We start from the raw sequence: 57671 nt of genomic DNA on the forward strand, positions 1-57671 counted from the left end.
AAATTTCAGGAGCTTCTTTTTTTGTATTAAATGAGAAATCTTAAATCACAAACTTATAGACCGTTTTTTAGTTTTATTTGGTTACAGGAGCGGTCACATTTACGGTCACTAAAATGGTGAAAACTGCTTTAATACTGCGTGTTTTGGGTTCATTACAGTAGTCAAAAAAGCCCTAATTACGGAATCCACACCTCAATTCCTCCTAATACTCGCCTACACCCTTCCCGCTAATCTTCTCAATAATCTCACCCAACTCATCAGGTCGATGAAACTCAATCGGCGAAACACCCTTCTCAAACTCAATCGTATCTGCCTCAACAAGTAACACATATCGTCCATTAATCTTACCTAAATGAACATTCTCGCCAAAATCGGCAAGCAAACCTTTAATATGAGTATCACCAAGTTTCATCTTCAGCTCTGCTTCAGGTGTATGCTCTACTATCATAGCAGTTGCCTCTACAACCTGTTCTGTTGTCAGTCGTTCTTGAATTTCACGCTTTGGACTTGCTTCCCAGATTTCTATTTCATGCTCGAATTGTTGGCGTTCTTTACTGTTTTCTTCATACGTCTCATACACGTGTTCTTGAACCATCGTCATGACTTGTGTCTTCATAATCTCTGGCATTGATTCGCCATATTCAACGAATTTTAAGAAATCCTCAAAATAGCGGGCGTGTGAGGATTGGTGGATTTTTAGTTCACCTGTTTCGACCATTCCTTCTTCTGGCATGTAGGGGTACTGGATTGACTTCATGTTTTTTGTTGTGATCGCCATTTCAACTTTTCGAATTAATGTTGCTTCGTCAGCAATTGAGGCAACTTTTGGTTCAAAGTCACATTTCATGATGAATAAAAATTTATGATCAAAGTATTTTCTTGGAGTAGCTGATGCAACTAAAAAGGCACCACCACGAACAGCACTTGTGTCTAGGTACGCTCGAATGAATTGTTCACTTGTTTCCATAAAGTCTTCTTTTGTAGATGCAATCAGAGCGCGATGGAATTGATTGTAGTTTGGGTTGGAATCAAGCTCATGTCCAGGTTCGACAATAAAATAACCTAGCTTTGTGGGAACCTGTTCAGACTTCGGATGTTTATCAACTTTTCGCTTTACAATTTTTTTTAACTCACCATCTAAAAAATCTTTCAGTGCACTATTTTCATATTCAATTTCATTCAATGTTTGGAAGTGTTTATAGTGTTTATTAGAATCTTCTTCACTTCCTTCGACATGAATGACATAAAAGGACAAAAAATTCATTTGGAATTCCATTATTTCATCACCTAACTTTACATTTGTTCAGCCTGTTTATTATAGAGACATGATAGACTTTCGTCAATGTTCATTCAATTACAATTCATTCGTTATTTTTGTATAATAACTAGTATGATACACATGTTTTCTGAATTTATATAATTATATAAAAATACTATTGCTATTAGTTTACTTTGGGGGTTTACAAATGAATTTACTATTATCAAAAAGAATGAATTCTTTTCAGTCATCGATCTTTAGTGAGTTGTCACTATATAAGAAGAAAAAAGTAGCGGAAGGGGCGAACATCATTGACCTTAGTATTGGTAGTCCAGATTTACCGCCGCCTGTATTTGTTACAGAAACAATGGCTGAAGAGGTACTGAAAAATGATCAGTATGGTTACTCGTTGACAGGTACGAATGAGTTTAATACTGCTGTTGCTGCTTATTATAATCGGAACTACAAAGTGGATTTAGATCCAAATCAAGAGGTGCTGCTACTAATGGGGTCTCAAGATGGGCTTGTGCATTTACCGATGGTGTTTGCGGATCCGGGTGATCTTATTTTAGTTCCTGATCCTGGTTATACAGCATATGCAGCTGGAATTTCAATGGCTGGTGCTATACCTTATTTCATGCCTTTGGAAAAGAAGAATCAATTTTTGCCAGACCTATCAGCTATTCCAACTGAGATATGTCTACAAGCAAAACTGATGATATTAAACTTTCCGGGAAATCCTGTCCCAGCATTAGCTAATGAAGCGTATTTTACAGAGGTAATCCTCTTTGCGAAAAAGCATAATATAATTGTGCTCCATGATTTTGCGTACTCAGAGTTATATTATGAGGCTAATAAACCAGTAAGTTTTTTATCGATAGAGGGAGCGATGGAAGTTGGTGTGGAGATGTCCTCGTTCTCTAAAAACTATAGTATGGCAGGTAGTCGGATCGGCTATTTAGCTGGAAATAAAGAGATCGTCCAAGCTATGAAACAATTAAAAAGCAATCTAGATTATGGTGTGTTTTTGCCGGTTCAAAAGGCTGCTATACTTGCTTTAGAAGAAGGGGCATTATTTTGTCAGAACAATAGGAGGATCTATCAGGAGAGACGGGATGTATTAATAAATGGTTTAAAATCGATAGGGTGGAAGGTTGAGAAGCCTGATGCTGGGATGTTTATCTGGGCAAAAGTTCCGAGAGGTTGGTCATCAATTGATTTTACGTATGCTTTGATCGATCGTGCAAATGTCGTTGTTACACCAGGACACGCATTTGGTCCTCATGGGGAAGGGTATGTTAGGATTGCGTTAGTGCAGGAAGTTGATAAACTTAGGGATGTTATATCTGCAATTCAGCAAGCGAATATTTTTAATTGAGTTACGAGTAATCATTGGTAGTCTTTATAGTAGATAATTGACTCCTGTTGAGATAAGTACTTGTATGGTGTTTGTCTAACCTTATACAAAACCTATACGATTCTAAGGAGGAAGGGCGTATACTATTCTTTTTTAATTAAGTGAGTTAGTAAAGTCTACTTGTCAGTTGGAGGGAAGCTGTTATATTTTTTAGTGAAATAGCAGATTTATAAAAACTAATTATTGAAAGCCTATGGCAAACTTGAGTTTGCCATAGGCTTATTAATTACGATTCATAAGCACCTAATTTTCGACATTCTTCAGCACACTTTAAGCAAACTTCAGCACATTTTTGGCAATGATCATGTTGGTGTTGTTTACATTCATCTGCACATTCTTGGCAAATAGTCGCACAAAGATTTGCTATTTCTTTAACGTACCTCGAACCACGACCGATGGCTTGTTCTAAATACGAGCAAATATCTGCACACTCCCGATCCAAACGAATACATTCAGCCATCTTTTTGTTGAGATCTCTTTCCTTTAAACAAGCGTCGAAGCAATGGTTACTAGTATTTTTACATTCATTTAATATATTGATGAAAGATTGGTAACTATCTTGAGTCATAAGTACCCTCCTCGAAATTTGCTATCCCTTATCTAATAACCTTAATTAGAATCTATTAAACATGTAGGCGATAGAATGGTATAACCATCTTTTGAGAATTCTTACTCTTCTATAACTTCAAAATTCGTCGAAAATTGATAAATTTTACAAAAACATTACAATTCTGTAAAAGAGTCTTTAAATCTTTCTAGTAAACTCATAAGGTCTATTAAGATTACTAGGAGGATAAAATATATGTTAAAAAGATTTCTTTCAAGATCCATTTTAACTGCTGCATCATGTGCTTTGTTGATTGCTCCACTTCATGCTGAAGCAGCTGAACAGTTAACGACGAATGAGGCTGATTCGAGTGAAGCTCTTCATATTGAATTACTTGGGCGATATTCTAGTGGTGCGGAAATTGGCGAGGGTGGTACAGAAATTGTTGTCTACGATTCTGTTACACACCACGCATTTTCTGTGAATGGTGCTGCAAAAGCACTTGATATAATTGATTTATCTGGATTAGGAAGTGGTGACCAAAAAATACCTCTGCTAAAACAGATAACTTTATCTGATTTAGGTGTGTCAGCATCAGATGTAACAAGTGTTGCGATCCATCCAGAAGGGAAGTTTATTGCTGTTGCTGCACCGGCTGAAAATAAAGTAGACCCAGGACATGTTGTGTTTATGACCACCGACGGGGAATATCTAACCCATGTACAAGTTGGTTCCTTGCCGGATATGTTAACTTTTACATCGAATGGAGAAAAGGTTTTAGTTGCAAATGAAGGTGAGCCGAATGATGATTATTCCGTCAATCCGGAGGGTTCAGTTAGTATAATTGATGTCTCATCCGGTGCAGGGTCAATTAACTCTGAAGCGGTAAAGAATGTCCAATTCTCCAATGAAGTCATAGGGGATGGTGTGCGAAAGGTTCATCCTGATAGTACTTTTCAAGAAGATTTAGAGCCTGAGTATATCGTAATTGATGACGATAATCAGTTTGCTTATGTTGCCTTACAAGAAAACAATTCAATTGCGAAGCTTGATATTGCTAACGAAAATTTTGTTACGGTTAAGAGTTTAGGTTATAAAGATTTTTCAAACGAAAATAATCGTTTTGATGCATCAAATAAGGACGGTGGGATCGCAATTAAAAATTGGCCAGTTTTATCAATGTACATGCCTGATGGAATGGCTTCCTATACAGTAAATGGTCAATCCTATATATTATCTGCAAATGAAGGAGATGCCCAGGATTATGATGGCTTTTCAGAGGAAGAGAGGGTAGCTGGCTTAGCAGACGCTGATTTATATGATTTAAAGGCTGATTTATATGCAGGCTATTCACAAGCAGAGCTTGATCAGCTTATTGAAGATGGTCTATTTAACGAAGAGCAGCTAGGTCGATTAAATACTACAACACAAGTACCTGTCAACCAAGAAGGGAAGTATGAAGCTGTATACAGCTATGGCGCTCGTTCCTTCTCGATCTGGAATGCGAATACATTGGAGCTCACCTACGATAGTGGGGCAGATTTTGAAGAAATAACAAAAAAGGTTTATCAAGAAGCTTACTTTAATTCTAATAATGATGAAAATAGCTTTGATTCTAGAAGTGATGATAAAGGTCCTGAACCAGAATCAGTAACGATTGGGCAAATTCAAGATAGTAATTATGCTTTTATTGGATTGGAACGGGTCGGTGGAATTATGATTTATAATATAGATAATCCTGCAACGCCTTCTTATAACAAGTATTTCTCTAGTCGTGTATTTAATGAAACAGAAGATGTAACAGCAGCTAATGGTGATGTAGCACCTGAAGGACTAACATTTATACCGGCTGAAAATAGTCCAAATGGTCAAAATATATTACTTGCAGCACATGAAATTTCAGGTACAATTGCCGCCTATCAAATAGGTATAGAAGTAGAAGAAGTACCTGATAAAGAAGAGGAACCTTCTAATGAGGAAAAGACACCGCTACCTGAAGGTCAAAATGAAGATGACGACGTACCACCGACACCAAAACCAGAAGGCAATGACATTGAGGGAGAACCTAAAGTAGAACCTGAAGGTGGAGGCGTAGAAGAAGGATTACCAGTAAAACAAGTCAAAGATGACGGAGAAAATAAAGGGCAGGATATAGCGCCTAAAAAATTGAGTTCTGATCAAATGGAAAACAAAGAGCTAGTGGCTGGTAACAGATTACCTGACACGGCAACTATGAATCCTTATTTTCTCCTACTTGGAACCATAATTAGTGCGATAGGATTCATCCTATTAAAACGACGTAAAGGTGATGTTCATAGTTAATAGTTAAATCCTTTTTACAAGTGTAATGGATACTATGAGACGTAAAAAGCGATTGATCCTAGATCTAATCGCTTTTTAAATAAAGGCACTTTTCGCAAAGATTGTTGTTTTTCGTACATAGCTCTACTTCACGGAACTAGCCTATCTTCGTGCTCTTTTCGCTTATTTATATAGTCTTATTCTTTTGAAGTGACAGGAAGTAGTACAATAAAAATCCAAAAACCGATTTTTAAATGTAAAAACAACAAACTTTTAGAAAAGAGCCTAAATAAAATACAGGTTTGTCATCGAGTTAATCTTGCCGGTTTTTGTCGAACGGTCAATATCTATATGATATCGGTTGAAATAAAACGGATTCGGAACAATAAGCTTTGAATAGTGGACAAAAAAGGGAAGGATCTAGACGGAAAACCCCAATTACAGTCAATCAATTAGACCTTCTTCTTTAAGATATTCTACAGCTACATCTTCGTATTGTCGTTTATCAATATCAACCTTTGCATTCAATTCCTGCATTTTCTCGTTATTAATTTTCCCAGTTAACATGCCAAGTACATTTTCTAATTCAGGGTATTTTTCCAAAGTATCAGCCCTTATAACAGGTACTGCATAGTAAGGAGGGAAGAAGTTCTTATCATCCTCTAAAACCTGTAAATTAAATGCTGGAATCCGACCATCGGTGGAAAATGCGTCAATAATATCCACTTCATCATTTTTAATGGCGCTATACATAATTCCAGAATCCATTCCCTTTGTGTCACCAAATTCAAAATTGTAAGCTTCCTTTAGTCCAGGGTATCCATCTGGACGCTCCAGAAATTCAGGTTCAGAACCTAGAGTAAGTTCTGGTGCGATTTGTTTAAGGTCAGAAATAGATGAAACTCCCCACTTTTTTGCATTATCTTTTTTAATTGTCAGGGTGTATGTGTTGTTAAAACCGAATGGATCTAACCAAACTAACTTATAATCATCTTTAAACCTTTTTTTCACGAGCTCATACACTTTATCTGGGTCACTGACAATATCTTCTTTTAATATGCTTAATAAGGCTGTTCCTGTATATTCCATATATAAATCATAACTTCCTGAATTGACTCCTTCAAACGTTGGGGCTGTTCCTCCGAGAAAAGATTCGTATTGAACATTAAGATCCGTATGTTCCTCAATTAGGTGACCCATGACATAGACCATGATTTCTTGTTCTGTAAAATTTTTTCCGGTGATGGTTATCGTATCTTTTCCACCGCCACTTCCGTTAGCAAACTGGGCAATAAATGCAGATATTGGCAGGACTAAAAGTAATCCGACAACAACCCATTTACGAATATTTCCTTTATTTTTATTTGCTTTTTTGTCATTTTTGAGACCATTCGGAGTTACATCAGTTTCTAACAATTTCAATAAATAATCAAACAGAATGGCTAATAGTGCTGAAGGAATGGCACCACCTAATATTAAGCCGGTGTTATACGTTTGCAATCCCCTGAATATTAAGTCACCAAGACCACCAGCACCAATTAAACCGGCAATCGTTGCGACACCAATGATTAAAACAGTTGCTGTCCGAATTCCTCCCATAATCACACTTAGTGACAATGGTAATTCGACCATCCAAAGGACTTGGCGATTGGTCATGCCCATACCTACACCTGCTTCTATTGCGGACCGTTCCACTCCGACGATCCCTAAATAAGTGTTCCGTAAAATAGGGAGTAATCCATAGACGGTTAAAGCAATGATTGCTGGTGCCTGACCAGTCCCTATAAACGGGACTAAGAAAACGAGTAATGCAAGACTTGGTATCGTTTGAAACACACCAGTTATGCCGATAATCGTATCAGCTATTCGGCGATGACGTGTCAAATAAATACCAATTGGAACGGATATGACGATTGCGATAGCGATAGAAATGAGCGAAAGGTACATATGCTCTAAAATAAGGCCCCAAATTGTTGGCCAACGATTAACAAAAACATCTACTGTACTAGTAATGATATCCATTTAATACACCCCCTACCATGTTCACTCAATGATTTGATCGACTATATGCTCTACTAGGCTTGCGCGGGTGACTACTCCAAGAATCTTCTTATCATCGATGACTGGAATAAACCCATAACTTGATTCGTTTACAAGCTGAAATGCTTTTTCAGCAGTATCATCAAGTTTAAGGGTTACAACGTTAGGATCCATGACATCTTTTAATGTCAATTCTTCTTCCTTAAATCGCTTTTGAACATCCCATACCGTTGCAATACCAAGAAAGGTGTCTTTATTGTCGACTACCACTAAGCTATCGACCCGTTTTCTTCGCATTAGTTTCAGTGATTCTGCTAGACCACGGACTTGGTTTGCAGTAACGGGTGTTACCATCAATTTCTTTAAATTAGGTAGTGAGATATTTTCCTGCAATCGATCTTCTCCTATAAAACTACGAACAAACTCATTAGCTGGACGTCTGATAATGTTTTCAGGGTGATCTAGTTGAACAACCTCGCCATCTTTCATAATACAAATGCGATCAGCAATTTTTAATGCCTCATCCATATCGTGGGTAACGAAAACGATGGTCTTACGTATTTCTTGTTGTAAACGGACCAATTCATCTTGAAGCTGCTCCCGACTTATTGGATCAAGTGCACTGAAGGGCTCATCCATCAAAATTATTTTGGGATCTGCAGCCAATGCTCGGATAACGCCGATCCGTTGCTGTTGCCCACCACTTAATTCGGAAGGATAACGATCTCCATATGTTTCAGGGTCTAATCCAACCATCTCCATCAGTTCATTCACTTTAGCTATGTATTGCTCTTTTTTCCATTTCTCAAGACGTGGAACTAAAGAAACGTTTTCCTTAATACTCATATGTGGTAAGAGGCCGATTTGCTGAATGACATAACCGATTGTCCTGCGAAGTTTTACTGGATCTTCTTTTGAAATATCTTTTCCTTCAATGGTAATCATTCCGCCTGATGGCTCAATAAGTCGATTGATCATTCTCATTGTTGTTGTTTTACCTGATCCACTTGGTCCGATAAGAACGAGTAATTCACCTTCTGTTACTTGAAATGAAATATTTTTAAGTGCTTTAAAACCGTCCTGAAATGTTTTAGATACATCTTTAAATTCAATCATTTTTACACCTCCTAGCTTTTTCATAAACAATTCATTTAAAGTTAAGATTCTAGGTTTTGAGTTTTCTTTAGCTATTTCCTTAGCTATATCTTATTATTCAAGATTTAGGTTCTGTAAGGTTTTTAAATTAATGGTCTTAGAAAGAGAAAAAGGACAGCTATTAACCTATGCTGTCCTTAAATTGATAAGGATAGTTGTACAACGTTACTTTATCTTACTGTGTCAATTGGTTCAGTTCTTGAATAGACTCCTGTACGAGGGTTACTGCCTGACTCATAGCGGCACCTCCGCCAAATGCTGCTGTCACGCCAATAGCTTCGAGGATTTCTTGTTCAGAGCATCCCTGGTCAATACAACCTTTTGTATGGTAGATAATACAATATTCATCTTGCGAGTAAAGGCTAATCCCTAAAGCAATTAACTGTTTTTCCTTTTGAGAAAGAACACCTTCACTAAAGCATTCCTCTGTGAACGAATTGTAAAGCTCTGCAAGTTTAGGCATTTTCTCAGTGAATGTACCTAAACCAGCTTTATAATGATGAAGGGTTGCTTCAGTTGAATTTCTAGCTTCAAATTCCATACATAATTCAGCTCCATTTTCATTGTTTTAAATAAAGGTTCTTTAGCCAGTTTTTTTCAGGTCCAAGAGCAATAAACTTTTTGAAATGCACATCAATCAAAAATTAGTATGAGCCAAACTAGAAGTGTTTATGACACTCTTCATTACAGAGAAGCGAAAGATTTTACAGCTTTTCACTAGGAATTTGAGACTTCCATAATAAAGTAAACATAATTAAACCGATACTAGAGAAAATGATACTAAATAAATACTGAAGGGAAAGGTGATTAAAATGGATTTAAATACTGAATATTCACCTTATCAAGCTGGTGATATTGTTTATGTATTTTATCGGAATCCCCACACACAAGATGTAGCAAATATTCAGGAAGCGGCCGTCGTAAACAATCCTGAAAGCCCAGGTGAATTAGCGTTATTTTTGTACGAGACTTACTATCCATTATCAAATGAAGTGGCTGTATATACGAATGAAGAAGAGGCAGAACAAGCCTATCAACATTACTTTGGGGATTTTTAAAGGGGATAACAAATGATGAAACCATTTACACCACAGCTTGTCTATTTCGAACCTAAAGCATTAGATTATCCGCTTGGAGTAGAACTTAAAGAAAAATTCACTAATATGGGGATGGAAATTCGCTACACAACTTCACATAACCAAATTAGAAATTTACCAGGAGATAGCGACTTTCAGAAATATCGTGTTGCTAAGTCTACGTTAGTTGTTGGGATTAGAAAAACATTGAAGTTTGATACTTCAAAGCCCTCTGCAGAATATGCGATTCCTTTCGCAACAGGCTGTATGGGTCATTGTCATTATTGTTATCTACAAACGACGATGGGGACGAAACCTTATATCCGTACATATGTAAATGTTGATGAAATTCTAGGAGCGGCTGATCAATATATGGATGAAAGGGCACCAGAAATAACTAGATTTGAGGCTGCTTGTACATCAGACATTGTAGGGATTGACCATTTAACACACACACTAAAACGAGCAATTGAACATTTTGGAGAATCTGAGTATGGTAAGCTAAGGTTTGTTACAAAGTTTCATCACGTTGATCATTTACTTGATGCAAAACATAATGGGAAAACGAGGTTCCGTTTCAGCGTTAATGCAGACTATATAATTAAGAATTTTGAACCAGGAACCTCACCATTGGATAAACGAATAGAGGCAGCTGGCAAAGTTGCACGAGCAGGTTACCCTCTAGGGTTTATTGTTGCACCGATTTATTTGCATGAAGGATGGGAGCAGGGCTATTATTATATGTTTGAGCGTCTTGATGCAGAATTGCCTGAAGACGCAAAAAAAGATTTAACCTTTGAATTTATTCAACATCGTTTTACAAAGCCCGCTAAGCGAGTAATCGAAAAAAATTATCCCATGACTAAATTAGAATTAAATGAATCTGAACGTCGTTATAAATGGGGGAAATACGGTATCGGAAAATACATCTATCAAAAAGATGAAGAAGAGGATATTAAAGAACATCTTTATTCTTATATGAAGAAGTTTTTTCCAGATGCAAAATTAGAATACTTTACTTAAGGCTTTCATTACGAAAACACTTAATTATAAATACGGAAACTAATTGAGGTCATTAAAAGGTAGAGGATACAACCACTATAGTCGGAAATAATAAGAAAGGTGTTTGAGACACTAATAAGCATTGTGGAGGGAAATTACTATGAATACACGTGAAGGCTTAATTCCTACTGCATTAGGTTCAGTTGTTACGGTGACTGGATATGCTTTAAAGCGAAAACGTCAATCGAATCAAATGGTTGCAAATACTGTTTTTGGATTTGGCTTAGCACACGTTGTATTGGGTGTAATAGACCTTGTTCAACACCGTTGATAATTAAAGAAAGGAGTGTGAGCTATTACAGGCTTGCACTTTTTTCTTTGTGTAAGGATCTATCAAATAAACGAGTATACCAAAATAATTTGAATGTTAATCTCTAACTATAATTCACCTCCTTGGATTTTTACCAAGATTAGAGGTAAAATATGATACATAGTTCATTTTTTAAGCTCTTTTCTATAAGTTGTTGCTTTTACACGTATAAAAATCGGCTTTTGAATTTTTATTGTACTACTTCCTGTTACTTCAAAAGAATAGAACCAAATAAATAAGAGAAAAGAGCACGAAGATAGGCTAATTCCTTGAAGTAGAGTTATGTACGAAAAACAACAATCGTTGTGAAAAATGCCTTTTTTAAAAAAAATATAAAGTAGGGGAAAATATGATTGCAAAAACGGAAGAAGATATTAATGGTTTAAAAGAAATTGGCAAGATAGTTGCAGCCATTCGTGATGAATTGGTTAGAAAAACAGAGCCTGGTATAACAACGAAAGAATTAGATGATATTGCTGGAGAACTTTTTGGGAAAGCTGACGCTATTTCAGCTCCTAAAGGTGAATATGATTTTCCAGGCTTTACTTGTATAAGTGTCAATGAAGAAGTGGCCCATGGTATCCCTGGAAAACGGATTATCCAGGAGGGAGATCTCGTAAATATAGATGTTTCAGGCTCGAAAAATGGTTACTTTGCTGATACAGGCATCTCATTTGTAGTAGGTGAAGGAGATGAGACACTTACGAAATTATGTGAAGTTGCCAAAATGGCATTTGAAGCTGGCCTCAAGAAAGCAAAGCCAGGTTCAAGAAAAAGCGGAATCGGCAAAGTGGTTCACCAAACAGCGAAAGCAAACGGATTAACTGTTATTAAAAATCTTACAGGACACGGGATAGGCCGAACAATCCACGAGCATCCTGATCATATTTATAACTACAACGACACATGGGATGATGAAATATTAAAGGATGGAATGGTTATTGCATTTGAACCATTTATTTCAACAAATGAAGAAGAGGTCTATCAAAAAGATGATGGTTGGACATATGTTACGGCCAATAGTTCTGTAGCACAGTGTGAACACACACTAATTCTTACGAAAAATGGACCAATTATTATAACACTCTAAGTGATCTAGCTACTGAAAATTAACTTAAATTTTTTCAAATAATGAATAGTCACTTTGTAAAAGGGGGAAAACTTCGCTCTTTTATAAAGTGGCTTTTTAGGCTTTCTTACTTATTAAAAAACAGATGGTGGTTTAACATATTCAAACTAATCGGAACTAATTATCTCTTGGCCATAACTATGTTAATTTCCGGCTAACAAGGGAATAGATAAGGAGATTGTGAAAAAGACATTTAAGGAGGAGATCGAATGAAGACAGTTACCTTTTCACTTGATAATGGAAATGAAGATTTGTATAAGGAGCTTGAAAATACACTTACTAAAATAGAAGGAATTGAACGAGCTCTAATTGATGTAAAAGATGGAAATCTAACAATTGAATTTAATGATGAATTAATTGATTCTGAAAAAATTCAAGACGCCATAGTAAAACAAGGTGCAAATCCAAGTATAAAGACAACAAACTAAGAAGAAAACGGATATATACTAAAGTGTAATGATCAACTTTAAAAAAAGTATTGATCCTATATGCAGTATAAAAGAAAAAGCTTCCATTAACAGACACTTAATCTGGTGTCTATTTTTTATTGTCTAAGAAATGAAATGAAAAATGGTTCTTGTACTTAGGATTGAGCTCGACATCCAGCTCCAACAGTCCATCTTTGAAAAAGGCGGATGCTGAGCCATTAGTGAACTTCACCCTTCTCCATAAGATAAGTAAATATCGCGTCGCTTTTGTTCTTTGTGTTTCCCTTATCTCAAGCGGAGTGCTCCAATTCATACATCGCTGAATGGGATTTTGCGTTTTTGTTGTTAGTTTAGAAAAGTAAAAACGTTATAGTTTTCGCTTGGAATTGCTTGTTAATCTGGATAAAGTATTAATGTGTGAGCGGTAAAACTTATACAAATATAATATGTGTATATATATGGAAATAATATTTTTATAGATTATTTTGAATCTTTTGTCGAAAAACTGTTGTTAACTCGTTCGTAAAAGTTATAAAATAGAATAATACAGATAATTGATAGGTAATCGTATATGAAAGTAAAAAGTAATTCATTCGCTTTTCGTTACTTTTAATTTATTTTGAACTGGAGAGTTAGCTATGACAAACAAAATTGATATTACATTAAGCACTACAAAAAAGGATAAACCTAAATCTAATGAATTAGAATTTGGTCGAATTTTCACAGATCATATGTTTGTTATGGATTATAGTTTAGAGAAAGGTTGGTATGATCCGAAAATCGTGCCGTATGCACCAATTTCCTTGAGCCCTTCAACAATGGTATTTCATTACGGTCAAACTGTTTTTGAAGGCTTAAAAGCTTATCGAACAAAGGAAGACAAGGTGCTGCTGTTTAGACCTGATAAAAATATGCAACGTCTAAATCTATCAAATGACCGTCTCTGTATACCAGAAATTGATGAGGAATTTGTAATTGAAGCGTTAAAAAAACTAGTAGATATAGATAAGGATTGGATCCCAACATCAGAGGGAACATCATTATATATTCGTCCATTCATCATTCCAACTGAATATTACTTAGGTGTTGCTCCATCGAAACATTATCGTTTTATGATTATCCTCTCACCTGTAGGCTCTTATTATAAAGAGGGAATTCATCCTGTGAAAATATTTGTAGAAAACAAATATGTTCGTGCTGTTGATGGAGGGACTGGAAAAGCTAAAACAGGTGGTAATTATGCATCTAGCTTAAAAGCACAGGAAGAAGCCGAAAAAGGCGGCTATTCTCAAGTGCTATGGTTAGATGGGGTTGAGAAGAAATATATCGAAGAAGTTGGAAGTATGAATATTTTCTTCAAGATTAACGGGGAAGTGATTACACCAGCTATCAACGGTAGTATTCTTGAAGGTGTTACCCGAAACTCAATTCTTCAATTGTTAAATCATTGGGGCATTCCTGTTTCTGAACGTAAAATATCGATGGAAGATGTTTATAAAGCTTATAAAGATGGATTATTAGAAGAAGCATTCGGTACGGGTACAGCTGCTGTTATCTCACCAATAGGCGAATTCTTCTATAACGAAGAAGAAATGATCCTTAACAATGGTGAGACAGGAGAACTTTCTAAGAAATTGTATGATACTCTGACTGGAATTCAAACCGGTACACATGAAGATATCTTTAACTGGGTTGTTGAAGTAAAAGAATAATTTACCATTAAACGATGGAGATCACAATCATGTGGTCTTTTTTTTGTTTTCTAGAAAAATTAAAAATTCTTGAACTATGGATAGCAATGAAATCCAGCTCCAATTCTTACGTCGCTATACAGACTCTTGCGATTTTGATTTAGGGGAAATTATAAATAAAAACAGTTCTAATGGCACATTAAAAATATGAAACATTTTTAATTACTAGTTCGTCTAATAAGTAGTGTATATATTGAAAAAATAAATACTTCAGAAAGCTTTTTTACCGATGAAATTGTAGTAAGATAGTATAAATAAATATACCTAAAATTTTCATTAATTTGCAGGAATATTTAACGATTTGTAGGATAATTTCACGAGATATAAAATATATATAATGAGTCGGTAAATTACTTTCATTTTTATAAAACTTCGGTTTATCCAACTTAAGGGGTGTTATCAACGAAAAACGTTTTGGGGAATCAATTAGTCGTAATAGGGGCATACAATTTTCATAACGGTTGTTTTATCAGGGGAAGCAACAAAGATTTGAAAAGAGCCATTGATAAAGAATATCATAGTGGGAAATGTGGGAGAGAGAATGTATAAAAAATATTTAATAACAATTGGATTAGTCATGTTGGTTACAGGCTGTAGTTCAAGTTTAACAAATGGTAATCAAGAGGAGGAACTATTATCCGTAGGAAATTTGTCAACTAATACTTTCCAGGTGGCTGAGAAGGTAGCAGAATTCACGGTTGATTTGATTCATCCTACAACAAAAGAAATACTGTATTCCTTTAATCCAACTTTAAGTCCTAGTCCAGAAGAGTTTGAAAAAGAGATAAAAAAACTAGCTGTTGACTTAGGTAATCAATTTGACCGACCGATGGTACCGGTGAAGTTAAGTAATGGGGAACTGACAAATGGGATTAGTCGTGTAGTAGTAGATGAGAAAAAACTCGTTGACAGTCTTCAAAATATTCGTGCTCTAGATAATAAAATCCCCTTGCCATTAGAAGAAAATTCGCCTAATGTGACAACGGCCTCGGTTAAAGGGATTGATGAAGTTGTTATTGGGAGTTACAAGACAACATTTAATGCTGGTGTTACAGGACGAACTGAAAACATTTCGATTTCAGCAAACACAATTAATCAAATTGTATTAGGTCCTGGAGATCGATTTTATTTTAATTTAGTTGTTGGAGAACGTACACCTGCACGGGGATATCAAAAGGCGTTGGAAATCGTTGATAAAGAATTTGTTGAAGGAATTGGTGGCGGGATCTGTCAGACTTCTTCTACATTGTATAATGCAGTGGCTCAGGCAGGTTTGGAAATTCTTGAAGTAAACTCTCATTCAAAAGCAGTAGGATATGTTCCTGTTGGAAAAGATGCTACGGTTTCATGGGGTGGGCCAGACTTTAAATTTATGAATAACAAAGACTATCCAGTTATGATTAAAACAATCGTAAACAAAAGTTCTGGTTCAATCGAAGTACAAGTTACGACATCTAAACAAGCAGCTTCCAAAATATAAATACGGGTTGGCATATGCCTTTTTGAGGGTATTATGCTAACCTGTTTTTTATTTCCATGGAATACCACCGCTGATGCCCTAACTTACTTTTGGAATCCTATCATTTATTGATTATATGAACAAGAATGCTTTATCCCATCAATAATCGGGTATATGGTTTTTATAAATCTTTTTTATTGGAGGGACAAGAAAATGAATACAACTACAAGCTATTTATTAGAAAAGGAAGATATGGATAATCCTTCAATTGTACCTAACTGGGTGATGAATGAATACAAGACATTTCAACAAACGGTTACTGAAAAAACATTTCCATGCTACTTTGGAATGAGTGCAGAAAAGAAGGGTGAATTAAGATACTCCTACATAAATCATGACGATTGGACAAGCTTACCAGAAACGATTGAAGCTTTCATTAAACTTTTTGATGCCCCAAAATTAACAAGGCATGGTTTGTTTTTGTTTGTTGAACCAGAAAAGGAAGAAAAGTCTATTGAATACTACCGAGAGTATTTTTGGAATATTTTAAAATACATACACGAAGCAGATAATAAACCATGGCCGAAAGATATCCCGGTTGATCCTGACAATCATTTATGGGCATTTTCATTTGCTGGGGAACCATTTTTTGTCTTTGGCAATGCACCAGCGTACAAGCAGAGAAAGACGAGAGATTTAGGTAATAGTCTGGTTCTTGGTTTTCAACCAAGGAGAATATTTGAAGGGCTAGAGGGAACTTCAAAAGGTGGGATCATGTCAAGAGAAAAGGTAAGAGAGCGTGTAGAAAAATGGGATGGACTACCTAAGCATCCTAATATTAGCCATTACGGTGACCCAGAACATAGAGAGTGGAAACAATATTTTATTGGAGACGATGCCGAACCAATTGAAGGGAAATGTCCTTTTCATCATAAATAATCTTAGGGAATTACGAAAAAATAGTCCATTTCCTTTCTATATATAGTAGGATTATAGATATTGCTCTAATAGAAAGGAAATATAAACATGTCTTATAAAATGATAGTGTTAGATTTAGACGATACATTACTACGAGACGATCATTCAATCTCTGATCGTACGAAAAAGGCGCTGATGGATGCACAGGAATTGGGAGTGAAGGTGGTACTTGCATCTGGTCGTCCAACTTTCGGTATGAAGCATATAGCAGAAGAGCTTTCTTTAGCTAAATATGGAAGCTATCTATTATCCTTTAATGGGGGTATTATCATTGACTGTAACTCGAATGAAGAAGTATTTAGTAGCACACTTTCACCTAAATCCGTTCATCATCTTTATGAGTTGAGTCGTCGCGAAGACGTTTATATTCATACCTATGTTGGTGAGGAAATCATAACAGAAGACCCGAATCCATTTACAACGATTGAGTCTGAACTAACTGGGTTGCCGATTCGAGTCGTTAACAGGTTTACTGATGTTATATCAGAGCCAGTGGTTAAAGCACTAATGGTAGAAGAACCCGAAAAACTTAAAAAGGTCGAGGAAAAACTACAAAAGGAATTAGCTGATTCATTTAGTGTAATGCGTTCAAAGCCTTTCTTTTTGGAATTTACAGAAAAAGGTGTCACAAAAGGGACAAGCTTAAATCAGTTAATTCAGATTTGTGGGATCAATCAGGATGAGGTAATTGCCATTGGTGATAGCTATAACGATCAATCGATGATCGAGTTCGCTGGTCTCGGAGTAGCGATGGGAAATGCACCAGATGACATTAAAGAAATAGCTGATTTTGTCACAGAAACAAATATGAATGATGGTGTTGCGTTAGTAGTTGAAAACTTTGTGTTAAAGCATTCGATGACAGTCTAATATAAAAAGGTCGATCTTATTAGTTTGTATAAGATCGACCTTTTTTGTATGTAAAGATGTAAATTATCTTTTAACCCCATTTGTTGGTTAAATTATTTTGGATACTATCTACTATAGAATAAATGGTATAGTTGTTAAGAGTAAAATATAGGTTTCTTTCTCGAAAAATGATGTATGTCTTATAATAGATAATAGATAAACGTATGCTCGTAACGATTGCTATAAAGAGGTGTGAATATGGGGAAGAAAGTGACAATTCAGCAGATTGCTGATTATCTAGGAGTATCAAAATTTGTTGTTTCAAGAGCTTTATCTGGAAAAAGTGGAGTAAAAGAGGAAACAAAAATGAAGGTTTTAGAAGCAGCAAAATTATTGGGTTACTCGTTTCAGGGTACAAGTATACTAATCAATGAGTACAAAGATGATCCTTACATACAAAATAAGAGTGGTCAACAATATGTTTTAGTTGTTCTACCAAGAACTCAATTTCAAGATTCGATTTATTGGGGGAAAATTATTGATGGTATTTCAACAAAATTAACTGAAATGTCTTTAAGCATGGTAATTATTACTGAGACTGATAGTTTTACATCAGTTATTAATCGACATGGTCTTATGGGTGTGATTTGTGTAGGTAATATATCGACAACTATGTTATTAGAATTTAAGGAATGGGTTATACCAGTTGTGTTAATTGATGCTGAAGAACCATTGTTTACTACTGACACAATCTTTGCAAATAATTATGATAGCAGTTTTTTATTAACGAATTATTTAATCGGACTTGGTCATATAAACGTTACCTTCCTAGGAAATATTCGTTATTCGCGTAGCTTCTATGATCGTTGGTTAGGCTATCGAAGTGCATTAGAACTTAATAACATCACCAAACATTCGATTGTACCTGTTAACCAGACAGAAATTGAGTATGAAGATATGCTCTTGAATATAAAAGTGTGGATTGAAAAGGAGTTTAAGATGGGGAATGATCTCCCAACTGCCTTTGTTTGTGCAAATGATTCGATTGCAATTTACGTAATCAACCAGTTAAAAAACCATGGCATAAATGTACCGGAAGATGTCTCTGTAACAGGCTTTGATAATATAGAAAACTCTTATCTAACATCACCAACGCTTACAACTGTTCATGTACCTAAAGAACAGATGGGAAAGCGTGCAGCAAAATCTATCTTGAATCAAATGAATTCTGAAAAATTTCATGAGAAGGTACAACTTACTTGCGAAATGATCATCAGAGAATCAACTACAAAACCTAGAAAGCTCTATTCTAAATAATATAGCACCTTAACCTACATACTGATCTCCTTGCACATAATCTTATCCGTGAACCTTTTGTTGGAACAAATGAAAGAGACTTCAATGGTTGGATAAAAAAGAGCCATATAAATAGAAAAAGAGTAAAAAAAAATCTTCTGTATTCTCATAGAAATAATAACTATAAATGAAAATTTTGAAGAACTAAATGTTGTATTTGAGTTTGCTAAAAGTGATTATGATATAAATATTAATAAATGGCTTCATTACAGTTTTTGGGGAAATCTTATTCTTTCTTTACAAGGTCTCTTTAAGGGTGATAGAGCTTGAAAAGTACTTTGCAAGATATACAAACTAGTAATGATGATTAGAGTCTCTTAGCTAGAATGAAACATAACAACTTTTTCGAGGTATATTAATAGACATGCCAAAAGCGTCTGTTCACCCTTTTAGTACTTGATCCTGTAGCGGATATGCATGCTCGCCATTTTTCTTCGCCCTATTGAAGACCCAATTATTGGAACAGGAGTAATGGGAGCTTATACATATGACATTGAAATTACAAGTATTGCCGTTTATGTTGGGGGACAATGAGGTTGTAGTCTAAGGGTATTTTCAAGATGTAGAATGAAAACAAGCTTACTGCTGACGCTCCTTATTTATGAGGAGCGTTTATTTAATTTTAACATTATTTGAAAGTAGTTATCTGGTATAAATATCTTCTACCCATGAAAATCATAAGCTAAGTTAATAAATCAAATGGATTAATAGGCATATAGGAAATCATATAAACCATATTTAGATAATTAAAGGAATAATTGGAAGTGGTGCCGAATTTAAAGAAATTCAATTAATAATCGCATTGATTGGAATACATGAAAACAATGTCGATAGGTATGAGAAAAAAGGGGGAGTAGCATGTCGATAATTAAAGTAGAATCCTTAACAAAAGACTTTAAACAAGCAGTTAAAGATCCGGGTTTAGCAGGAGCAGTAAAACATTTATTCACGCAGAAATACGTACAAAAAAAGGCTGTGGATGATATTAGCTTTTCTATCCAGGAAGGAGAAGCAGTTGCATATGTTGGCCCAAATGGCGCTGGGAAATCAACAACGATTAAAATGCTTACAGGTATTCTAGTTCCTACTACAGGCAGTTTAACAATAGATGGTTTAATTCCACATAAGAACCGGATTGAAAATGCTAAGAAAATTGGCGTCGTCTTTGGACAGAGAACTCAGTTGTGGTGGGATCTTCCTGTAATAGAATCACTTGTATTATTAAAGGATATTTATGAGATACCAAATCAAGTATACAAGGAAAACTTAGAACGCTTTGTTGAGTTATTAGGGTTAGGGGAATTTCTCCATCTTCCAGCTCGAAAAATATCACTTGGGCAACGTATGCGTGCTGACCTTGCAGCAGCTTTATTGCATAACCCTAAAATTATTTACCTTGATGAACCAACAATTGGTTTGGATATCGCTGTGAAAGAAAAAATTCGTAAATTTATTAAAGAAATGAATCGTGAAAAAGGAACAACGATCATGCTAACAACACATGATCTTGATGATATTGAAGATATTTGTCGAAGACTCGTTATCATTGATAAAGGTAAGGTTATCTTTGATGGTGAATTGCAAGCTGTAAAAGATGCTTTCGCTAGAGAACGGACCATTCACTTCCAGATGAAGAACGAAATAAAATCCCTTCCAAATATAATTAGTGAATTACCAGGTGTTTTTCTTGAGAAGCAAAAAGGAACGCAATTTTCGGTTCGCTTTGATCGCTTTCATTGTTCTGCAGGAGAGATCGCAGGGCATGTGATGAAACATGGTGAAGTTGTTGATTTCCGAATCGATGAACCAAGTATTGAACATGTTATTAGAAGGGTTTATGACGGGGATCTTGACTTAAGAGGTAAAAAAAGGGAGGGAGAGAAAGGTGATAAAAAAGAAATACTTATCGGTCGCTAAAGTTACCATGCAAAATACATTAGCTTACCGCTTTAATTATGTAATTACTCTTGTTGCTAGTTTTATCTTTATTTTATCAATGTTTTATCTATGGAAATCTATATATGCGGGAAGAACCGAATTGGCAGGTTTTACATGGGATCAAATGAAAACGTATTTGTTTATTACCTTTCTCTCTAATACGTTAGTGTCTTGGTATTCTGAAACGCGAATCTCGCGCAAAATATTAGACGGTTCTGTTGCAATGGATCTAGTTAAACCAATAGACTTTCAAAAGGCACGGTTATCGGAGACGATTGGCTCTAGTTTAGTGGAGGGATGGATTGCTGCTATTATTATTACGATATTTGTCGTGCTTTTTGGTGGAATTTTAATACCAGATGACGCTTTAACAATTATCCTGTTTTTGTTTAGTTTAATCATTTCTTTGGGTATTAAGTTTGGCATTGTTTATGCTTTTTCGCTATTGTGCTTCTGGACAACAAGTTCGATGGGTATTGCATGGTCACGTGCAGCCATAACAAATTTGTTTTCAGGGGCATTAATACCATTGACCTTTTTTCCTGATTGGCTTCAATCCATATCTTATGCTTTACCTTTTCAAGGAATTGTCTTTATCCCTGCATCAATTTTTTTAGGTAAAATACAAGGGGCGGAGATCATTCAGTTGATAGTCCTCCAATTGTTCTGGGTCATTGTTTTATGGATAATTGGAAAATTGATCTGGAATTGGGCAGTACGCCAAGTGACAATTCATGGAGGTTAAGGGGGAAGATTATCGATGAGAATCAAGAGATCTTTGTTTATTTATTTTCGATTGATCAAACAGCATTGGAAAGTCATATTAGAATATCAAGCTGATTTTGTTATTACGATGTTCGCAGCAATGCTAACTCAAATATTGGGATTTGTTTTCTTGTGGGTGCTGTATGATCAAATTCCAGATATTAATGGCTGGTTATTTTGGGAAGTAGCATTCATCTATGCGATGATCTATTTTACAGAAGGGTTTGCCTCTTTATTTTTTGAAGGGGTATGGTCTATAAGTGGTCTAGTAAATAGAGGAGAGTTAGATCGATTTCTAATTAGGCCGGTTTCACCGATTCTGCAAATTTTAGGCTCTGCAGTTGGAATGAATGGAGTTGGTAATCTTTTTATTGGTGGTATCATCATCGTTCAGGCTTTACAGCATATTGAAATGAATTGGACGTTTGGCAAGCTATCTTTTGCATTATTAATGCTCGTCTCTGTTGTAGTAATTCGAGTTTCAATCTATTTTGCCGCGTGTTCATCTGTATTCTGGACACAAAGCCCTGGTAACGCATTTGCAAACATGGTACATACCATAAGTGAATTTGCTAAATTTCCTATATCAATTTATTCATTAGGAGTACAAGCTTTAATTACAGTAATTGTGCCGTATGCTTTTATTAGTTTTTTCCCTGCTACATTCCTGTTTGAGAAGCAGGAATGGTCAACAGTTGGTTTACTCGTACCTTTTGTAGCGGTGTATTGTATGCTTATGTCTATATATATATTTAATAAAGGCCTTCATAGATATGAGAGTGCAGGCAATTAAATTGATAACGCGTTAAGTCAAGTCGAATTCTCAGAGTAGAGGTAGTGATCTAACTGCCTCTACTCTGAGAATTCCCAATCTTGTCGCTTATTTTAAGAAATAACTTCGTAAACCAATACGATATATAGGCAACGGCAATATCTATAAGAACTAAATAGAATAGATTCATGCCTTTGTGCATTTTAAATAATTCAACTTTTAGTGAGAATGAGCCAAAACCTAGTCCCAATAGTAGTGATATTATCATAATATATAAATAGAAATTTTTCCCCTTTTCGGTGCAGTATTGATAAATAAACATGAAGATTACTGGAATAATGACGGCTGTCATCGTTATGCCTGCCGGAAGTAAAAATGAAAGACTATGTGTATGTACTAGATAATTATTAGTGCTTAAAATAGTATCTATATTTGACCATAGTATATGTGCCGTGTATCCAAAGAAAGAGATCTCGAATATTCTCTTTTTATCTATTTTGAAATATAGAATGATTAACGGTATTAAAAGCGCTGCGAGATTGAACCAAAAATACCATGTATCATAGCCAGTATAATTGCGCCAATATTCACCAATTAGGTTATTTAAGTGTTCTCGTTGTTCGTATATTTTTTCATATAATTGCTGTTCTTTCATGTATATATGGCCCACCTTTATCTTGTCGGGTTAAAATCAATATCTAAACATAGCATTTGTCAAGTTAACGAATTTATTCATTTAAAACTAGTATAAGGTAGTTTAAATGAGTGTATTAGGTAGAAATGGTATACTGCAAATGGCTAAAGAATCGAATTTTGTTCATAGTCTAAGTGAAGAAGTAGTACTAATTCGAAACGCTATATATAGTCAAATATCAGCAACAAAATGAAAACGATGCATACTGAAAAGCAAATCGCCAAAATTTTATGTAAATAATGAAGTCTTATCATTGGAAACATTATGACCAAAAATAAAGAAGACCAACCTAAATTCCATCCATTGTGATAGTGTAATAACTGCAACTTCGAGCCAAACCATTCTGCAATCAAGAAAGTAATAATCCACTTTAACATATAGATAAGTTTTTTAGACCGACCTTCTGGATAATTAGATAAATAAACAAACGCAACTAAAGGATTTATAATAAGAGAATGGATATAATGAACATTCATATGACTAAGAAAGTTTTTTTCTTGAAGTTCCCATAAATGAAATTGAGTATGTGAGATAAACTCATAAAGGATCGTTGATAAAGAAATATATAGCATAGTTGGATAATATTGTTCCCAATCTTTCCAGTTCCCTTTTTTTATTGAAAGAAATAGAATGAAGACTAATAAGAGTATATGCATATAATCGCGCTCCTAACTACAAACTAGTTAATATTGTTAACTTGATCTTACAAATAATACCATATTAAAATAAAAATGTATTTTATGAACTTTCACCCGAAAATTATGATTCTACCCATGTTTTCTCCAATTTCTATTTACATCTTACTCATTTCTCTGTAATCTATTGTTTGAATAGTGAGAGTTTTGCAAAATAGTTATAGATAATTGGGGGAAATAAAAATGATTAAAGCGATCTTCTTTGATTTAGATGATACGTTATTGTGGGATCAAAAAAGTGTAAAAGAAGCATTTGTTTCTACATGTAAAATAGCGGAAGAAAAATATGGTATCGAAACTGAAAAGTTAGAAGAAGCCGTTCGCCATGAGGCGCGAGAACTTTATTCTTCTTATGAAACCTATGAATTTACACAAATGATCGGGATTAACCCTTTTGAGGGACTTTGGGGAAACTTCTTAGATGATGAAGAGAATTTTAAAAAGATGTCAGAAATCGTTCCCAGTTATCGAAAAGAGGCATGGTCTAGAGGATTGAAAGCGTGTGGGATTGATAATCCAGAGTTTGGTGCAATGTTAGCCGAAGAGTTTCCTGCTCAAAGACGTAAGAAGCCATTTGTTTATAAAGAAGCATTTAACGTATTAGATACATTGAAAGATACATATCGTTTACTTTTATTAACAAATGGTTCACCAGATCTCCAACATACAAAATTAGCTATTACTCCTGAGCTTGTTCCGTATTTTGAAAAAATTATTATTTCTGGTGCATTTGGTAAAGGCAAGCCAGATGCAACGATTTTTGAACATGCGCTTGAAACGATGAACTTATCGAAGGATGAAGCGATTATGGTCGGGGATAATTTAATGACTGATATTTTAGGTGCATCAAGAGTTGGAATGAAATCTGTATGGATAAATAGACATGATAAAGAGAGAAATGAAGTCATACCTAATTTTGAAATTAATCATTTAGAAGAACTTTATCCACTTTTAGATAATTTAAATAAATAAATAGGTTCATCAAGGTGGCTTACTCAATAAAGAGTGAGCCACCTAGTTATGAAAAAGCATTTCCACTTTATATCGGGACGAATAAATATATTCGACGTCCGAATCCATTTACTTGATTAAAGGTCTCTAAACAATATATAGTAGAAATTAAGGTTTATTTTAGTTTAATTAACAAATGAATATATGTTTAGTTCGTGCATAATCGTATGCTGTTATCTCAAGGAAAAAGTAACATAAATCATTTACAATATAGCGTAAGCGAATGATCTTAGGATATAGGGAGGGGATTCTGATTATTTATCTGATTATTGGCATTATTTTTGCGGTTGTATTATCCTATTTTTATTATCAAAGAAATCTTGCGATAAAGAATGTACCTTGTATCGACGTCAAGCATTCAAAGTTAGACGAAAATCGAGTAGTAGTCGATTTTAGAGATTATAATAATTTAGCAGATGAGCTAGTATTTAATGCAATTGTTATTCCAATCCCATATTTAAAAAGATATTATCAAGAAATACCAAGTAAGCAGGTACATGTCATTGCGTCTAATAAACTAGAAAAAAACATCGGTGTCAGATTTTTACAAAAACATGGCTTCCATGTAACAGGTTATAGTTTAGCTGAATGTACATGTCAACATCATACTGATGTGGTAATCTAGAAACGATTCATCTATAGATGGAGACTATAGAAATTAATAGTGAAAAGCAGATAATAATTAGGAGTGTGCTCCTTCTTTATTATCTGTTTTTTTTTTTTTTTCTAAGAACTCATTAATCACCCCTATTTTTAAAGTTTCTTGTTGTATGTAATAATATAGATGTTCAATCCATTAGATAAGTATGTTTGCGGACCGTTAAAAGATAAACGATAAAGAGGAATCAATAGAATGAAATCAACTGACTTTTATATAAAGATTTGGCAAAAGACACTAAGGGCTGAAATTCTCCATTTAAAGAAACACGGTAGTACAAAGTATCCTATTAAAAACGGTCAATTAATAAACAATGATGTTTCTTATTCCTATTACTTTGAAACTTCTGGTCATATTAGAATCCCGATTGGATCTACAATTAGAATTGAACCACGTTCAATAAGTGGAAGGATTTTATCATCAGAAGGTAAAAGTGTGATTGTTTTGCTTGAAGAATCACTAGGGAACGACCTGTCTGAGCTTTACCTGCTTCATGATCCTTGGGAGCTTTTAGATCAGTTACATGAGCGCTTAGAAGAAATGAAGGATAGTAAACGGAAGCGTGCACGGATAAAGCGGCTTATGAATCCTTCAACAGAAGCAAAACATCCGACGAACAACATCAAGTCAAATGTCCATGAGCTTGTTTTAAGAAGCAAATATAACCCTGTAACCTTTGTGTGGGGACCACCTGGTACAGGAAAAACATATACTTTGGGAAGAGTAGCTGCGAATAAGTACTTTAAAGAAAACAAGGTGCTTATTCTATCTCAAAGTAACCAAGCAGTAGATGTATTAATGACTGAGATCTCAAGGTTTGTTCATAAGAAGGATCGGTTTAAAGAAGGAGATTTACTCAGATATGGTTCACAATCAGCTGCCTCTGAATCATCACTTACCACAACTGCACTGATTCAAAAAAGACATCCAGACTTAGCAGATAAAAGGGTAAGTTTACAGGATGAAAGAAGATTACTCAAGCAGACACTAGGGCAATCATATAGTCAAAGGGATTCTGAGCACTTACTTGAAATTGAAGGAAAACTAACGAATGTATTAGAAAAAATCCGTCAAAAGGAAATTCAGTTTATGAAAGATGCGGATGTGATAGGGACAACACTTTCAAAGGCTGCAAGTGATCCGCATATTTATGAAAAAGAGTATGATGTGGTTATCATCGATGAAGCTAGCATGGCTTATGTTCCCCAAATTGCATTTGCCACTTCATTAGGAAAGCGAGTTATTATATGTGGGGACTTTAAACAGCTTCCACCAATTGCAGCGGCAAGACATCCTCTTGTTGATGAATGGTTAAGAGATGATATATTTCATAAAGCTGGAGTAGTCGATAAGTTGAAAGAGGATAAGAAACTGCATTCTCATTTGTTTCTTTTAAAAGAACAAAGACGGATGCACCCAGATATTTCTGCTTTTACGAATAAACATATCTATGAATCACTGGTTGGAGATCATGAAAGTGTAAAAACAGTAAGAAATGCAATTGTCGAGCGAGCCCCATTTGTTAACTGTGCTTCTGTTCTTTTAGATAGCAGTTTTACTGGAAATCACTGTCTTCGTGAAAAATCATCGAATTCTAGATTTAATTTGTGGCAGCTACTTCTATCCTTTCAGGTCATCCATGAATCTTACGTGGCTGGATCGAGGTCAATAGGATATGTGACCCCATATCGAGCGCAAGCTTTATTAATGGAAGCTTTATTAATGGACGTATATACGAAAGAAATTCAAGAATCAGATATTATTTCTGCAACAGTTCATCGTTTTCAGGGAAGTGAACGAGACGTTATGATATTTGATGGAGTGGACAGTTATCCAGAAAGACGCCCGGGAATGTTGTTAATTGGGAAAGATAGTGAAAGGCTATTAAATGTTGCGATAACACGAACAAGAGGAAAGTTTATTCATCTTGCGGATTATCAATTTATTCAATCCAAGGTCTTTCGCGAGAAGACGATTCGAAAACTTGTCGTCCATCAAGTAACCAACCAACAGGAAGTTCTTCCACATCAAATTGGTACATGGATTAATCATCAACATCCAAAACTAACTTGGCTACATGCAAAAAAGCTAGATATGATCACGGCAGATATTAAGCAAGCAAACAAAACAATCATACTAGGTTTGCCTGCGGGAAAACAATTACCAGATAGTTGGGTGGATATGTTAAAAAACAGGATGGACCATGTTTCCTTAACTGTCATGACAGCAGATAAGGTTGAGAATCTAAGAACAGATCAAGTGATACATGTTCCTATCAACTTTCCATTCATCGTTATCGACCACACCTATTTATGGTTGGGTCTCCCTGTGGAAGCTACAGTTAATGTAAAACCTCCATATGTAGCGGCACGGTTAACATCTAATGTTGTTATTGACTATTTCCTTTCCCAGTTTCAGCAATAAAGGAAGCGGATATGTGAAAAAACCGATAAAATGACTAAGCAAGGTCAACTATAAAGGTAGAATAGTTGACCTTGTTTATCTGATCATTCTTCGTAGGGAAGTATCTGTATAAACGTTTTCTTTTGGATCAAGTGGGTAATTTAGCACTATGTTAAACAATCAATTGACAGGAGCAAAAAAAAAATTTATTATTAAATTAGATTATATGAACACATACTCATATTAACTATATAATAGGATTAAGAGGTGTTACTGTGGCTGAAGGGTCAAATCCTGAAAAAGATGAAATGGAAAAACTTGATGAAGAAACGCTATTTATCGTATCACAAACGTTTAAGGCATTAAGTGATCCTACGAGAATAAGAATATTGCATTTATTGTCACAAAAAGAACATTCAGTTAATGATATTGCTGAGAAACTTTCATTGTTACAATCGACTGTGTCACATCAGTTAAGATTTTTAAAAAATCTCAGATTGGTAAAGTATCGTAGAGAAGGAACAACGTTATTTTATTCACCTGATGACGACCATGTAATGAATATTCTACAGCAAACGATACACCATGCCCAGCATCATTAAGCTTTTAGGAGTGAAGCAAAATGAATGAATACAAAGTAAAAGGGTTAACATGCGTGAATTGCACGCGGGAACTTCAAGAAGAAATCAATAGACTGCCAGCAGGGGAAACAGCTTCACTAAGTTATAATACTGGGAAGCTTCGGTTAGCCGAATCAGTTGATATCGATAAAGTGAATAAGGTTTTATCATCAGACGGTGCATATATTGAAATAGAAGATGAGCACCATGATCATGAACATCACTCAGGTACAAATTGGATCGCACTTTTATCAATTTCTGCAATTCTCTATATCTCAGCTTTCTTAACAGAGCAATGGCTAGATGGAGCCTTAGCTATAGGCTTATTCCTTGCTGCAACGGTTTTAAGTGGTTATCAAACATTTATTAAGGGCTTGAAGAACCTAATCAAGTTAAAGTTTAATATTGAAACGCTCATGACTATTGCTTTAATTGGTGCACTTAGTATCGGAGAGTGGAAGGAAGGTGCGCTTGTTGCCATTCTATTTGGATTAAATGAATATCTAGAAGGCTTAGGTATGGAAAAGGCAAGAAAATCGATGGAAAAGCTGCTTGAAGTTGCTCCAAAAGAAGCAACTGTCATCGAAAATGGCCATGAAAAAATTGTGAAGATCTCAACTCTTACAGTAAATCAAATTGTTTTGGTACGTGCAGGTGAGAAGATTCCTTCTGATGGGGTTGTTATAGAAGGTAAAAGCTCTGTAAATGAAGCAGCGATTACTGGGGAAGCAATGCCTGTAGAAAAAGCGATAGACGAACGTGTGTACGGAGGTAGTGTAAATAATGAAGGCGTACTAAAAGTGAAAATAACAAAGGCCTATGAAGACTCAGCTCTGGCAAAAATACTTCACCTTGTTGAAGAGGCACAGGAGACGAAAACACCAACCGAACTGTTTATTAACAAATTTGCAAAGTATTATACTCCATTGATTATGGTTGTTGCCGCTATTGTGATAATTGTACCCCCACTCTTTAATGGAAATTGGGGAGATTGGTTTTACCAAGGATTAGCAGTATTAATCGTTGGTTGTCCTTGTGCACTTGTTCTATCCTCACCAATTGCCATTGTCTCAGGTATTACAAAAAATGCTCGTAATGGGATATTAATTAAAGGTGGTGTTTTCTTAGAACAATTAGGGAAGATATCTACAATTGCGTTTGATAAAACAGGGACATTGACAAAAGGTGAGCCGCATGTAGAAAAACTGATAGCATACGATCCGCAATTTTTACAAATTTCAGCCTCAATAGAGAAATCTTCATCACATCCAATTGCAAAGGCTGTATTGCAAAGGGCTGAAGGTTTAACCTTATTGGAGCCAGATGAAATATCAGCCGTATCGGGTACTGGTATTAATGCTAAGATCGATGGTGTCACGTATTATTTAGGTAATGAAGCACATGTACAGCACTTAGAAATAGATGGAAATGTCCTCGACGATATTTCAGTAATGAAAACAGCTGGGATGACATTGGTTATTTTAGCGACGGAAGCAACCATTCTCGGAATAATGGGGATTGCTGACCAAATTCGTGAAGAAAGTGAAGCGGTCATTGCAAATCTTCATGAAGTAGGTATCAATAATACAATTATGTTAACTGGGGATCATGAAAAAACAGCTGCATTAGTGGCAAATAAAGTCGGCCTAACATCGTTTTATGCAGGTTTATTACCTGATCAGAAGGTACAAAAAATCATGGAACTTTCAAAATATGATAAAGTAGCGATGATCGGGGATGGAATTAATGATGCACCAGCACTTGCTACTGCAGACCTAGGTATTGCAATGGGAAAAGGAACAGATAGTGCGATTGAAACAGCTGATATTGTGTTAATGCAAGATCATCTAGGTAAATTACCAGCAGCTATACGTTCAGCTAAAAGGGTAAATTCAGTTATAAAATTGAATATTACATTAGCACTTGGATTGAAATTAATCGCCTTATTATTAACCATTCCTGGTTTATTAACATTATGGATCGCCATACTGTCAGATATGGGTGCAACGATCCTAGTTACGTTAATCAGTTTAACAGTGCTTTTTGAAAAACGAATCAAGTAATCCATCTTAAACGAGTACCTTCTTTTATAAAAACAGTGGATTTCATACATTACTTCTGAAATCCACTGTTTTTATTGTATTTTCACATAGAGTAAATGTAAGTCGAAAAAGTAATAAAATGTACAAGCTTTTTCGACTTACCAATCCTTAGATCATATATAATCAAAGAAGGGAGGGATTATGTGGAAAATGTTACGTTTATTATCGCCTTTTCAGCTGGAATTTTAGCTTTTCTTTCACCATGTTGTTTGCCGTTATATCCATCGTTTGTATCATACATAACCGGTATGTCTTTATCTGAGTTAAAAGGAGAGAAAACTACAACTCATAAACGGAAAATTCTAGTCCATTCAATCTTTTTTTCAATAGGTTTTTCGATAATTTACTACATATTAGGCTTTTCATTCAGTACGGTTGGCCATTTTTTTAACAATAATCAAGACTTAATTAGAATGTTAGGCGGTATCTTTATCGTTTTAATGGGATTATTTATGCTAGAAGTTTTCCAACCAAAATTTATGCTGAAGGATACGCGTGTACAGCAGAAAAGGAGAAATGTTGGGTATTTAAATTCCTTATTAATAGGCTTAGGATTTGCTGCTGGGTGGACCCCCTGTATCGGACCAATTTTTGGTGTTATTATGGCGTCTAGTGCTTTAAATCCGTCACAAGCTTTTATAAATATTACTGGCTACTCACTAGGTTTTTGCTTGCCGTTTATTATCTTGGCTTTCTTTATTGGAAAAACAAAATTTATTGTGAAACATTCTCAAAAGTTGATGAAAATTGGCGGAGTTGTCATGATCATTCTGGGTGTATTGCTTTATTTTAATAAAATGACATACTTCACCATCTGGTTCTCAGAGCTCCAGTATCGTCTATATAATTTATTTTAGCTTAAGTGTGTCTCAAGATTGAAAAAACAGTTGAGAATTGGTAAGATATAGTGTCATATTAACATCTCAAAGTGGTGTGCTAACCTATTAATTGCTTTTTTATAAGGAGAGTAATATGAAAAGGAAATTAACAGATACGTATAATCAGTTAGCGAATGATTACGAACATAATGTCGATACTAAAAATCTATATAACATAGAATATGAAAGACCTGTGATGATGAGTCTTTTACCTACTAATTTAGAAGCAATGTCTGTATTTGATGCAGGTTGTGCGGCAGGTTGGTATTCTTTACAATTAGCTGACCGAGGAGCACAGGTCATTGCAACTGATATAAGTCCAAATATGGTTGCAGCGGCGAAGCGACGAGTAGGTGAAAAGGCTGAAGTACATTGTCTAGACTTAGAGGGGAAACTCCCTTTTAAAGATGCTACATTTGACTATATTATAAGTTCTTTAGTGCTTCATTACATAAAAAATTGGAGCATCACATTTAGTGAATTCAAACGAGTGTTAAAACCTAATGGGAAATTGATATTTTCAATTCATCATCCATTCATGGATATTAAACTGTCTGATTCAAAAGATTACTTTTCAACTGAACTAATTATTGATAAATGGGAGAAAGAAGCGCAAGTGCATGAAGTACCTTTCTTTCGACGCCCGTTACATGAAATCATAAATGAAACACATGAACATTTTATTATTGAGAAACTAATTGAGCCTCAACCTACAAGTGAGTTTAAATTGGTAGATGTTAAAGGATATGAAAAACTAATGAAAACTCCTCATTTTTTGATTATCCAGGCGATAAATAAATGAAGTCCACTAGTCGCTGGGACTAAGGATGATTGTTGAAGCGCTTGTTCACAGAAAAGAAAGGAGTTGGTGGTCAACTCCTAACTCCTTTTACACTATTCGTACGAGTTGACTAGAAAGGAAAATGGCATGAATCAGTTGATAAGCCAATTCATAATTAAAGAACTTTGTGGTGAGTATTCATATAAAAAAGGAGAAAGCTTATATCAAAGAAACAAAGTGATTTTCAACAAATACGATCCTGACAGCTCCCTTTGTGTGGCTAAGGTTAAAGGGAACAGTGACTTTTTTGTTACACTTGAAAATAGAAACGGCCTAATCGAAGCGAGTTGCACCTGTCCAACATTAGCTTCAATTGAAAAACGATGTCAACATGTTGCAGCAGTTCTCGTTGGTATTAGAAATCTTCAGAACCGCTCCACAGAAGGTCATTCCCTTTTTCCAAATCCATCTTTTGAAACTCCAGATCACTCATCAAGGATCTCTGCTTCAGATATCCAATTAACGAATCATATGCTTGACCTTTTTGTAGAAAAGCCAGTGCCACTAAATAGCATGCAGCATCATGTCGATAACAGAGAATTAGTCGACGTAGAGTTCTCGTGTAAGCCAATAAGGATTGATCAAAAACAGCATCTATTAGGAATCGAACTTAGCATTGGCAACAAATCATTCTATCCAATTCGGCAATTAAGAGACTTTTTAAACCATATTAAGCAGGGGGAAATATATCAAGTTGCAAATGAATTCAGCTATAATCCAACTCTTCATTGTTTTACAAAAGAAAACGATGCTGTCATAAAAATGTTAATTCAGGTGTACCAAAATGAATCAATCTATCTTAACACATTAAATACACAACGAGAGCATCTATCTGATGCCAAAACGATGCTTTTACCTGCTTCATCATTGGAGCGTATTTTACCATTGTTACTTAACGCACCGTTGGTCAAACTAATCCATGCGGATGGTATCTATCATGGTTTTACTTTTTCAGATGAGAAAATTCCACTTATGTTTGAGTTTGGTGAAACAACAATAAATGGTAGTTACCAATTAAACGTGAGAAATCTAAGGCAAATTACTGTGATGGAAGCGTATGGTTACGTCCTTTTTGAAAATAAACTTAAAAAAATGAAGGAAGAAGACTCCAACCGCCTTATAGAACTTAAACAAATGCTTACTGCATCAGGGAAGAATCAATTTATCATTCCAGCAAATCAAATCGAGGAGTTTGTTGAAAAGGTAATACCTGGTTTAATGAAATTAGGGAGTGTCCATCTATCTAAAGTTGTCGCAAAACGGCTAGATAAGGCCCCACTAAAGGCTAAGTTGTATTTGGATCGCCTTAAAAATAGGCTACTTGCTGGGCTTGAATTTCAATATGGGAATTTGGTTATTAACCCCTTAGAAGAGAATCAGAAACAAGTTGGTGTTTCTCCACTACTTAGAGATGAAGATAAGGAGCGAGAAATCTTACAGTTGATGGAGGAGAGTTTATTTTCGAAGACGGAGGAAGGGTATTACCTTCATAACGAAGACTTAGAATATACCTTTTTATATCATATTGTCCCTAAGTTAAAGAATTTTGTTGAGATTTATGCAACAACGGCAGTGCGATCACGGCTATTTACTAAAAACGCTCATCCGAAAATAAGAATAAAAAGAGACGAACGGACAGATTGGCTCGTTTTTCGATTTGATATAAATGGAATTCCCGATGCAGAGATTCGAGAGCTTCTTACCTCAATGGAAGAAAAAAGAAAATATTACCGATTAAGAAACGGTTCAATATTATCGTTAGAAACTGCTGAATTTAAAGAGTTAAACCGTTTTATAAATGGTCTAGGTGTCGACATAAACGAACTTGATAAGGATATCCAATTGCCAATGACTCGTGGAATGCAAGTGATAAATGAACTTGATAATGATGAGGTTATCGTTCTTGAAGATTCACTTCGTCAGTTTTTAGATGAGTTACGAAATCCGACGACTTTAACCTTTCCGATACCTGAACAATTAACAACAATACTTAGAGATTATCAAAAACAGGGTTATCAGTGGTTAAAGACGTTGGCTCAATATCGGTTCGGCGGTATCCTTGCAGATGATATGGGGTTGGGGAAGACGCTGCAAAGCATCACCTTCATTCTCTCTGTTCTACCTGAAATTAGAGATAAGAAATTGCCAGTCATAATAGTTGCGCCATCATCTCTCATGTATAATTGGTGGAATGAATTGAAGAAGTTTGCACCAGAAATAAATCCTGTCATAATTACAGGTCCAAAAATAGAACGTCAAAAACTGTTGAAAAATGTGAAAGATTTTGATGTTGTGATTACGTCCTATCCACTTTTACTGAAAGATGCGAACTTATATAATGAGCTGTTTTTCCATACATTCTTTTTGGATGAAGCACAGGCCTTTAAAAATTACGAGACAAAGACAGCTAAAGTGGTAAAACAAATCAAAGCAACGAATCGATATGCACTAACTGGTACTCCGGTTGAGAATTCAATTGACGAATTATGGTCGATTTTCGAGGTCGTTTTTCCGACTCTATTACCTGGGAGGAAGGAATTTCATAACCTAACGAGAAAATCAATCACGAAACGAGTAGCCCCGTTTATCCTTCGTCGACTTAAGACCGACGTACTAGATGAACTACCGGATAAGATTGAGTCGATTCATTCATCTGAACTTCATCCAGAGCAGAAGAAATTGTATGTCGCTTACCTATCTAAGCTTAAACATGATGCATTGAAGCATTTAAACAAGAATACCCTACAAAAAAACAAAATAAAAATTCTTGCTGGTTTAACTCGACTTCGTCAACTTTGTTGTCATCCTGCTTTATTTATTGATGGCTATAAAGGGAGTTCTGCTAAATTTGATCAATTGATGACAATTGTTAACGAATGTCAAAGTACAGGAAGAAGAATATTGATTTTTTCTCAATTCACTAAAATGCTTGATATCATCGGGCGCGATTTAGCAAGAAAGGGAATTCCTTATTTTTATTTGGACGGAAAAACACCATCATCAGAGCGAGTAGAATTATGTGATCGATTTAATAACGGTGAAAAGGATTTGTTTTTAATCTCGTTGAAGGCTGGCGGCACAGGACTAAATTTAACTGGTGCTGATACTGTTATCCTTTATGATTTATGGTGGAACCCAGCAGTTGAGCAACAAGCAGCAGATCGGGCACATCGTATTGGTCAAAAAGAAGTGGTCCAGGTTATCAAACTAGTCGCAGAAGGAACGATAGAAGATAAAATGAATGAACTCCAAGAGAAAAAGAAAAATTTAATCGAGGAGATTATTCATCCTACACTTGAGAATTCTGGATCCTTATCTGAGGAAGATATAAAGGAAATCCTTATGATCTGACTTTTTTATTTGCGCTAGACTTTTACATTAAATAAATGTGAATAATCATTTGCATATTGTCCATTCTAAGGATTAATCGCTCATAAAGCAGAACAATTGTAGGGGGCAAAAAATGTGGATTCATATGAGATAAATAATATGATTATTGATGATGATTTTGATAGCGAAGAATATGTCACAGTGACTTTTAATTCTAATGAAAAACAGTATAGTATGACTTTAAAAAAGGCAGATCTAGAAATCATTAATACATGGGTTTTCGAAGATGATACATCAATACCAGCAAATGTATCGAAGTCGATGATAGAAGCGATTAGACAAGATATTAAAATGAGAATTTAGTCTAAACTAAATTCTCATTTTTTAGGATGATGATTGAAATAAAGGCTTCTAACCATTTATCCTTACCATCTGTTCCTTTGTTTTAAATCCAAGTGAAGTTGTCAGGTCAACAACATCAATATTTACGGTCACAAAATCTGAATTAGCTAGCGTATTTAACTCAAGTTGGTTTAGTGGAAATTCAAGTTTGTCTTGTTGATCGGTTGAAATCAGATGAATCTCGTGAGTTTTATTAGTTCTATTGGAACGAGATTGAAGATTTAACCGATAGGCTACATTTGCCTTCTTTTCAATTAGATAGGTTAGTTTAGACTTATTCCAGTCTACTAGTTTAGGAGACTGAATAAGCCGGTTTTTATCAATACTTAATCCACTTTGTTCTTCAATATAGTGTAATAATTCTTGACTTTCTAGAACATTGGGAAGCTGCTGGTTTTCATGTATAGTCCGCTTATAGAAAGCTTCATTATTAGTCACACTCTTACTATCCATCTTATTTGTAGTACCATATAATAATACATAATCATCGGCAAAAACTTCCTGTGGATAGAAAGCATGATCGTTATCTGAGTAATTCCAAAAGGCATCCCAGCGTAGAGTAGTTACATCTATTCCACGTTTTAATTGCCAAGTCGAGAAGGGGAAATGATGTTCTGGAAAATAGTGATAGCCAAAATGATGGCCATATTCATGTGACAGAGTTTCGCGATAATCAACTGGTTCTTTGTATTTGTCTCCTTGATATAAGGTAATCGTCTTCGATAACGCATGATAACTACCTTTTGTAAGCGAAGCGGAAAGTTGTTCTCCATATATTTTGACTTGCTGTAATTGTTTAATTTCGTTCCCATGTTTATTTTTAATAAGTTCTTTGTATAAATTAATCAGGTTGTTTTTATCCCAACTCACTGAAAAACTAACAAATTGGATACCTTCAGGTGATTTGTAGGTAGCAACATATCCATCGTTTGATGCAAGAGGATTAAAACTAATCAGAAACGGGAAAGTCAATAGTAATATAATAAAATAGAACTTTAGTTTCTGCATACTTTTCACATCCTTCTACTAATCTTAACATGTATACAGAGAAAGGTAATTGGTATCATTTGTTTAGGATTTACATAAACGGTTGTTGCTTATGGGGACTGATTAAAAGCATTAATTATTTGCTTAATTCTTCACAAATAAGACGAGGTATATATTAAAATAACCTATATACACCACCTAGACTAATTACGCATAAAGTCTAATAGAATCAGTTGTCCTATAGCCAAATGAAAATCATTTTTGAAATATGAATAATTTTGTCAAAAGTTTCATATAAATATTTTTAAAAAATAGTTTTCAAAACACAAAATATAGGGTATCATACTAATAATCAGAATTTACAGAAAATAAATCCTAAATGTGAGGTGCTTTTAAATGAAAAATGTTAACATTGCTTTTGATAACCGTCTGGAAACAAATCCTTGTATACATTACTTACAAGATGGAGATCTACAATACAAAACTGATAATGAACTCATTTTGAAGCATTTACACGAGTTACCACATGATTTTATGGATATGACATTATTTGATATAGATGGGGATGGTTGTGTTTATACATTCTCACACATTACTGATCATTACGTTGGAGAAATAAAAATTAAAGCGGCAATCTTTAAAAAAATATAAATTGAAAGTTTTATATAATAACGTGTCCTCGTGACCTTTAAAAAAACTTGAACACTCAAGCCCCTTTGGATGATCCTCTAAAGGGGTTTTTTATGTTGGAAAGAAATAAAAAGGAAATTCTTCAATTAAAAGAAAGTATCTGTTTTTTTCTATATATAAATAACAGTAATGGGACTAGTAAAGAGAATTTAACAAAGGAGTAAAAGCAGGTGAGAAAGTACAGATACCGGGGTTCTAAAAGAGTAGGAATTATTTCCCTTATTTGGGTATTGGAGATAAAAGTATACCTGTGTCACTTTTATCAGATTAAAAAGGAATCCTAATGCCTTATGATCATATAGTCAGACATTAGGGTTATTTCCATGAAGGCTAATTAATTCAGTAATATTTGTACTAGCTACTTCCTCATAAGACTTCAAAAGCTGAATGAAAATCTCTGCTGTCATGATAGCATCGTTTAATGCATGATGCCTTTCTCGTGAGGCAATATTTAAGCGATCAACTAAATTATCTAAATAATTTCGTTTTCCAGCAAATAAATGGTTTGCTAGTGAGTGTGAATCAATAAAGATAGGGGTAAAACTAGGTAGTTGCCACTGTTTAATCACATTTTGAAGAAAATCGATATCAAAGGTAGCGGGGTGGGCGACAAGAATGCTCCCTGCACTATAATCAAGAAATTTTTGTAAACCAATCGGAAATGATTGTGCTTTTTCAAGGGTATCGAACGTTAATCCAGTAAGTTCCTGGATGGGTATAGGTATTTTATTTAACGGTTTCATAACTGTGTAAAAGGCTTCATCATATTGTAACGAAAGATTTTTTACTTTAATCGCACCAATTGAAAGGATTTCATCACCAATACTTGGGAAAAAACCAGTAGTTTCTAAATCAAAGATGGTGAACGTACTAGTAGCTATTTCATCTAGATTTAATCCAGTTTGACTTTGTATGAATTCTACAATCGATTTGGCGGCCTTAGTATATTCGGGCAAATCGGTCAATTTGTTGACTTGATTTTTTATCTGAAATTGGTCCCAAAGATAATATTTAATAATTTTTATATCACTTGGCAAATTGCACTACACCACCCGGTTCCGATTGAAGCTAATCTTGGTTACTTGCTGCATTCGATGTGCAACCTGGAGAGCTTCTTTTATCTTGAGACGATCTTCTTTCAACAGTTCAAAGACGTTTACTTCATTAGTAACTTGTTCATTTTTTGCTATTTCAGTTAAGTTTTGATGTAACCGATAATATTGTAAATAGTGGAGAGCTGTTTTGGCATTTTCGACATCTCTAGGATGCATCGCATTAATTTTTTTTAAAGCATCAAGTCTTTTTATTGTACTGACCTCGTATATGCCGTATTTTATTGAATTAATTCTAGTAGAATAGATAATTTGTGTTAGACCAGTTTTTTTGATATTTATCTTTTTATTTTTATGCTTAAGATTAATAATTCCAAACGGATGTGCAGGTGTTTTATAGCGTAAGGCATCTTTCATTAAAAGTTGTTGTAACGTTTTTGAACGCTTTGCTGTCTCGGTTAAGTAGGATCTTATTTCTTCTGCTAATGTAAAGTCACCAAAAATCGGTCTGAAATCATAGAACATAGTGAAATTCTGAATTTCCTCGGCATCTAGTTCTTTTTTCCATTCATCAATTTCATGTTTCCAACCAGATAATGATTTTCGCCACTTTTCTTCACGAGCCATAATCCCGCCAGTGCATTCTGGAAAACCTGACAAACTTAAGTGGTGATTAATTTTCTTGGTGAAAAGCTTAAAGTATGCTTCGATTATGGTTCTATTTGTTAAATGCTCATAATCATCTAAGATCAATCCATTATCTTGGTCAGTACTAAATCCTTGTTCATGGCGTGCTTGACTGCCCATGACAATAAAGCAATAATTTACCGGTGGAGACCCGAATCCCTCTAACTTCATTTGACTCTCGACTAGTTTAATAATTTGTCGATGGAGATTATCATTATGATTGGTGATGACTTCAGCAACCTCATAGGCATAGCTTCCTTTTTCAACAAGTTCATGAACAAACGATTGAAGAGTTTTGTTGACCAAGGGTCCTTGAAGTAAAAGAGAATCTAATGTTTTTGAATTTTTGACATTATACGTTAGATCAAGATAACTGGAGTCTTCAAGGTTTAGAAATGAGCGACTTGTCAATGTGCCAATTACTTTTTGATTGTGAACTACTGGTATTAAATCGACCGCTTTATTTTTTATAAACGAAAGTGCTTCAAAAGCAAACGCATCGCCTAGAACTGTGATCGGTGTTGAATCCATCCAATTGCCAACGTGATGGCTACTTTTCTTTTCTGAAAGATAATGTAATAATTCTTTGTTTGTTAACACACCTGAAATGCCTGAAGTGTTGTCACTAACTATTAGGCCGGGAACACTTTTTTCTCGCATAATACGTGCAGCATGTTCCATTGTATCCTTTGCATCAATATAGACAGCTGAATCCATTAATGTTTTAACACGAGTTTTTAATAGAGTGAGATTTTCCTCGTCCTCTTGACTTGGTTTATTTTTTATTTCATCATACAAGGATTTTGTGCGTTCTCCAATACTTTCCCATATCACTTTGGAAAAGTCGTTGTTCCGTGTCATAATTTCAAAGAAATGGCGTTTATTTAGTTTGAAAACTGTAGAATCCTCTAACGCTTGAACCGAAAAATTCAACTCACCGCTTGTAAACATCACCATTAAACCAATGATGTCACCTGGATAATAATAGCGAAGGGACACTTGTTTACCATTGGATTGGTGGAGGATGTTTTTCGCAAGACCTGACACAAGAAAATAAAGGTCTATATCCTCTGCTGATTCATCCTCATGAAACATAAATTCCTTTTTAGAAAAAGTAGATTGTTGAGCTTTATCCGTCATTTCTTGAAGCTGATAATCCGTTAATAAGGTAAAAGGATAGTAATCCTTCAATAAAAGATTTAATTCTGATAAGGACATGTTAGACACCACCTTTAATTATCATGTATACTTTTACGGTAACATAAATCTGGAGTAAAGTTAAATCAATGAAACACAGGTAAATTGTTCCTGCTAAATGACAAGTGTTATTCGTAAAAAAATTATGAATGATTTTCTAAGCATTGGTGGAAGGAATAACAGATTATTAACTTTTCGACATGAAGGGAGTATGACATGAAACTAAATTTAAAATTTATTCAAGTGATGATCGTTTTGGTCGTGTTAACAATTCTAGGGGGCTGTGGCACCACAGAAAAAGATGTTAAATCCAATGGTTCAGAAGAGAAGAAACAACCAGCACAGGTTATTGAAGATAATCCAGTTGTTACATTGACCATGGAGAGCAATGATATAATCAAAATAGAATTATATCCAACGATTGCACCAAATACAGTGAATAATTTTGTTTCACTAATCGAGTCAGGCTTTTATGATGGCTTAATTTTTCATCGTGTTATACCAGGGTTTATGATTCAAGGTGGAGATCCAGATGGGAATGGGACAGGTGGACCTGATTACGGTATTGAAGGTGAATTTTCGTCTAATGGGTTTGAGAATTCATTGAAACATGAACGTGGTGTCATTTCGATGGCGCGGTCACAAGCACCTGATTCTGCAGGTTCTCAATTTTTCATTATGACTGAAGATGCTAGTAGCTTAGATGGTGATTATGCTGCTTTTGGTAAAGTAACAGAAGGTATGGAAGCAGCTGATCGTATAGTGAATGTTGAAAGAGATCAGCAGGATAAACCGTTAGAGGATCAAACAATAAAAAAAATGACGGTTGATACGTTTGGGATAGATTATCCAGAACCTAAAAAGGCTGAGTAATAAAATTGGTTGAAAGCAGTTGATGTATATCGCTGCTTTTTTTATGGTTTCAAATATGTAAACGCTTAATTTTAAAATACCACTTGTATAAATATCCAACCGAACTTATAATGATACAAAATACCTTATATTAGGAGTGGGGACATGGGATGGAAAATGCAGTGTGGATTAATGGAGAATATCAGATAACAACCAATAAAGATGATTTAGATTTTGATTTCATTTTTCGATTTTTAACGAAGGAATCTTATTGGTCAAAGGGGATATCAAAAGAGGATGTCGGAAAATCTATTGATCATTCTACGATTTGTTTTGGAATATATGAGACAACAGATGATAACGAAAAAAAGCAAATCGGTTTTGCGAGAGTCATATCAGATTTAGTCACACATGCATATATTCAGGATGTTTTTATTGTTGAGGGTTATCGTAAACTTGGTTTAGGAAAGTGGTTGGTAGAAACGATTATCGCATGTAATGAATTGAAAATACGTAGAATCATGTTAAGCACAGATGACGCCCATTCATTTTATTCGAAATTTGGTTTCGAAAAACTTGATAAACCTGAATTTTTTATGCAAATTAAAGGAAAAGGGGCTATTTGATCATGTCCAAACTACAACCTGAATCTCCCAACCTATCAGATTATTTAAAAGAATTACCGGTTGTTAATTATTCTGATACGAATATTCAAAAAAAATGCAAAGATTTGTTTGATAAGGATCATTCAGAAATTGAAAAGGTTAAAGTAGCCTTTGAATTTGTAAGAGATTATATCTCTCATTCTTGGGATATACAAAGTTGTAAAGTTACGTGCATTGCCTCAGAGGTGCTGAAGTATAAGGAAGGAATATGTTATGCAAAAGCAAATTTATTAGCAGCTTTATTACGTGCGATTAACATCCCAACAGGTTTTTGCTACCAAAGGTTGATGATTTTTGATACGCCCGAAGGAGGGTACAGTCTTCATACCTTAAACGGTATTTACCTCCAATCAATCAATCGCTGGATTCGTTTAGATGCACGTGGTAACAAGCCGGGAGTTCAAGCCGAATTTTCAACAACGGAAGAAATTCTCGCTTTTCAAATTCGAGAAGAATATGATGAAGTGGATTATCCTATTATCTATACGACTCCGAATAAGAAGACGATTACAACATTAGCAACAAATCCGAATGCATTAGAAATGTATGTTCATAATTTGCCAGATACTTTATAACATGTAGACTATAAGTATAAGTATTTAGTAGATTTATTTTAAATTGAGGTGATCGTGTTTGATTTTAGTAAGCTCTTGTTTAGCCGGTTTAAAGGTGAGATACAACGGTACACATTGTCTAAATGCTAAAATAAGCGATTTATTAATAGAAGATCGAGCAATCGCTATCTGTCCGGAATTACTCGGAGGGTTTGCGACACCGCGAGAACCGGCAGAGATCATTGGTGGTGATGGATACGATGTACTGAATGGAAATGCCAAAGTGATCGAGAAATCAGGTAGAGATGTAACGGAGTTATACATAAATGGAGCGTACGTTACGTTAAAAAAAGCTCAAGAGTTACATGCAACATTAGTGGTTCTTAAAGAGAACAGTCCATCCTGCGGAAGTACAACGATCTACAACGGTGAGTTTAAAGGAAAAAAAAGAATCGGTATTGGTGTCACAACTGCTTTGCTTAGAAAGAATGGAATACGTGTCATATCAGAGGATTTGTTTCTAAATGAAAGCATATAGTCATGATTTGAGTTTTTATGCTTAAAAGCTTAGAGAAGGGGTGAAGTCAGTGTCAGTTGCTTTAAATCTTGTTGTCATTTATTCTCATAATCTTAGCAAATCAACTGGGTTTTATGAAAAACTAGGTCTCACTTTTGAACAAGAACAACATGGTAATGGACCATTACATTATTCGTGTAATCTTGGGTCTGTAGTTTTAGAGATCTATCCAGCCTTGAATAATACGCTAACTACAAAGCTTAGACTAGGATTTTCGTTACCAGATATTGAAAAGTCGATTGAGGATATTAAAACTCTAGGACACTTTGTTATAACCGAACCTACGATAAGCGAATGGGGAAAACGGGCTGTAATTGAAGATCCAGATGGATATAAAGTGGAGTTGATAGAAAATATAAAACAGTAGTAAGAGTAGCCTACGTGAAGGTTAATAGATGCAATGATATCTAGAAAATAATTTAGAGTATTTTAAATTCTCTAATCCGTGACAAAGAATCATTCACTATGCGGACACCCAATAATAATATAAGAATTAACCCTATTTCCACTATATAAAAATTCACCCTTGCAAAGATGAAAATGACTTGGTATAATATTCTAAATATTAAAATACATTGATAAGGACTAGTATGGTTTTATAAGCGCACAGAGAGCTGTTGGTTGGTGCAAAACAGCCGTGGATGAAATCTGAACTCACCTTGTAGTAGCTCACTGAAATGTTTAGAGTAGGTTGAGACGGAGCCTAACCGTTATAATAGGTAGATATAAGGTATGTAAAACCTTTATCTGTCGAGTGCATACCTATTTGGTATGAATTAGAGTGGTACCGCGTAAGATGTTATAAGTCTTTCGTCTCTATGTTTATAGAGATGTTAGGCTTTTTTGTGCTTCTAATAAATAATGGCTGTCAGCGTAAGGATTCCTTTATTAAAAAGAACTTATACTTGTTTGTAAAAAGCTCATATCCTAAATCTAAATGGTGTAAGCATGACAAGAATTTGTCGGAAAAATGCAGAAAACTTCATGAAGCAAAATTTACTCACTGAAAGGGTGTCTTAAATGAAAAATGTAGAAAAATATGCCAGAGGTTATTTTATGCCACCAGTAACAAGCATGAAGTGGGCCGAGAGAGAGTATATTACTGAACCACCTACTTGGTGTAGTGTCGATCTACGAGACGGGAATCAAGCTTTGGTTGTACCGATGAATCTTGAAGAAAAACTAGAATATTTTCAATTACTTGTGAAAATTGGCTTTAAGGAAATTGAAGTTGGCTTCCCTGCAGCATCAGAAACAGAATATACGTTTTTGCGCACCTTAATTGAGGATCATTTAATTCCTGACGATGTAACAATTCAAGTTTTAACACAATCGCGTGATCATATTATCGAAAAGACGTTTGAATCACTAAGAGGTGCGAAGAAAGCAGTTGTTCATCTCTATAATTCAACTTCAGTAGCTCAGCGTGAGCAAGTATTTAAAAAATCAAAAGAAGAGATTATTGATATTGCTGTAAAGGGTGCGAAACTACTTAAAAAGTATGCGGCCGAGACTGACGGGAATTTCAAGTTTCAATACTCTCCTGAAAGCTTCACTGGAACTGAACTAGAATTTGCCCTTGAGATATGCAATAACGTTCTTGACGTTTGGCAACCAACAAATGATAACAAAGTCATCATTAATCTACCAGCAACAGTGTCTCTTTCTATGCCACACGTATATGCTAGTCAAATAGAATACATGAGTGATCATTTAAACTATCGAGACAATGTGATACTTTCACTACATCCACATAATGATCGCGGAAGCGGAGTATCCGATGCTGAATTAGGAATGTTGGCAGGTGGACAGAGAATCGAAGGTACATTGTTTGGTAATGGTGAAAGAACGGGAAATGTTGATATCGTTACCCTTGCCTTAAATATGTTTTCACATGGTGTTAATCCTTTGTTGAATTTTGAGAACATTCTTGAGATTATCGAAGTGTATGAACGGATGACGAAAATGAAGGTTAACGAGAGACAGCCTTATGGTGGAAAACTTGTTTTTGCTGCATTTTCTGGCTCACACCAAGATGCGATCGCAAAAGGAATGAAATGGCGTGAAGATCATAACTGTGACTATTGGACGGTCCCATATTTGATGATAGATCCTAAAGATATTGGTAGAGAATATGAAGGGGACGTTATCCGAATTAACAGTCAATCAGGAAAAGGTGGAATTGGCTATCTTCTTGAGCAACAATATGGTCTTGATCTTCCTAAGGAAATGCGTGAAACTTTCGGCTATAGTGTGAAAAATGTTTCTGATCGCAACCATAAAGAGGTCATGCCTGAAGAAATTTATCAAATTTTCTTAAGCGAATACGTGAATCTTACAACTCCGCTCGAATTTGTCAATTATAAATTTGTTCAGCATGATGATTTCCAAACGACGATTACGATAAAAATGAATGATAACGTTCAGGAATTCATCGGTGAAGGAAACGGTAGACTTGACGCAATTAGCAATGCTCTCCGGTCGAAGTTAGGTATTAAGTTTACTAAATTAATTTATAAAGAGCATGCCCAAGAATTAGGATCAAAATCAAACGCAGTATCGTATGTTGGAATAACCGCTCCAGATGGAACAGTATATTGGGGATGTGGGATTGACGTTGATATCATGACATCTTCAGTTAAAGCATTATTTAGTGCTATTAATAAAATGGTCATCAACGCAGAACTACCGATTGAAAAAAGTTTTTCTTTAGCAAATAAATAAATCTAAATTGAAAACTATATAATACATTTAAACAAGAAAAAAGACTCAATTTAGATAATCTAAATGGGTCTCTTTTTCTTGTTTTCACCGTACAAACGATAATAATCCTATCCGTTTCTATGTGAGTTGGATCACATGTTATGGTCTGATGATTTAGGGTAAAAATGAAGTCATAAGCTTAAAAATTAGTAGGTGGGGACGATGAAATTACTATTACCGAAACATATGGGGCATGGGCAATGCTACTAATCCTGTATATTCTTAGGATTGGAGTATTAGCATTTATTCCTCGTACATTTCGAGCATTTTTTCTTTTATAGTAAGCAATTAGCATTTTAATGAAGCAGAATAATTTTTGATCGTATTACTAAAAGAGAAAAAAAGGAATATTCGAATCGATAAAGAATAAGTCTATAAGTGTAAAACTAAACTTTAAAAGGGAGGTGACAGTTATTATTACCAGACCAGAAAAAAGTGAATATCACGAGTATTTTGCAAGTTACGTAAATGTAGTACCAGAAGGGGATCTTATCGAATTATTGCTGGTTCAGAATGAGGATACAAACAAGATGTTTATGGAACTAACCGATTTGCAGGGTCTTTTTAAATATGCACCTGAAAAATGGAGTGTAAAAGAAATAATTGGTCATCTTACGGATACTGAAAGAATTTTAAGTTATCCACTACTCTGTATAGCAAGAGGTGAAGCGATATCTCTACCAAAATATGATAAAAACGACTATATTAAAAATGCTATGTTTGATAAGCAACAATTGGAGGAACTCCTATTGCATCTAACAAGTGTAAGAAAATCCACTATCTGTCTATTAAAAGCGCTACAACCTGAAGACTGGTTAAGACGTGGAAGTGCTAATGGTCAAGAAGTTACTGTTCGTGCACTAGTAACAATACTTCTCGGTCACGAACTTCATCATCGAAGATTAATAAACGAACGGTATTTTGCATCGAGAGACTTCCCATTACAATAAATTTAGTAAGAATAGATAGAAATCCAATGAGTATTTAAATACGACCTAAAGGAATCTTTATTTGTGAAGTTTAATGTAGAATGTCATACTTTACATACTAAAATGATTTAAAAATAAATAATCTATTAAAATGACGTTTGATTCCACTAGTCGGCATATTTTATTTTGAAGCACAAAGTAAGCGGTTTATTTAAATAGAAGGAAAGCGGTTTATTTTTGGGATTAATGTTTTAATTTTGACTTATGAGTGTTTAATATAAACTCATAAGTGGTTCAATCTGGTAGAGATGAAAAATATCAGATATGTAGTTCAATAGCTACATTCAATGGACAAAATCCACGAAAAAAAGGCAGTGATTTCTTATAAATCGCTGTCTTTTACATTTTGTTAGTTTAATAAGGAATCAATTTTTTCATCAAGTCTTTTTAATAACAGGTAGTGTTGTATTCCGTTAATCAAAACAGAAGAGCAAGTTTTCTAAATGAGCGGTGTCCGGAGCCATTTGCTGCAATGCATCCTGCTTTGGCTAGTCAGTTTAATCTTCGTGAGGGAGGGTTAGTACAATTGACAAGACTTTTACAATTATTGATAGAACTTGTTGTAAATGGATAGAATCTCATTTACAACAAGTTCAGAAAATAGAATAATTTTTTGGGAAGTATCTTGATTTCAAGTTACTTTTTACTATTAATAGAGGAAATTGTCTTCTTGCGAAGAATTGTAATAATACAATTTTATAAAAAGGCTGTTTTCGCGAGGATTGTTGTTTTCCGTACAAAGTATGTATACGTTTTAAGGATATCTTCGTGTTCTTCTCGCTAGATTACTCTGATATCCCCTTGGATATAGCTTCAATTAAGATCATAAAAATCCGAAAGCCGATTTTTATTCGTACTAGAGCAATAAACTTTTAGAAAAGAGCCTATAGGAAAGAGGATGATTTAAATAGGTATAATAGCAGACAAAGTTGGTGCGGTATTCATACCAGTAAGCGATATATCTAGAGCACGTGAATGGTATTGTTCAATTCTAGATTTGGATCCAGACGTTGAAATTATAAATGGACATTTATGTTGTATACCGCTTGATAATAATGGTCTTAATATAGTGTTAGACAGCAAGATTTATTCAAAGGATTCTTATGCGAGATATCCAATGTTTCATTTTAATACGGAAGATATACACCAAGCATATCAATCTATGAAAGGAAGAGGGATTGAGTTAGTGACGAAGATTGAAGATGGTCACTGGTTTAATTTAAAGGATCCTGATGGTAATATGTTAATGGTCTGTAAATGCTAATCATTAGTTAAGGGCACTACTTTAGGTTTTAATCATCGTGTAGTGTTCTTTTCGTTTGCTTAAAATGAAATCATATCAAAAAATTCAAAATGATACGGTCATATCAACTAGCTACTTTTTTAAAAAAACCTCCAGTACTTCTGATTTCTGCACTTAAGTAGTCTCAACTATCCTACAAACCTTATACTCATGACTGTTCATAATTTGTTAATATATTAATGGTAAACTAGTGATCATTAGGCTTTTACGAATCTACTAACTTTATGAAAGTTTGACAAACCATGAAATTATAAGCTAATATGTATACTTGTTCGAAATGAATTGTAAATAGATTAGTTATTAATTTTACAAACTTTAAAAACTAAGAGGTGCAACAAATGAAATCAAAACTATTTTCATGGTTAAATAACCATATTGGTTTTTTACTATTAGCTACCGTATTATTATGGATCAAAACCTATACCGCATATAAAATAGAATTTAGTTTAGGTATTGAAAGTGCAATGCAAGAATTTCTTTTGTTCATAAATCCAGTCAGTTCTGTCATCTTTTTTTTAGGATTGGCTCTATTCTTTAAAGGGAAAAAATCAATTGTATGGATGATTATCCTTGATTTTCTTCTATCATTCTTACTATATGCAAATATCGTTTACTACCGATTTTTCTCGGATTTTATTACGTTACCAACACTAACACAAACAGGTAACGCTGGAGACTTAGGTCAGAGTATTGTAGCGTTGCTAAATCCATTTGATGTTTTGTATTTCGTAGATACAATTATTTTACTACTTTTGGTTTTAACTAAGGCTGTAAAACCAGCAGTTGGAAAAGTGAAAGCACGAACTTTAGTGATTGTCTTTAGTGCTGCAATAGCTCTATTTGCTGTAAATTTAGGTTTAGCAGAATCAGATCGACCACAATTATTAACAAGAACATTTGACCGTAATTACATTGTGAAATATTTAGGAATGTACAACTTTACCATATATGATGCAATTCAAAGTACAGGAGCATCTGCGCAACGTGCGATGGCTGATACTGATGATATTACAGAAGTTACTAACTATACAAATGCGATTTACGCTGAACCAGATCCTGAGTTATTTGGTGTAGCAAAAGGGAAAAATGTTATTTATGTTCACTTGGAATCATTACAAACCTTTATTATGGATTATAAGCTAAATGGTAAGGAAGTTACGCCATTCCTAAATTCGTTAACAAAGGATTCAAATACTTTTTACTTTGATAACTTTTTCCACCAAACGGGACAAGGTAAAACGGCTGATGCAGAATTCATGCTTGAGAACTCTTTATTTGGCTTACCACAGGGTGCAGCATTTTCAACAAAAGGTAGAAATACCTACCAAGCAGCACCAGCTATTTTAGGCCAATATGGATATACATCAGCAGTATTTCATGGAAATACGAAATCCTTCTGGAATCGTAATGAGATTTATAAATCTTTAGGTTTTGATAAGTTTTATGATTTAAGTTATTACGACGCAAATGACGAAGATATTTTAAATTATGGATTAAAGGATAAACCATTCTTTGAACAATCAATGCCAATGCTAGAATCATTAAGTCAACCGTTTTATACTAAATTTATAACAGTATCCAACCACTTCCCATATCCATTGGATCAAGAAGAAGCAACGATAGAAAAACATGTAACTGGCGATCCTTCAGTAGATAATTACTTTCAAACAGCTCGTTACTTAGACGAAGCTATAGAAGAATTTTTTACGCAATTAAAGGAATCGGGGTTATATGAGAATTCAATGATCGTTATGTATGGTGACCATTATGGAATTTCTGAGAATCATAACAAAGCAATGTCTAAAGTATTAGATAAAGAAGTTGGCAATTTTGAATATGCCCAATTACAAAGGGTTCCATTATTTATTCATATCCCTGGAGTAGAAGGAGGGGCTATGCATCAGTATGGTGGACAGGTAGATTTATTACCAACTGTTCTTCATTTACTTGGTGTTGATACAAAAAGAAACGTTCAAGTTGGGACAGATTTGTTTTCCGCAGATCATCAAGATGTTGTACCTTTCCGTAATGGCGACTTTGTGAGCGAAGAAGTGACAGGCTTAAATGGGAAGTATTACAATACGCTAACAGGTGAAAAAGTGGAGAGTACCCCAGAAATAGAACAGTTTGAAAAAATCAGCCAAATGAAGTTACAGATGTCAGATAAAATTGTCAATCAAGATCTATTACGATTTTATACTCCTGAAGGATTTGAACCGATAAATCCGGACGATTATGATTATACTAATCGTGAAGATGCCAAAAGTGTTAAATAAATAAGTTTTTTTAAGCTGTTAAGAGATGATTCTCTTAACAGTTTTTTTTTTTTTGAATTCTATAAACATAAAATGCCGCCGTAAGTAGCTAATCTTTATTTTTCTTTGGATCATTCAAATCAAATAATAATTAGTGGTCAACTTTGATAATAAATGATATAGATCCTAACAAATAAATGTAAATTATGGTAAAATTACTTTGGAGGAAAAAATAGCATGTATCATGTATTTATTTGATGTTAAAGTTACTAGTTTTTTAGGTTATGAGGAGATTATTTTTTGAAAATAAAAACAAAGATCTATATCCTATCAAGTGTTTTAGTAATTCTAGTAATGCTCACCATTTTTTTATTTAATCAAAAATTGAATCATTTAGTCGTTGAAAATAAAGTATTTGCTTCGATAAGTGATATTTTTCGGATTCAAAGTGAAAATCAATTACTGACTGATAGATTAGCAACCATAGAACAGTTAACTGTAGAAAAGAATATAATTGCAAAGGAAAATATAGAATTAACCGAAATAAAGAAAACAGTTGAACTATACAAAAATCATCAACCAATTGTAGCGGCTGTTACCTACAGAAACGTTGATTCTAATAATATACAAAGTTGGTATAATTCCCTATATATTAATAAAGGGGAGAATCATGATATTAAAATAAATATGCCTGTCATTTCTTCCAAGGGTGTGATTGGATTAATTAAAGAAGTAGAACAAGATCGTGCTGAAGTTATTTTACTTTCAAATAATAATAAAAAAAGCTATGTTCCTGCTACAATAGTAGACAATCAATCTGTATTTGGTATGATTGAAAGCTACGATATAGAACAAAACCTTCTCTATATGACTAAAATTGATACAGCAATAGAAAAAGAAGTTGTAAAAGGAAGTATTGTCATTACTTCAAATAAGAGTACCATTTTCCCACCCGGGTTAAAAATTGGTGAAGTAATGGACGTACAAAAAGATAACTATGGTTTAACTAATACTGCTACGGTCAAACCGGCAGCAGATTTCCATGATCTAAATTATGTGGTTGTATTAACTACGGATGGATAGTTGAAGATGGGAGTTGAATAAGCATTGACTACTATAGGGATCATTCGTCACGGAAGTACATTATGGAATAAAGAAGGAAGAGCTCAGGGTAATACAGATATTCCACTTGATCATGATGGTATATCAGAAGCTTATAAACTAGGAGAACGTTTAAGGAAAGAAAACTGGGACACAATTATATCAAGTGATTTACTACGAGCAAGACAGACATCAGAAATTGTTAGCGAGAAAATCAATAGTCCGGTCCATTTTGACTCTAGGCTCCGTGAAGTTGGAGGAGGATTAATTGAAGGAACTACAGATAAAGAAAGAATGATAAAGTGGGGAGAAAACTGGAGAAAGCTTGATCTAGGGATAGAAAAAACGGAACTAGTAGAAAAAAGAGGTCTTTCACTATTTGAAGATGTTACTAGGGATTATCAAGGTCAGAGGATTTTACTCATTAGTCATGGTTCATTCCTTAGACATCTTATTAAAAGATTAGTTCCGAATAGCTGTTTAGAAGAATCTATTAAAAACACTTCCTTGACTATATTACACATGACTACCGAGAACACCTGGGAAAATAAATTATATAACTGTACCAAACATTTAGGAAATTCATAGAAAAGTAGCAGCCAACAATTACAGAGGGTAATATGTTTGCGAATATTGACCGTTTAAACGTAAAACATTAACAAAATGAAAATAAGTTAGAAGAGGTGTAGGTTTGATTATTTCATATTTATTAGTTTTTTTATTAGCAGCTATTCCATTATTTGAATTGATTGCTGTCGTACCATTGGCAATTATCGGAGGATTATCTCCAATTCCGGTTGCCATTTTAGGGTTTTTAGGAAATTTGGTAACGGTCTTACTATTAATCGTATTTGTAGATAAAGTAAAGTCTGTAATGAGAGCGAAAAAACGTAAGCAAGTAGTTGTGAGAGAAGGGGGAGAGACTGAGTCTGACGGAAGTGAAGCCATTTCAGAAAAAGATTCTAAAAAGAAAAAAAGAGCAAGAGCGCTTTTTGATAAATATGGGTTACCAGGATTAACAATATTCGGACCGCTTCTCGTTGGTTCACATATTTCAGCTTTTATGGGTATGAGTTTCGGATCGAAAAGATCGCTGGTAACAGGATGGATGGTTACAAGTTTAGTCATATGGACTATTGTATCAACTATTGCCGCTAGTTATGGCGCAACACTTTTTATTCCTGATTTAGAGGAAAATGGGTTTCTTGTTCGTATTTTTCAATAAGCTGTAACTTCTTTATACCAGCATGTTCATGTTCTTTAATTAATTTAGTAACAATGGGGATCAATTCTCTTAAAGATTGTTCATTTTTATTTTTCCGTATTTATGATTTGATGAAAAGAAAGGTTTTCCTTTTCATCAAATTGATCTTCCAGTTCAGTTTTAGTTCGTTGAAAAGATCTAACACCTCTTTTAAATAGGGGTGTTTTTCTCCATGTACTAGCGACACTTTTTTTAATATAAGCTGTCAATTGTTTTACTTCTGAATTTGCGTAGTTATGATGGTCAGATACAAAATGGCTTATTAGTTAATCAGACTCTACTCCTCGCCAATCCTTCTCGTTATTTTTGAGGGAATGGTTTAGATAATAATCCTCTAGCTCATATAAAAATTTGCTCTCCTTGTCAATTCCTTTCTGCAATTGCTTGTTCAAATGAATTGCTTCCACCACAACAGAAGTCAATCTTATATTTTTTGAAAAAGTCACTTGATTGTGGTGAAAAAAAGCGACAATTTCGCCGACAGTTTTATTATGCACCTCCTAAATGGATCATACTTAACTATCAGGAGTAAAAATGTGATCTCAATCACAATCAGGGTAAAAAAGTAACTAGTTATATAGAACTAGTTCAAACAAGACTAATAGTGGTAGTTTATAACCATTAAAATACAAAAAAATATATTATATCCATTATAACAATGGTATAATATTCATTTTTCTAAAAAATCTATGCGATAGTGCTCATTTCTACTATAATAATAGAATAGTTGTATTCTAATTAAAAAAGAAGGGGTAAATGAGCAGAATGGCAAACAAGGATAGTTTTATAGAATCTGTTCAAATGAAAGGGTTAACGATTTCTCTTATTGCTTCGGGTGATGACACAGAGATCATTCATCATAAACTAGAGCCAAATACATCTTGGGGGCTTCAGCCAGAAGAGGGATGGGAGGCACTTGAATATTTATTCGTGATTTCAGGAGAATTAAAGCTAAAAACAGCCAATGGTGATCAATTATATCAAGCAGGGGATTCCTTTTATAGACAACCGGTAAAGAATCATTATGTTTTTCAATCTATAGGGATAACCGAATTTTTATACGTAACCTCACAGCCTGTTTTTCATAGCTATAGTAAAATAGCTAGGGATTTGATGGATTTAGCAATTTCTATTGAAAAAAAAGATGGTTATACTAGTGATCATTGTGCTAGAATTAGTAAACTATCAATGCAAGTTGGAGAAAAGATGGGATTGAATTCGAAGCAGCTTTTACGGTTGAATATGGCTTCTTTTTTCCATGATATTGGTAAGATAAAGGTTCCTTTAGGTATTTTACAAAAGCCTGGGAAGCTAAATGAAGAAGAATGGGAAGTCATGAAAAAACATCCTAGTTTTGGTAGAGATGTATTGGAAGCGACGAAGCTGCCACTATTAAAGAATGCTGGGCTTGTAGTCGAGCAACATCATGAACGTTATGATGGCAAAGGGTATCCTTATGGATTAACAAAGGATGAAATTGAGGTGGAAGCATCAATTATTTCTGTTGTCGATTCATTTGACGCAATGACTACTAATCGACCATATCAGTTAATTAAAACAACTGAAGAAGCCATCATTGAGATTAACCGTTGTCGCGGAACCATGTATAATCCACTTATTGTTGATATGTTTATTGAATTACAAAATGGAGGAGAACAATGAAAAAGTTTGGATTGATAGTTATTGCATTATTATTCGTTATTATTGTTACAGTTACACCGGTAAAAGCAGCTTATTTACCTGAGTACGACAAATATATTGAGGTCTCATACGAGGATGCTAGATATATAGCAGATTTAGTAGGAATGAAAAACATTCCGCTTGGTGAGCAAACTGCAACAAAAAGTTTTGACATTCAAGAAAGAGCAATAAAACTAATTGAAAAGCACTTAGATACAGAAATTGATCACTATTATATTTGGTTAACTGTTGATGGTGTACCAGTATTAGGCATCGATCCTCCAGTTCCAATGTTTTAATAGGATCATAAAATCATAAAATAAGGCTGTTTTCGCATAGATTGTTGCTTTTCGTAAATAACTACTCTTTAAGGAGTTAGTCTATAAATCAACAAACCTTCAGAAAATAATCTAAATAAAGACTAAATTTAAGCTTGATCAAGAAAAATCAGAATTCTGATTTTTTAATGACCGGTTTGAAAGTGGTCTTTTTTATTGTGATCCCCAATCTCCTGATTAATTAGGTTATCACTTTAGAAATAATATGTAAGCGAAAGGTTGAGAATTAGGTAATGAAATGTCAAATAAATTGGAATAAATGCAAGATTACGAATAATCCTCAATGTATTGACCACTAGAAGGCTATGATTTAAGTTAAGAGAGACAACATAGATCGGGGGATCTTTATGACTCTTTTCAAGAAGCTTTGTTTTGTGGTAATTGGTCTCATTCTTACCTCATTAGGCATTAAACTGTTATCTGATAGTTATTTAACATTTGGTGGAACGGCAGGAGTCGCTACAATTCTTACTTATTTAACAAACACTCCGTGGGGTCTACTATTTTTTATCGTTAATATACCGTTTTTCTTTATTTCTATACAAGAGCTTGGAAAGTGGTTTACAGTTTCAAGTTTATTATCGATCACAGGTATATCCTTTATCCGAGAATGGTTTGATCTTATATTGCCTACTCTCGAGCTACATGTCATACTAGCAGCTATTATTGCTGGATTATTGATTGGTTTTGGCGTGACGTTTGTCCTGAATAATGGATCCTCACTAGGAGGAATTCATATTTTAGGGTTATATATAGATAAGAAGTTTGGTATAAATAGAGGGTTTGTTCTGTTTATTTGTGACACTATTATTATCTTATTTGCTATTTCGTTGGTAGGTTGGTATAAAGCTTTATTATCAATAGTCTGTATTTGTTTAGCGAGCAGTATTATTGGAAGATATAAAAAATCACCTATTAAAGAAATGGATCGAGATCAAGAAGAACAGCTTACTCGTACAGGCTTGGGTACTTAATCGAACAGATAGTATCGTAGAATGGAAACATTTTAATGTGGTATTTTCAGAGATTCTCCTTTAGTCTAGTATGAAGAGGAGAGGGATAAAATGAAGTATAGTTCGATTAACCAACTAATAAATGATACTGATTCAATTGAAGCAATCAATTATTTAAAAGAGTTATGGTATGCCATTGAAGAAAATATTTTTTCCCTGTCAATGAATTACCAAACATATAACCATCAGTTCATCCATCTAAGAGCTGGGGCTCCAGAAAACTGGAATTTAGATTGGAATGGAAAGCAATTTTCTTTAACAAAAACTATTAGTAATCATGGTATAATGCGTATTATCTCACAGGAAAATGGCCGTATATCATTTCAATTTATATAAAATTCAATCTTAAAGTGTGAAGTCTCAGATTATCTATTATCTGGGACTTTTTTATTTGATTACCATTCATCAATTTTATAAAATCCTTTCTAAACTTTGTAGCACGGGGCTTATTTTCGATGGGTTTAGTCCAGTCCATATATAGTAGAAAATTTAATGGATATATTGCTTCTAATGGCTCTATTATCCCGATCTGTAGTAAATCATTTACTATTGTATAAATCTTTTTGATAAGGGGGAGTTTAAATTTGGAATTAAATAATGACACCTGGAGGGTTATCGATGAAAAATCAAAGTCATTCAATGAATATTGGGGCTCATGAAATGATGGAATGTCATGAGGTGTTGAATTGTACAGTCAATATTATTAACCAATTTCTACTTTATCAGCCATATTGTCAAGATCAAGAACTGAAGAACATTTTACAAAATCAACTCTCTTTTATGACTAATGAGTATAATGTAATCGTTAAAGCATTACAACAAAAGACAAATAGTGGGCAAATACCTAATGTGAAACTAAATGTGAATGGGACTCCGATTTATGGTGTTAGCTTGAATTCTGTACCTGAAGTTCCCAATGCGTCTATTAATCAAATGAGTGATCGCGATATTTCTGCTGGTATGTTAGGTAGTCACAAATCAGGAGCAGTATTCAAAATGCATGCAGCACTGGAGTTTACCGATCCAGAAATGAGAGAAATGATGACACAATCCGCAAAAAATTGCGCGGATCAGGCTTATGAGACATGGAGCTATATGAATAGCAAAGGTTATTATCAAGTACCTACTTTCGATCAGACTACAACTCTTTCCTTGATGAATAGCTATCAACAAAGTAGTTTTTAATCGATCTTAATCAAAACGTTTATTTTCAGAGTGGAAATGATAAAAAATGGAGGTTTTACCTATGATTTCACAACAACACGCTGTCCAACATCTTAATCAATGTCGTCAAATTGCTCAACAATTAATTCAACAGACGGAGCAATCTAATCAAATGTATAAGCAAATGTTACAAAAGGAACAACAAAATGCACAAATGCTTCAAGAAATGATGCAACGTGAGCATCAAGCTGTTCAAACCATCCAACAAAGCTTTCAAGCACATCAACAAGCTATTCAACAGTGTCAGCACATTAT

General features: G+C 34.5%; 53 protein-coding genes, 1 pseudogene and 1 other annotated feature (1 of these 55 running past the window's edge). Of the genes and pseudogenes, 43 read left to right on the forward strand and 11 right to left on the reverse strand.

Annotation, left to right across the window (positions count from 1 at the left end; genetic code table 11):
• Positions 1–202: 202 nt before the first annotated feature.
• Positions 203–1276: a DUF3900 domain-containing protein gene (locus tag AC6CHR_RS11180; protein WP_498248825.1), complete on the reverse strand. Its 1074-nt coding sequence runs from the start codon at positions 1274–1276 to the stop codon at positions 203–205.
• A 190-nt stretch (positions 1277–1466) separates the two neighbouring features.
• Here AC6CHR_RS11180 and AC6CHR_RS11185 point away from each other — a divergent pair, with 190 nt between their 5' ends.
• The gene (locus AC6CHR_RS11185) at positions 1467–2636 is read left to right on the forward strand and encodes an LL-diaminopimelate aminotransferase (protein WP_498248826.1); all 1170 of its coding nucleotides are present in this window, start codon (positions 1467–1469) and stop codon (positions 2634–2636) included.
• A 265-nt stretch (positions 2637–2901) separates the two neighbouring features.
• On the opposite strand, the gene AC6CHR_RS11190 is transcribed toward AC6CHR_RS11185, so the two are convergent.
• Positions 2902–3243, reverse strand: coding sequence for a four-helix bundle copper-binding protein (locus AC6CHR_RS11190; RefSeq protein WP_498248828.1), 342 nt, complete (start codon positions 3241–3243; stop codon positions 2902–2904).
• A gap of 234 nt (positions 3244–3477) precedes the next feature.
• On the opposite strand from AC6CHR_RS11190, the gene AC6CHR_RS11195 reads away from it, so the two are divergent.
• On the forward strand, positions 3478–5544 hold the full coding sequence (locus tag AC6CHR_RS11195) for a choice-of-anchor I family protein (RefSeq protein ID WP_498248829.1): 2067 nt from the start codon (positions 3478–3480) through the stop codon (positions 5542–5544).
• A gap of 423 nt (positions 5545–5967) precedes the next feature.
• On the opposite strand, the gene AC6CHR_RS11200 is transcribed toward AC6CHR_RS11195, so the two are convergent.
• From AC6CHR_RS11200 to AC6CHR_RS11210, 3 genes are all read right to left on the reverse strand, one after another.
• Positions 5968–7545 carry a glycine betaine ABC transporter substrate-binding protein gene (locus AC6CHR_RS11200; RefSeq protein WP_498248830.1) on the reverse strand — a complete coding sequence of 526 codons (1578 nt, stop codon included), beginning with the start codon at positions 7543–7545 and terminating at the stop codon, positions 5968–5970.
• A gap of 21 nt (positions 7546–7566) precedes the next feature.
• The gene (locus tag AC6CHR_RS11205; RefSeq protein ID WP_498248832.1) at positions 7567–8679 is read right to left on the reverse strand and encodes an ABC transporter ATP-binding protein; all 1113 of its coding nucleotides are present in this window, start codon (positions 8677–8679) and stop codon (positions 7567–7569) included.
• A 214-nt stretch (positions 8680–8893) separates the two neighbouring features.
• Positions 8894–9259, reverse strand: coding sequence for a carboxymuconolactone decarboxylase family protein (locus AC6CHR_RS11210; protein WP_498248834.1), 366 nt, complete (start codon positions 9257–9259; stop codon positions 8894–8896).
• Between the two features lie 271 nt (positions 9260–9530).
• On the opposite strand from AC6CHR_RS11210, the gene AC6CHR_RS11215 reads away from it, so the two are divergent.
• The 13 genes from AC6CHR_RS11215 to AC6CHR_RS11275 all read left to right on the forward strand — a co-directional run bounded on the left by AC6CHR_RS11215 (position 9531) and on the right by AC6CHR_RS11275 (position 22612).
• Positions 9531–9776 (forward strand): transcriptional regulator SplA domain-containing protein, encoded by a 246-nt coding sequence (locus tag AC6CHR_RS11215; RefSeq protein ID WP_498248835.1) that lies wholly within the window; start codon positions 9531–9533, stop codon positions 9774–9776.
• A 12-nt stretch (positions 9777–9788) separates the two neighbouring features.
• Complete coding sequence (gene splB / locus AC6CHR_RS11220) at positions 9789–10817, forward strand: spore photoproduct lyase (RefSeq protein WP_498248836.1); 1029 nt, start codon at positions 9789–9791, stop codon at positions 10815–10817.
• Positions 10818–10956: 139 nt separating this feature from the next.
• Complete coding sequence (locus AC6CHR_RS11225; protein ID WP_498248838.1) at positions 10957–11127, forward strand: asparagine synthase; 171 nt, start codon at positions 10957–10959, stop codon at positions 11125–11127.
• A gap of 388 nt (positions 11128–11515) precedes the next feature.
• A complete protein-coding gene (map, locus tag AC6CHR_RS11230) occupies positions 11516–12256 on the forward strand; it encodes a type I methionyl aminopeptidase (RefSeq protein WP_498248839.1) in 741 nt (246 codons plus the stop codon).
• 248 nt (positions 12257–12504) lie between these two features.
• Positions 12505–12723: a heavy-metal-associated domain-containing protein gene (locus tag AC6CHR_RS11235; RefSeq protein ID WP_498248840.1), complete on the forward strand. Its 219-nt coding sequence runs from the start codon at positions 12505–12507 to the stop codon at positions 12721–12723.
• 638 nt (positions 12724–13361) lie between these two features.
• Positions 13362–14435: a branched-chain amino acid aminotransferase gene (locus AC6CHR_RS11240; protein WP_498248841.1), complete on the forward strand. Its 1074-nt coding sequence runs from the start codon at positions 13362–13364 to the stop codon at positions 14433–14435.
• A 541-nt stretch (positions 14436–14976) separates the two neighbouring features.
• Positions 14977–15954: a VanW family protein gene (locus tag AC6CHR_RS11245; RefSeq protein ID WP_498248842.1), complete on the forward strand. Its 978-nt coding sequence runs from the start codon at positions 14977–14979 to the stop codon at positions 15952–15954.
• A 192-nt stretch (positions 15955–16146) separates the two neighbouring features.
• Positions 16147–16872 (forward strand): YqcI/YcgG family protein, encoded by a 726-nt coding sequence (locus AC6CHR_RS11250; RefSeq protein WP_498248843.1) that lies wholly within the window; start codon positions 16147–16149, stop codon positions 16870–16872.
• 87 nt (positions 16873–16959) lie between these two features.
• Positions 16960–17781 carry a Cof-type HAD-IIB family hydrolase gene (locus AC6CHR_RS11255; protein WP_498248844.1) on the forward strand — a complete coding sequence of 274 codons (822 nt, stop codon included), beginning with the start codon at positions 16960–16962 and terminating at the stop codon, positions 17779–17781.
• Between the two features lie 237 nt (positions 17782–18018).
• Positions 18019–19077: a LacI family DNA-binding transcriptional regulator gene (locus AC6CHR_RS11260; RefSeq protein ID WP_498248845.1), complete on the forward strand. Its 1059-nt coding sequence runs from the start codon at positions 18019–18021 to the stop codon at positions 19075–19077.
• 897 nt (positions 19078–19974) lie between these two features.
• On the forward strand, positions 19975–21033 hold the full coding sequence (locus AC6CHR_RS11265; protein WP_498248846.1) for an ABC transporter ATP-binding protein: 1059 nt from the start codon (positions 19975–19977) through the stop codon (positions 21031–21033).
• Positions 21002–21799, forward strand: coding sequence for an ABC transporter permease (locus AC6CHR_RS11270; RefSeq protein WP_498248847.1), 798 nt, complete (start codon positions 21002–21004; stop codon positions 21797–21799). Before AC6CHR_RS11265 ends, AC6CHR_RS11270 begins: the two co-directional genes overlap by 32 nt.
• 15 nt (positions 21800–21814) lie before the next feature.
• Positions 21815–22612 carry an ABC transporter permease gene (locus AC6CHR_RS11275; protein WP_498248848.1) on the forward strand — a complete coding sequence of 266 codons (798 nt, stop codon included), beginning with the start codon at positions 21815–21817 and terminating at the stop codon, positions 22610–22612.
• A 49-nt stretch (positions 22613–22661) separates the two neighbouring features.
• On the opposite strand, the gene AC6CHR_RS11280 is transcribed toward AC6CHR_RS11275, so the two are convergent.
• Entirely contained in the window at positions 22662–23246 is a 585-nt protein-coding gene (locus AC6CHR_RS11280; RefSeq protein ID WP_498248849.1) for a hypothetical protein, read from the reverse strand.
• Positions 23247–23446: 200 nt separating this feature from the next.
• On the reverse strand, positions 23447–23941 hold the full coding sequence (locus AC6CHR_RS11285; protein WP_498248851.1) for a CBO0543 family protein: 495 nt from the start codon (positions 23939–23941) through the stop codon (positions 23447–23449).
• A gap of 222 nt (positions 23942–24163) precedes the next feature.
• Between AC6CHR_RS11285 and AC6CHR_RS11290 the strand changes: the two genes are divergently transcribed.
• The 9 genes from AC6CHR_RS11290 (at position 24164) to AC6CHR_RS11330 (ending at position 36186) form a co-directional block, all read left to right on the forward strand.
• Positions 24164–24952, forward strand: coding sequence for an HAD family hydrolase (locus AC6CHR_RS11290; RefSeq protein WP_498248852.1), 789 nt, complete (start codon positions 24164–24166; stop codon positions 24950–24952).
• A 262-nt stretch (positions 24953–25214) separates the two neighbouring features.
• Positions 25215–25616: a rhodanese-like domain-containing protein gene (locus tag AC6CHR_RS11295; protein WP_498248854.1), complete on the forward strand. Its 402-nt coding sequence runs from the start codon at positions 25215–25217 to the stop codon at positions 25614–25616.
• A 228-nt stretch (positions 25617–25844) separates the two neighbouring features.
• Entirely contained in the window at positions 25845–28073 is a 2229-nt protein-coding gene (locus tag AC6CHR_RS11300) for an AAA domain-containing protein (protein WP_498248855.1), read from the forward strand.
• Positions 28074–28360: 287 nt separating this feature from the next.
• A complete protein-coding gene (locus AC6CHR_RS11305) occupies positions 28361–28654 on the forward strand; it encodes an ArsR/SmtB family transcription factor (protein ID WP_498249133.1) in 294 nt (97 codons plus the stop codon).
• A 20-nt stretch (positions 28655–28674) separates the two neighbouring features.
• On the forward strand, positions 28675–30735 hold the full coding sequence (locus AC6CHR_RS11310) for a heavy metal translocating P-type ATPase (protein WP_498248856.1): 2061 nt from the start codon (positions 28675–28677) through the stop codon (positions 30733–30735).
• A gap of 182 nt (positions 30736–30917) precedes the next feature.
• The gene (locus AC6CHR_RS11315) at positions 30918–31631 is read left to right on the forward strand and encodes a cytochrome c biogenesis CcdA family protein (RefSeq protein WP_498248858.1); all 714 of its coding nucleotides are present in this window, start codon (positions 30918–30920) and stop codon (positions 31629–31631) included.
• A 115-nt stretch (positions 31632–31746) separates the two neighbouring features.
• Complete coding sequence (locus tag AC6CHR_RS11320) at positions 31747–32454, forward strand: class I SAM-dependent methyltransferase (RefSeq protein WP_498248860.1); 708 nt, start codon at positions 31747–31749, stop codon at positions 32452–32454.
• Between the two features lie 126 nt (positions 32455–32580).
• Complete coding sequence (locus AC6CHR_RS11325) at positions 32581–35844, forward strand: DEAD/DEAH box helicase (protein ID WP_498248861.1); 3264 nt, start codon at positions 32581–32583, stop codon at positions 35842–35844.
• A gap of 114 nt (positions 35845–35958) precedes the next feature.
• Entirely contained in the window at positions 35959–36186 is a 228-nt protein-coding gene (locus AC6CHR_RS11330; RefSeq protein ID WP_498248863.1) for a hypothetical protein, read from the forward strand.
• Positions 36187–36234: 48 nt separating this feature from the next.
• On the opposite strand, the gene AC6CHR_RS11335 is transcribed toward AC6CHR_RS11330, so the two are convergent.
• The gene (locus AC6CHR_RS11335) at positions 36235–37233 is read right to left on the reverse strand and encodes a hypothetical protein (protein ID WP_498248865.1); all 999 of its coding nucleotides are present in this window, start codon (positions 37231–37233) and stop codon (positions 36235–36237) included.
• Between the two features lie 375 nt (positions 37234–37608).
• Between AC6CHR_RS11335 and AC6CHR_RS11340 the strand changes: the two genes are divergently transcribed.
• Entirely contained in the window at positions 37609–37863 is a 255-nt protein-coding gene (locus AC6CHR_RS11340; RefSeq protein ID WP_498248866.1) for a hypothetical protein, read from the forward strand.
• Between the two features lie 341 nt (positions 37864–38204).
• Here the strand turns inward: AC6CHR_RS11340 and AC6CHR_RS11345 are convergent, their stop codons facing one another.
• Together AC6CHR_RS11345 and AC6CHR_RS11350 are read right to left on the reverse strand one after the other, a co-directional pair.
• The gene (locus AC6CHR_RS11345) at positions 38205–38939 is read right to left on the reverse strand and encodes a 3'-5' exonuclease (RefSeq protein WP_498248867.1); all 735 of its coding nucleotides are present in this window, start codon (positions 38937–38939) and stop codon (positions 38205–38207) included.
• A gap of 6 nt (positions 38940–38945) precedes the next feature.
• Positions 38946–40859, reverse strand: coding sequence for a DUF294 nucleotidyltransferase-like domain-containing protein (locus AC6CHR_RS11350; RefSeq protein ID WP_498248869.1), 1914 nt, complete (start codon positions 40857–40859; stop codon positions 38946–38948).
• Positions 40860–41054: 195 nt separating this feature from the next.
• On the opposite strand from AC6CHR_RS11350, the gene AC6CHR_RS11355 reads away from it, so the two are divergent.
• From AC6CHR_RS11355 to AC6CHR_RS11410, 12 genes are all read left to right on the forward strand, one after another.
• A complete protein-coding gene (locus AC6CHR_RS11355) occupies positions 41055–41711 on the forward strand; it encodes a peptidylprolyl isomerase (RefSeq protein ID WP_498248870.1) in 657 nt (218 codons plus the stop codon).
• Positions 41712–41860: 149 nt separating this feature from the next.
• Positions 41861–42316 (forward strand): GNAT family N-acetyltransferase, encoded by a 456-nt coding sequence (locus tag AC6CHR_RS11360; RefSeq protein ID WP_498248871.1) that lies wholly within the window; start codon positions 41861–41863, stop codon positions 42314–42316.
• Positions 42317–42318: 2 nt separating this feature from the next.
• Positions 42319–42930 (forward strand): transglutaminase domain-containing protein, encoded by a 612-nt coding sequence (locus AC6CHR_RS11365; RefSeq protein ID WP_498248873.1) that lies wholly within the window; start codon positions 42319–42321, stop codon positions 42928–42930.
• 58 nt (positions 42931–42988) lie between these two features.
• A complete protein-coding gene (locus AC6CHR_RS11370; protein WP_498248874.1) occupies positions 42989–43447 on the forward strand; it encodes a 2-thiouracil desulfurase family protein in 459 nt (152 codons plus the stop codon).
• A gap of 49 nt (positions 43448–43496) precedes the next feature.
• Positions 43497–43853, forward strand: coding sequence for a VOC family protein (locus tag AC6CHR_RS11375; protein WP_498248875.1), 357 nt, complete (start codon positions 43497–43499; stop codon positions 43851–43853).
• 199 nt (positions 43854–44052) lie between these two features.
• Positions 44053–44307: a binding site (T-box leader), on the forward strand.
• 199 nt (positions 44308–44506) lie between these two features.
• Positions 44507–46210, forward strand: a complete 1704-nt coding sequence (locus AC6CHR_RS11380) for a 2-isopropylmalate synthase (protein ID WP_498248876.1) — start codon at positions 44507–44509, stop codon at positions 46208–46210.
• 452 nt (positions 46211–46662) lie between these two features.
• Positions 46663–47199, forward strand: coding sequence for a DinB family protein (locus AC6CHR_RS11385; protein ID WP_498249134.1), 537 nt, complete (start codon positions 46663–46665; stop codon positions 47197–47199).
• Between the two features lie 982 nt (positions 47200–48181).
• A complete protein-coding gene (locus AC6CHR_RS11390; protein ID WP_498249135.1) occupies positions 48182–48502 on the forward strand; it encodes a VOC family protein in 321 nt (106 codons plus the stop codon).
• A gap of 368 nt (positions 48503–48870) precedes the next feature.
• Positions 48871–50817 (forward strand): lipoteichoic acid synthase, encoded by a 1947-nt coding sequence (gene ltaS, locus AC6CHR_RS11395; protein WP_498248877.1) that lies wholly within the window; start codon positions 48871–48873, stop codon positions 50815–50817.
• A 279-nt stretch (positions 50818–51096) separates the two neighbouring features.
• Positions 51097–51879: a rod shape-determining protein MreC gene (gene mreC, locus AC6CHR_RS11400; RefSeq protein ID WP_498248878.1), complete on the forward strand. Its 783-nt coding sequence runs from the start codon at positions 51097–51099 to the stop codon at positions 51877–51879.
• A gap of 24 nt (positions 51880–51903) precedes the next feature.
• Positions 51904–52485, forward strand: coding sequence for a histidine phosphatase family protein (locus AC6CHR_RS11405; protein WP_498248879.1), 582 nt, complete (start codon positions 51904–51906; stop codon positions 52483–52485).
• A gap of 103 nt (positions 52486–52588) precedes the next feature.
• On the forward strand, positions 52589–53122 hold the full coding sequence (locus AC6CHR_RS11410; RefSeq protein WP_498248880.1) for a small multi-drug export protein: 534 nt from the start codon (positions 52589–52591) through the stop codon (positions 53120–53122).
• 402 nt (positions 53123–53524) lie between these two features.
• Here AC6CHR_RS11410 and AC6CHR_RS11415 read toward each other — a convergent pair.
• Positions 53525–53605 (reverse strand): annotated as a pseudogene (locus AC6CHR_RS11415) (DUF542 domain-containing protein); the annotation flags it as partial.
• A gap of 321 nt (positions 53606–53926) precedes the next feature.
• Between AC6CHR_RS11415 and AC6CHR_RS11420 the strand changes: the two are divergent.
• From AC6CHR_RS11420 to AC6CHR_RS11445, 6 genes are all read left to right on the forward strand, one after another.
• Positions 53927–54823, forward strand: coding sequence for an HD domain-containing phosphohydrolase (locus AC6CHR_RS11420; RefSeq protein WP_498248881.1), 897 nt, complete (start codon positions 53927–53929; stop codon positions 54821–54823).
• Positions 54820–55140 (forward strand): 8-amino-7-oxononanoate synthase, encoded by a 321-nt coding sequence (locus AC6CHR_RS11425; RefSeq protein ID WP_498248882.1) that lies wholly within the window; start codon positions 54820–54822, stop codon positions 55138–55140. Before AC6CHR_RS11420 ends, AC6CHR_RS11425 begins: the two co-directional genes overlap by 4 nt.
• A gap of 386 nt (positions 55141–55526) precedes the next feature.
• Positions 55527–56153: a YitT family protein gene (locus AC6CHR_RS11430; protein ID WP_498248883.1), complete on the forward strand. Its 627-nt coding sequence runs from the start codon at positions 55527–55529 to the stop codon at positions 56151–56153.
• A gap of 90 nt (positions 56154–56243) precedes the next feature.
• On the forward strand, positions 56244–56528 hold the full coding sequence (locus AC6CHR_RS11435; RefSeq protein WP_498248884.1) for a hypothetical protein: 285 nt from the start codon (positions 56244–56246) through the stop codon (positions 56526–56528).
• A gap of 282 nt (positions 56529–56810) precedes the next feature.
• On the forward strand, positions 56811–57377 hold the full coding sequence (locus tag AC6CHR_RS11440) for a spore coat protein (protein ID WP_498248885.1): 567 nt from the start codon (positions 56811–56813) through the stop codon (positions 57375–57377).
• A 61-nt stretch (positions 57378–57438) separates the two neighbouring features.
• On the forward strand, positions 57439–57671 hold the 5' portion of the coding sequence (locus tag AC6CHR_RS11445) for a hypothetical protein (RefSeq protein ID WP_498248886.1). The gene runs 136 nt beyond the window's last position; the window shows 233 of its 369 coding nt (coding positions 1–233); the start codon lies at positions 57439–57441; its stop codon lies beyond the right edge, outside the window.

The organism is Metabacillus sp. GQ13, from assembly GCF_059758525.1.

Bases quoted from the DNA above. Each gene is read 5' to 3' on its own strand.
- AC6CHR_RS11180 (WP_498248825.1), bottom strand. From the start codon at position 1,276: ATGGAATTCCAAATGAATTTTTTGTCCTTTTATGTCATTCATGTCGAA.
- AC6CHR_RS11185 (WP_498248826.1), top strand. From the start codon at position 1,467: ATGAATTTACTATTATCAAAAAGAATGAATTCTTTTCAGTCATCGATC.
- AC6CHR_RS11190 (WP_498248828.1), bottom strand. From the start codon at position 3,243: ATGACTCAAGATAGTTACCAATCTTTCATCAATATATTAAATGAATGT.
- AC6CHR_RS11195 (WP_498248829.1), top strand. From the start codon at position 3,478: ATGTTAAAAAGATTTCTTTCAAGATCCATTTTAACTGCTGCATCATGT.
- AC6CHR_RS11200 (WP_498248830.1), bottom strand. From the start codon at position 7,545: ATGGATATCATTACTAGTACAGTAGATGTTTTTGTTAATCGTTGGCCA.
- AC6CHR_RS11205 (WP_498248832.1), bottom strand. From the start codon at position 8,679: ATGATTGAATTTAAAGATGTATCTAAAACATTTCAGGACGGTTTTAAA.
- AC6CHR_RS11210 (WP_498248834.1), bottom strand. From the start codon at position 9,259: ATGGAATTTGAAGCTAGAAATTCAACTGAAGCAACCCTTCATCATTAT.
- AC6CHR_RS11215 (WP_498248835.1), top strand. From the start codon at position 9,531: ATGGATTTAAATACTGAATATTCACCTTATCAAGCTGGTGATATTGTT.
- splB (WP_498248836.1), top strand. From the start codon at position 9,789: ATGATGAAACCATTTACACCACAGCTTGTCTATTTCGAACCTAAAGCA.
- AC6CHR_RS11225 (WP_498248838.1), top strand. From the start codon at position 10,957: ATGAATACACGTGAAGGCTTAATTCCTACTGCATTAGGTTCAGTTGTT.
- map (WP_498248839.1), top strand. From the start codon at position 11,516: ATGATTGCAAAAACGGAAGAAGATATTAATGGTTTAAAAGAAATTGGC.
- AC6CHR_RS11235 (WP_498248840.1), top strand. From the start codon at position 12,505: ATGAAGACAGTTACCTTTTCACTTGATAATGGAAATGAAGATTTGTAT.
- AC6CHR_RS11240 (WP_498248841.1), top strand. From the start codon at position 13,362: ATGACAAACAAAATTGATATTACATTAAGCACTACAAAAAAGGATAAA.
- AC6CHR_RS11250 (WP_498248843.1), top strand. From the start codon at position 16,147: ATGAATACAACTACAAGCTATTTATTAGAAAAGGAAGATATGGATAAT.
- AC6CHR_RS11255 (WP_498248844.1), top strand. From the start codon at position 16,960: ATGTCTTATAAAATGATAGTGTTAGATTTAGACGATACATTACTACGA.
- AC6CHR_RS11260 (WP_498248845.1), top strand. From the start codon at position 18,019: ATGGGGAAGAAAGTGACAATTCAGCAGATTGCTGATTATCTAGGAGTA.
- AC6CHR_RS11265 (WP_498248846.1), top strand. From the start codon at position 19,975: ATGTCGATAATTAAAGTAGAATCCTTAACAAAAGACTTTAAACAAGCA.
- AC6CHR_RS11275 (WP_498248848.1), top strand. From the start codon at position 21,815: ATGAGAATCAAGAGATCTTTGTTTATTTATTTTCGATTGATCAAACAG.
- AC6CHR_RS11280 (WP_498248849.1), bottom strand. From the start codon at position 23,246: ATGAAAGAACAGCAATTATATGAAAAAATATACGAACAACGAGAACAC.
- AC6CHR_RS11285 (WP_498248851.1), bottom strand. From the start codon at position 23,941: ATGCATATACTCTTATTAGTCTTCATTCTATTTCTTTCAATAAAAAAA.
- AC6CHR_RS11290 (WP_498248852.1), top strand. From the start codon at position 24,164: ATGATTAAAGCGATCTTCTTTGATTTAGATGATACGTTATTGTGGGAT.
- AC6CHR_RS11295 (WP_498248854.1), top strand. From the start codon at position 25,215: ATGATCTTAGGATATAGGGAGGGGATTCTGATTATTTATCTGATTATT.
- AC6CHR_RS11300 (WP_498248855.1), top strand. From the start codon at position 25,845: ATGAAATCAACTGACTTTTATATAAAGATTTGGCAAAAGACACTAAGG.
- AC6CHR_RS11305 (WP_498249133.1), top strand. From the start codon at position 28,361: ATGGAAAAACTTGATGAAGAAACGCTATTTATCGTATCACAAACGTTT.
- AC6CHR_RS11310 (WP_498248856.1), top strand. From the start codon at position 28,675: ATGAATGAATACAAAGTAAAAGGGTTAACATGCGTGAATTGCACGCGG.
- AC6CHR_RS11320 (WP_498248860.1), top strand. From the start codon at position 31,747: ATGAAAAGGAAATTAACAGATACGTATAATCAGTTAGCGAATGATTAC.
- AC6CHR_RS11325 (WP_498248861.1), top strand. From the start codon at position 32,581: ATGAATCAGTTGATAAGCCAATTCATAATTAAAGAACTTTGTGGTGAG.
- AC6CHR_RS11335 (WP_498248865.1), bottom strand. From the start codon at position 37,233: ATGCAGAAACTAAAGTTCTATTTTATTATATTACTATTGACTTTCCCG.
- AC6CHR_RS11340 (WP_498248866.1), top strand. From the start codon at position 37,609: ATGAAAAATGTTAACATTGCTTTTGATAACCGTCTGGAAACAAATCCT.
- AC6CHR_RS11350 (WP_498248869.1), bottom strand. From the start codon at position 40,859: ATGTCCTTATCAGAATTAAATCTTTTATTGAAGGATTACTATCCTTTT.
- AC6CHR_RS11355 (WP_498248870.1), top strand. From the start codon at position 41,055: ATGAAACTAAATTTAAAATTTATTCAAGTGATGATCGTTTTGGTCGTG.
- AC6CHR_RS11360 (WP_498248871.1), top strand. From the start codon at position 41,861: ATGGAAAATGCAGTGTGGATTAATGGAGAATATCAGATAACAACCAAT.
- AC6CHR_RS11365 (WP_498248873.1), top strand. From the start codon at position 42,319: ATGTCCAAACTACAACCTGAATCTCCCAACCTATCAGATTATTTAAAA.
- AC6CHR_RS11380 (WP_498248876.1), top strand. From the start codon at position 44,507: ATGAAAAATGTAGAAAAATATGCCAGAGGTTATTTTATGCCACCAGTA.
- AC6CHR_RS11420 (WP_498248881.1), top strand. From the start codon at position 53,927: ATGGCAAACAAGGATAGTTTTATAGAATCTGTTCAAATGAAAGGGTTA.
- AC6CHR_RS11425 (WP_498248882.1), top strand. From the start codon at position 54,820: ATGAAAAAGTTTGGATTGATAGTTATTGCATTATTATTCGTTATTATT.
- AC6CHR_RS11430 (WP_498248883.1), top strand. From the start codon at position 55,527: ATGACTCTTTTCAAGAAGCTTTGTTTTGTGGTAATTGGTCTCATTCTT.
- AC6CHR_RS11435 (WP_498248884.1), top strand. From the start codon at position 56,244: ATGAAGTATAGTTCGATTAACCAACTAATAAATGATACTGATTCAATT.
- AC6CHR_RS11440 (WP_498248885.1), top strand. From the start codon at position 56,811: ATGAAAAATCAAAGTCATTCAATGAATATTGGGGCTCATGAAATGATG.